A 55,461-nucleotide genomic window follows, 5' to 3' on the forward strand; every position below is an offset into this window, starting at 1 on the left:
TGATCGCGTTGTTCGCCGAGACGTTGAACGCGACGGTCGCCTTCGGCTTGTCCTTGAGCAGCTCCGCCTTCTCCTGGGTGAACTCCTTGGAGGGCAGGCGGATCAGCAGCACACCCACGCTCATGAAGACCGCGTAGACGATGCCGTGGATGAGGAAGGCCTTGCCGATGCCCGACGTCGAGGTGTTGCCGAACGCCGTCAGCATCGAGGTCGACCACGGCGAGGCGATCAACGCGCCGCCGCCGAAGCCCATGATCGCGATGCCGGTCGCCATGCCCGGCCGGTCGGGGAACCACTTGATCAGCGTGGACACCGGTGAGATGTAGCCGATGCCGAGGCCGATGCCACCGATCAGGCCGTAGCCCACCACCACGACCCAGTACTGACCGGCCCACACGCCGACGGCCGAGATCAGCAGGCCGGAGCAGAAGGCGATCAGCGACATGAGCATCGCCCAGCGCGGACCCCTGCGCTCGACGGTCGTACCGAGAACCGCCGCCGACAGCCCGAGCATCACGATGCCGAGCTGGAAGGGCAGTGCGGACTGCGTTCCCGTGATGCCGAGCGATTTCTCCAGCGGCGTCTTGAAGACGCTCCAGGCGTACGCCTGGCCAATGGAGAGATGAATCGCCAGTGCTGCGGGCGGAACGAGCCAGCGGTTCCATCCGGGAGGCGCGACTTGGCGTTCGCGCGCTAAGAACCCCACTTTATCCCCAACCGTCACCAAAAACGCGGACCGATCGATCCTAGGCCAGGTGTACACGTGCGACAACGGTCTGGACCCCTCGTTCGCTGTTGCATACGGCGCAACCCCGGGCGGCCGATGTGGTACAACCCCTGCTTCGCACCATTTGAGACAAATGCAGTGTCCGGGTTTGGCCCGGTTTTGCCGGTTTCGGCAACTCCGGCGCGTTGACTGCACACGTGAGAGCGCTACAGTGGGCGCCGCACACGCGAGGGGCAGGGGTACATGACCAAGGCGATGAGCTCGCCTGGCGAAACGCAGCACGAGTACCGGGAAATCCGGGGTTTCGCGTCGTTCGACGACCCCGCGACTTTGTCGTACGTCGATTCGAACGGCAAACCGAACTTCGAGCTCATTCGGCAGACCGACGAATTCCGCACTCTCCGTCGGCGCCTCACGACGTTCGTCTTCCCGATGACCGCGCTTTTCCTCACGTCCTACCTGACCTTCGTGCTGCTGTCCGCGTATGCGAAAGACTTCGTCAGCACCAAGGTGGTCGGCGTCATCAACCTCGGCATCCTGCTGGGACTGAGCCAGTTTGTGACTTCGATCATCATCACGCTCGGTTATGCCCGTTACGCAAAGCGACGGCTGGATCCGCAGCGCAAATTGCTCGCAGAGAAGACAGGCGTCGAGGAGTAAGGCATGCCCACCACCGGCAACCCGGTGCTGAACCTCAGCGTCTTCGCGGTGTTCGTCCTGATCACCCTCTACATCGTCTACCGCGCCAGCAGTCGCAACGTCACGGCGTCGGACTACTACGCCGCGGGCAGCTCGTTCACCGGCGCCCAGAACGGCGTGGCGCTGTCCGGTGACTTCCTGTCCGCCGCGTCGTTCCTCGGTATCTCCGGCGGCATCGCGGCGCACGGCTACGACGGCTTCCTCTACTCCGTCGGCTGGGTCGTCGCGTGGCTGGTCGGCCTGCTGCTGATCGCGGAGGGCCTGCGCAACACGGGCCGCTTCACCGTCGGCGACGTGCTGGCGTTCCGGATGAAGCAACGCCCGGTGCGCGCGGCGGCGGCCAACGCGACCCTGGTGATCTCGTTCTTCTACATGATCGCGCAGATGGCGGGCGCCGGCGGCCTGATCGCGTTGCTGCTCAACGTGCACTCGAAGTGGGGCCAGGCACTGCTGATCGCGGTGGTCGGCATGGTGATGGTGCTCTACGTGCTGGTCGGCGGCATGAAGGGCACGACCTGGGTGCAGATCATCAAGGCCGTCCTGCTGCTGCTCTGCGTGACGCTGATGACGATCTTCCTGCTGGGCAAGTTCGGCTTCAGCCTGTCCGCGATCATGCAGCAGGCCACCGAGAACAACAAGCTCGGCGAGGCGGTCCTCGACCCCGGCGCCAAGTACGGCTTCAGCGCGATGTCCAAACTGGACTTCGTCTCGCTGGCCCTGTCCCTGGTACTCGGCATCGCGTCCCTGCCGCACGTGCTGATGCGCTTCTACACCGTGCCGAACGCCTCGGAAGCCCGTCGCTCGGTCGTGTGGGCGACCTGGACGATGGTCATCTTCTACCTGTGCACGCTGGTGATCGGCTTCGGCGCGATGGCGCTGGTGGGTACCGACACCATCGCGGCGGCACCGGGCGGCGAGAACTCCGCCGCGCCACTGCTGGCGTTCCGCATCGGTGGCGCCGTGCTGCTCGGCGTCGTGTCCGCGGTGGCGTTCGCCACGATCCTCGCCGTGGTCGCGGGCCTGACGCTGGCCGCCTCGGCCTCGTTCGCCCATGACGTCTACGCGAACGTGATCAAGCGCGGCAACGCGGAGCCGCGCCGGGAGATCCGGGTCGCCCGCCTCACCGCCATCGTCGTCGGCGTCCTGTCGATCCTCGGCGGCATCGCGGCGAACGGCCAGAACGTGGCGTTCCTGGTGTCGCTGGCGCTGGCCCTGGCCGCCTCGGCGAACCTGTCGACGATCCTCTACACGATCTTCTGGCGGCGTTTCAACACCACCGGCACGCTGTGGAGCATCTACGGCGGCCTCGGCTCCTGCCTGGTGCTGATCATCTTCTCGCCGGTGATGTCCGGCGCGAAGACGTCGATCTTCCCGGACATCGACTTCGCCTGGTTCCCGCTCGGCAACCCCGGTCTCGTGTCGATCCCGTTCTCGTTCCTCTGCGGGTTCCTCGCGACGATCTTCTCGAAGCGGGAGCCGGAGATGGCGGGCAAGGCGGCGGAGATGGAAGTCCGGGCGATCTCGGGCATCGGCGCCAAAGCCTGATCAGTCGGGGATGATCCCCGACTCGTGCGCGATGATCGCGGCCTGCACGCGGTTGCGGACGCCGAGCTGCCGGAAGATGGTGCTCACGTACACCTTCACGGTTCCCTCGACGACGTGGAGGCGGGCCGCGATCTCGGCGTTCGACAGGCCCGCGCCGACCAGTCCGAGCACCTCGCGCTCGCGTGCGGTCAGGACCTCGATCCGTTGCGTCGCAAGCGGCCGCGGGTGTGCGCGGGAGAGCTGGTCGACAACTCTCTTCGCCACCGACGGAGACAGGAACGCGCCCCCGCTCGCGACCGCGCGAACACCGGAGATGATCTCCTGCGGATCACCGGTCTTCAGCACGAACCCGGCCGCGCCCTCGCCGAGCGCCCGGCTGATGTAGGCGTCGTCCGCGAACGTCGTCAGCACCAGCGTCTTCGTGTCGGGATGGCACTCGCGGATCACCTTCGCCGCGTCCAGCCCGTCGAACACGGGCATGCGGATGTCGAGCACGGCGACGTCGGGCCGGTGCCGCGCGACCCGGTCGATCGCCTCGCTCCCGTTCTCCGCCTCCGCGACCACCTCGATGTCCTGCGCGGTCGCGAGCACCGCCTTCACCCCGAACCGGACCACCGGCTCGTCGTCGGCGAGCACCACCCTGATCAACCGCTCCTCCTCGCGAGCCACTCCTTGGACACCAGCCGATCATTCCGGAAGCACAGCTGGTGCAGGTCGTGGCGGTTGCCGTCGAACGGGTTGGGGTGCGTGCTGTAGTAGCGGCACTCGGAACCGGGCGGCGCGGTCACGCCGAGCGGGTTGTCGACGCGGGTGCGCAGCGGCAGGTCCAGCGCGTCCTCTTCCTGCCCGATTTCCGCCCGTTCGAACTGCTGCGGTGTGAGAACGGACGTCGCGGCGTCGAACACCATGTATCCCGGCACGCCGATCGCTATCCCCACGCACACGACAGACGTGATCAGCACAGTGCGTTTCGCGCTCTTGCGGATCTCCTCCTCCGTGCGTTCGCGACGCACATGCGTGGGCATGGTTCTCGCGCGCGGTCGTTCGGGCAGCTTGGCCCTGACCTCGAACCCGCCGTCGTCCGAGGGCCCGGCCTCGAACCAGCCGCCGACGAGCGCGACCCGTTCGGCGAGGCCCACCAACCCCTTGCCGCTCCCCACCGCCTGGGTCTTCGGCGCCGGCCCGTTCGTGATCCGGAGTTCGAGGTTCGCGGACAGGCTCACGGTGACCTTCGCGCCGGGTGCGTGCTTGATCACGTTCGTCAGCGCTTCGGCGGCCACCCGGTGCACGGTCCGCGCGATGATGCCGTCGATCGCCGTCTTGCGGCCATTGGTGAGTTCGACGTCGAGTCCGCTCCTGGCAACGACTTCCTCGATCGTCGCGACGGGTTCGTCCTCGTCGGCTCTCAACACCTGCATGACGTCGGCGAGCCGTTCCGCCGCGGCCGTGACGCTGGCACGCGCGGTCTTGGCTGCCTCACGTTGTTGCGCCGTAAGGGTTGGTTCCAGTTCCAGCGCACCCACGAGCAGGGCAGAGCGCGCCAGTTCGTGGCCCACCAGATCGTGCATCTCGCCGGCGAGCCGGGCCCGTTCGGCGTTGCGGGCGTTGTCGGCGTCGCGCTCCAACAACGAGGCGTGCTCCCAGCCGACCTCACGCAACTCCGCGAACTGCCTCCGGAACCGTCCGAAAGCCCACGGCACGACGCCCAGCACGCCGATCCCGGAGGTGACGGCCAGTGCGGTGTCCGATCCGCCGCGCTGGGTCAGCGCAACCACGACGCCCGCGATCTCCGCGATGGTCAGCGCGATCGCCGTGGCACGCGGATCTTTCGCGTGCCGCCCGGCGAGAAAGCTCACCAGTCCCAGTGCGGGAGCCAGCGCGACGACCCTGACGTCGAACTCGACGCTGACGAGGTAGCAGACGAGCCAGGCACCCAGCGCGATCCCCAGCGCGACCGCCGGCCGGGTGCGAACGAAGGCGAAAGCCGCGACGAACAGAACCAGGTAAAGCGCTGCCTCCCACACAAAACCCATCATCCCAGCCGCTGCATCACCACGGTCGGAGCGTCGTCCTTGCTGCGTTCGTTCCTCTTCAGCAGCACCGCGATCCCCCACGACACCAACGCTCCGAGCGCCAGCCCGGCCAACACGTCGTGTACGTAGTGGACACCGACGACGACCCGCGACGACGCCGCCGCGAGCGCGCAGACTGCCGCCACCCAGCCGTAAGTCCGGTGCATCGCCCAGATCGCCATCGCGGACGCACCGGCGATCACCGAGTGGTTGCTGGGGAACGACCAGTCGCCCGGCTCCGGGCACTCCGCCAGGGACGGTGAAGTGCGGCAGGGCCGTTCCTCTTGGACCACGAGCTTGATGACCTCACTGATCGCGTAGGCCACCACCACACCTGCTCCGGCGAGGAACGCCCTCAGCCGGAACCTGAACCACAACACCAAGAACATCAGCGCGAACACACCCAGCACCGCGTCGGTGCCGATCACCATCCAGGTCACCCAGCCGAAACTACGAAGATCGCGGCCCGCGCACCTCTGCCGATCGGAACCGATCAGACCTTACTTTCGACAAGGTCGGTATCAGCCCCGGCGCGGCATTCCCTGCGGCGGCGGCCGGAGCGTGGCAGATTCACACCACGACTCCGCGGCGCCGGCCGCCGAACTGGGAGGTGGTGCTGTGCTGATCCAACGCGCCGCCATCGCTCTCGTTCAGGTCCTCGGCCTGGCCGTGTGGTTCTCGATGTCCGCGGTCGTGCCGTCGCTGCGGACCGAGTGGGGCATCAGCGCGGGCGCGGCGGTGTGGCTGACCGCGTCCGTGCAGCTCGGGTTCGTCACGGGCGCGGTCGGGGCCACGGTGCTCAACCTGGCCGACCGCGTCCGTCCACACCTGCTGCTCGCCGTCTCCGCAGCGGCCGGCGCGGTGTTCACGCTCGTGCTCGGGCTGACCGTGCACGGGCTCGGCGCCGCGATCCCGCTGCGGTTCCTCACCGGGGTCGCGCTGGCGGGCGTCTACCCGGTGGGCATGAAGCTGATGGCGTCCTGGTCGGAGACCCGCAACCGCGGCCGGGCGCTGGGCGTGCTGATCGGGGCGCTGACGCTCGGCAGCGCGCTCCCCCACGTGTTCGGGCAGCTGCCGTGGCGCGAGGTGCTCGTGACGGCGGCCGCGATCGCGTTCCTCGGCGCGCTGACCGCGCTGTTGTTCGTCCGGCCGGGGCCGTTCCTGACCGCGACGACCGCGCAGCTCAACCCGCGGTACGCGCTGCAGATGTTCCGCGAACGCAAGCCGCGGCTGGTGAACCTCGGCTACTTCGGACACATGTGGGAGCTGTACGCGCTGTGGACGTGGCTGCCGACGTTCCTGTTGAGCTCCAACGCCCCGGTCGGTCTCACCGTGTTCCTCACGATGGGCGTGGCGGGCTTCGCCGGCTGTCTCGCCGGCGGCTGGGCGGCGGACAGGTTCGGCCGTGCGCCCGCCGCCGTGGGGGCGCTGACGGTGAGCGGACTCTGTTGCCTGCTCTCACCCCTCGCCTGGGGCACGCCGTTGCTGATCGCGTTCTGCGCGGTGTGGGGCGCGTCGGTGATCGCCGACTCCGGGGTGTTCTCCGCCTCGCTGAGTGAGGTCGCCGACCCGCGTTACGTCGGGACGGCCCTCACCGCGCTGACCGCCATCGGGTTCGGGCTGACGGTGGTCAGCATCCAGCTCGTGCCGCTCCTCGCCGAGGTCGTGACCTGGCGTTACGCGTTCTTGCTGCTGGTGCCGGGCCCGGTGATCGGTGCGCTCGCCATGCTCAGGACCAGGTCGTAGTACCCGTCGGGGTTGTCCGCGCCGGACCGTCCGTCGATCAGCTCCCGCACGACGTCGCAGTGACCGGCGTGCTGCGCGGTCTCGGCCACGACCCGGACCAGCAGATGCCCGAACGTCGTCTGGCGCCGGTGCTCCGGCCACCACGCGACCGACGCGGGCGCGTCCAGCGGCAGTTCCGCGATCGACTCGTCCGAGTGCTGCCAGGCCCGGCGGTACAGATCGACGATGTACTCACGGGTCTCGGCCGGCTTGACCCACAGGTCGCCGTTCTCCCACACCGAGCCGTCCTCGTTCCACGGCAACAAAACCGGTGCGGGACGGCCCACGCTGTCACCGAGGTAACCGAACTCGATGCCGACGAGGTGCTTGACCAGACCGAGCAGGTTGGTGCCGCTGGGCACGAGCGGGCGGCGTGCGTCGTACTCGCCCAGTCCATCCAAAGTGGACAACACCGAGTCGCGCGACTCCTGCAGGTAGCGCTGGAGATCCTCAGCAATCATGCCGTGACACTAACGTTCGCGGACGACGACCTCCGCCGGTTTCGCCACCGACTGGTCCACCGGTCGCAGCACGTCGGGGGCGGTGCCCCACTGGCTGTACTCGGCGACGCCGCGCTCCTGCTGCCGATCGACCGACGGCCCGCTGCGCTCGGCCCTGACCACGCGGCCCTCGTCGTCCACCACGACGACGAGCCGCACGTCGCCCCGCACGTAACTGCCGGAGTGCGGCACCCCGCCCGCGCTGAACTCGTACCGGTTGTCGTCGTGCGAGACGAGGCGGATCGTGTCGCGGTCGAGGTCGCGGAACAGGTTGCCGGGGTGGTAGTCGGTCTCGGCGAGGGACAGGTTCGTCAGGTAGTGCCAGACCCAGAGCGTGCCCTGGGTCTCCAGCCGCGCGAACGTCTTGTCCGGCGGCAACGTGAAGTCGTTGTGCTGCAGGTAAACGTCTTGGTCGAGGCTCACCGCGCGGTAGTCCGTGACGCCGTACCGCTGCCGCAGGTGCGCTGTCACGTCTTGTTGCGTGACAGCACCCCCGTTCGTGTTGACGTGCAGGACGCCCGCGAACGTGCGCCGGCGCGGATCGTTGCCCTCGACCTTGATCTCGACGTTGAACCGCACCGACTCCTGCTCACGGATGGTGTCGAGCCACTGGTCGAGCAGCGCCACCGGGTCGGCGGGCGCCGCCGCACATCCGGTCAGGACCAGCAGCAGCGACAGGGCGAGACGCATGCGCCGAGTCTCGCAGCAGGTCAGGGTCCGATCACTCGAATTCCGCTCAAGTTTCGCTAGAGCGGCCGTTCGTCTAGGACACAACCTGACCGCAAGTGGTCATACAGTCCTTCTTGTCGGGACAAACGAGCGAAGGACACCACGATGACCACCACCGAGACCCTCACCGGCGAGCGCGCGGACCTGCTCGAGACGTTGCGCCAGCACCGCTGGTTCCTGACGTTCACCGCGCAGGGTCTGACCGACGAGCAGGCGGCGTCGTCGCCGACGGTCAGTGCGCTGTCCATCGGCGGCCTCATCAAGCACGTCACGCGGGTCGAGGGGAACTGGATCCGGTTCATCGAGGAAGGCACCTCGGCGATGGAGCCGAACGCCGACACGTACGAGAACCACGAGAAGAACTTCCGGATGGAGCCCGAGGACACGCTGGAGGGTCTCCTCGCGCGCTACCACGAGGTCGCGGCCTACACCGACAAGCTGGTCGAGACGGTGGACCTGGACCTGGCGCACGAGCTGCCGAAGGCGCCGTGGTTCCCCGAGGGCAAGACGTACACGGCTCGGCGGGTGCTGATGCACGTCGTCGCCGAGACCGCGCAGCACGCGGGCCACGCGGACATCATCCGCGAGACGATCGACGGCCAGAAGACGATGGGCTGAGCCTGCTCATGGCTTGGGCGGGGAGAAGGTCTTGAGGAACTGGTCCCGGAAGTCGCTCATCCGCGACACCGGGGCCGACCCTCCCGGCCTGATCCCGTCATCCCACTTCCAGGCCTCCACGCGCTGGAGCACAGCCGGGTCCTTGGCCACGATGGTGATCGGCACGTCCCGCGACGCCCCTTCACCGGTCACCATCTGCGCCGGCTGGTGGTCACCCAGGAACACGAACACCAGGTTCTCGTCGCCGTAGCGTTCCAGCCACGAGACCACCGACTCCAGCGAGTACGAGACGGAGTGCGCGTAGTCGCCGCGCACGGCCGCCGGGTCGCGGCCGAAGATCGACTCGGGCGGGTCGTTCGAGGCGGGCATGGTCGCGTAGATCGAGCCGTCGCCGAGCTCGTCCCACTCCACGGAGTCCGGGGTCGGCGACCACGGCGCGTGCGAGGACACCATCGGGATCGCCGCCATCACCGGGCCGTCCTGCTTGGCGCGCTCGTTGCGTTGGAACGACTCCAAGGTGAACTGGTCCGGGGTCGTCGCGTAGCCGAACCGCGGCCCCTTGTAGCCGAGGTCCTGCGCGGCGTAGATCTTGTCGTAGTGGAAGAAGTCGCCTTCCGGCCACGCCTGCGTGATGCCGGGGACGACACCGACCGAACGCCACGACGCCTCGCGGAACGCGCGCGGCAGCGTCAGCCGGTCCGAGGCCACGAGGTTGCGGTAGCGCTGCTGGTTGTCGATCCACAGCCCGGACAGCAGCGTCGCCTGCGCCATCCAGCTGCCACCACCGGCGGTCGGCGAGGTCAGGTAGGCGGACTTGGCCGTGTACCCGGCCGCCTTCAGCCGTGAGTTGCCGTCAGCGAGCTTCGCGGCGACCTCCGGCATGTCGAGCGCCGACTTGCCGTAGCTCTCCACGAAGTTGAAGACGACGTCCTTGCCCTGCAACGAGGACAGCAGCCCGGGGTGGCCGCGGTAGGCGTCGACCGAAGCCTCCTCCGCGAACACCTCCTGGTCGTGCAGCCCGGCCTGAACGCGCCGCGCGTGGTCGACCAGCGAGGTCGCGGCGGCGTCGGAGTAGACCGGAATCCCGGGCACGGCAAGCGAAACACAAGCCACGGCCACCAACGCGACCGCGCGGATCGCGACCGGACGCCGGCCGGCGGCGGCGGAACTGAGCCGCAGCACCGAAACCGAGGCCAGGAACACGATCCCGCCGACCAGTGCCACCGCGGCGACCACGGCCAGGACCGAGGCGAAGCGGCCGAACGTCACGTCCACGAAGTCGATGGCGGGCACCAGCAGCGGCCAGTCCAGCACCAGGTCGAACGGCCGGTACAGCACCATGTCGAACCCGATGTCCATGATCTTCACGACGGTGAACAGCCCGAGCGCGACACCGCCGATGACGGCGGCGGGCTTGCGGAACCGGTTCGGCAGCAGCACCAGCACCATGACGCCGACGAGACCCTCGAGCGGCACCCGCAGGAACGCCTCGGGGGTGAACTTCTCCAGGTCGCTCGGTGCGATGAGCACGAACAACACGAACAGCCCTGCCAAGACCGTGGCCGTCCGCCGCAGCAACATCCTCACCGAGATTCCCCTTTCCTGACCTATGAGATAAACGCACGGCGACCCGCGTCCGGTTCAACTGCACTACCATCGAGCCCGTGACCCGCCCGCACGTTCTGCTGAGCGTGGCCGTCAGCCTCGACGGCCACATCGATGATCGCGGCACCGAGAGGTTTCCGCTTTCCAACGCCGAGGACTTCGATCACGTCGACCGGATGCGCGCGGAGTCGGACGCGATTCTCGCCGGGGCGGAGACACTACGACGCGACAACGCGCGCCTGCTCGTCTACAGCGACGAGCGGCGCGCGCAGAGAATAGCGGACGGCAAACCGGAGTTCCCGCTGCGGGTCACCGTCACCAGAAGTGGACAACTGGACCCTGAGCTGCGATTTTGGCACTGCGGCGGCACCAGGTTGGTCTACACCAAGAACCCCACGACCACGGTCGATCACCTGGCCGAGGTCAAAACCTTCAGCGAATTCTCAGAGATTCTGGACGATCTCGGCGCACGCGGCGTGCGGAAACTCATGGTCGAGGGCGGCACCAGCATTCACACGGCGTTCCTGCAAGCCGGACTCGCCGACGAGATCAGGGTGGCGGTCGCGCCGATGCTGATCGGACAGGCGACGGCCCCGCGTTTCGTGAATCCCGCCGAATTCCCCGGTGGACCGGCTCGCCGATTCCACCTGGAGGACGTCACGAAAGTCGGGGACGTCGCGGTGCTGCGCTACTTCCCGAAAGTCACTTCTTGAGCAGCTTGAGCAGTCCGAGGATCTGTTCGCGGCGGTAGACCGCGATCACGAGCGCCCACACCATGAAGATCAGCGGCATCGTCGCGTCGTCGAGGCCGCCGTTGGTCACGAGGAAGAACTCGGTGAGCGCGGCGCCGCCCATGATGCCGGCCAGACCCAGCGCCGCGATGCCGCACACGCGCGGGATGAGCAGGCCGATCGCCGCACCGATCTCCAGCACGCCGGTGAAGTACCGGAACCACTGGCCGAAGCCGATGTCGTCGAACTTCTTCACGAAGTCGTCGGTGAACAGCGCGTAGCCGTTCTTGAAGAACTGGAGCGCCAGCGCGATCTGCAGGATCCAGACGACGATGTTGCCGATCTTCGCCGCGGTCGAGGTCTGCTCAGACATGTCCGGATCCTCCCACCGAAACCCCGGCGTGACGCCACAGCCAGAGCACATCGCGACCGAACGACCACATCAACGATGCCAGTGCGAGACCGACGAGAACCGCCGCGAACGGGAGCAGGCCCGAGGCCGCCACGACGAGGAAGATGCCCTGCACCGCGGCCACGACCTTGCGCGCGTAGCTGCCCGGCAGCGGGGCGTTCATCCAGCGGAAGCGCCACGACGCGGCGACGAACACGTACCGCATGAGCCCGATCGCGAGCACCCACGGACCCATGTGCACGGCCACGTACGCGCTCAGCACCAGGATCAGGAACGCGTCGACCTCCATGTCGAACCGCGCACCCAGCGCGGACGAGGTGCCGGTGCGGCGCGCGACCTGCCCGTCCACCCAGTCGAGTGACAGCGCGACCGCCGCCAGCGTCACGACCAGCGCCACCGGAACGTCCTGACCAGCGCGGTCGGCGACCAGCGCGGTCACCGCGCCGACCATCAGGCCGCGGGCCAGCGTGACCCGGTCGGCGGGGCCCAGCGACCTGGTGCGGTGGCGCTGCATGCCGTAGCCGAGGAACGCCCACGTGGCGAACCCGTAGGCGAGGCCGGCGGCCCAGCCCAGCGGCCCGAGCCCGGCGGTGGCGGCGACGACCGCCAGCAACAGCACCTGCCCCGCAGCCCACCCGCCCTGTTCCCAGGAAACGCGGGGCCCCCGCGTTCCCCTGGAGGAAACGCGGGGCCCCCGCGTTCCGGCAGCAGCGGGCGGGCTGGTGTGCTGAAGTGTGATCATCAGGTGCCCCTAGTGGACTTCGTGCGGCGGAGGTGTTGTGAGTGACACGTACGGCGAGTGCCTTTTGGCTCAATGAATCCGGAAAAGGGGAACTCCGGCAGGTCACCCTGGCCGGGCCCGGTCCGGGTGAGGTCGAGGTGCGCACGCTGTTCTCCGGCGTCAGCCGCGGCACGGAGACCCTCGTCTTCCGCGGTGGCGTGCCGGAGAACCAGTACGCGACGATGAGGGCTCCTTTCCAGGAGGGCGAGTTTCCGTGGCCGGTGAAGTACGGGTACCTCAACGTGGGCGTGGTTGAACACGGGCCCGAACAACTGCGCGGGCGCACCGTGTTCTGCCTCTATCCACATCAGACTCGTTACGTGATCCCGGAATCCTCGGTCACGGTCGTGCCCGACGCGGTTCCGGCTGCTCGCGCGGTGCTCGCGGGCACCGTCGAGACGGCCGTGAACGCCGTCTGGGACGCGCATCCGTTGATCGGCGACCGGATCGCGGTGGTCGGCGGCGGCATGGTCGGGTCGAGCATCGCGGCGGTGCTGGCGACGTTCCCCGGCGCTCGCGTGCAGCTCGTGGACGCGGATCCGGCTCGGAAAACCATCGCTGATCAACTCGGCGTCGGATTCGCCTTGCCGGACAACGCTCTCGACGGCTGCGATCTCGTTTTCCACGCCAGCGCGACCGAACCCGGCCTCACCACCGCGCTCAACCTGCTCGCACCGGAAGGCCGGGTCGTCGAGCTGAGCTGGTACGGGGACCGCAAGATCGCCGTGCCGCTGGGCGAGTTCTTCCACTCGAAGCGGCTCACGATCCGCAGCAGCCAGGTCGGCACGGTCGGCCGCCCGGACCGCTCCTACGCCGAACGCATGGCGCTCGCGCTCGACCTCCTCACCGACGACCGGTTCGACGCGCTGATCACCGGCTCCAGCGCGTTCGAGGAGCTGCCCGACGTCATGCCGAAGCTGGCCGACGGGGAGATTCCGGCGCTGTGTCACCGGATTGACTACGGTCAAGCGCATGTTTCCGAGTGACACCACGGTCGACGTCCGCGACCAGCGCGTGGCAGTGCTCCCGGTCGGCAGCACCGAGCAGCACGGCCCGCACCTGCCGCTCGCCACGGACTCGGTGATCGCGTGGACGATCGCGTCGGAGATCGCGGCGCAGCACCCGGTCCGGTTGCTGCCGCCGATCCAGTTCTCGTGCTCGCAGGAACACGCCGACTGGCCGGGGACCGTCAGCATCACCGCGCGCACGTTGATCTCAGTGGTCACGGACATCGCGGACTCTTTGCGGCGCACCGGGGTGACCGGTCTGGTGCTGGTGAACGGGCACGGCGGCAACTACGTGCTGTCGAACATCGTGCAGGAGTCCCAGGGCCTGGCCCTGTTCCCCGGCCGTGACGACTGGGCGTTCGCGCGGGAGAAGGCCGGCATCGAGACCTCGGCGTACAGCGACATGCACGCGGGTGAGCTGGAGACCTCGATCCTGCTGCACGCCCACCCCGATCTCATCCGGCCCGGCTACGAGACTGCTGACCACCTGGCGGAGAACCGGCGGCACATGCTCACCCTGGGTCTGGCGCCGTACACGTCGTCCGGCGTCATCGGGCGTCCTTCGCTCGCGTCAGCCCGCAAGGGCGAGCTCCTGCTCGCGGGGCTGGCCGAGTCCTTCGGTCACTACCTGGGTCTTTTCGACCTTGGTACGGCGTGACAGGAACAGCACGACCGCGCCGGGCAGCGCCGCGATCAACGCCAGCACGCCGTAGACGATGCCCGTGGTGAAGCCGTGCTGGGCACCCAGTCCGGCGGCGCTGAACGCCACCGCGAGGAACGCCTCGCGCGGTCCGAACCCGCCGATGTTGACCGGGATCGCCATGATCAGCAGGGCCAGCACGACCACCGGCGCGAGTTGCGTGATCGTGGCGTCCGATCCGGCGGCGCGGGCGGCGACCACGAACATCGCCACGTAACCGGCGACCGTCGCGGCCGACAGCCCGACCACCGCGGGCAAGGTCTTCAGCGAGAGCAGCCGGATACCGTCCGCGAGGGTGTTGACCAGTACTTTCCGCACGGCCCTGATGCGCCAGCCGAGGGCGACGAGAGCCACCAGACCGACGAACACGAGACCGGCGGCCGTGCCGTTCAGGCCGAGGTCGAGGCCGGGCGCGGGGTGCAGGAGCAGCACCGCGAGCCCGATCCCGATGAGCACCATCTGCCCGGCGAAGCGCTCGAAGAACACGGCGCGCACACCCCGTCCGACGTCGCCGGACTCACGGCCGTGGTTGACCGCGCGGTGCACGTCGCCGAGCACGCCCGCGGGCAGCACGGCGTTGACCAGCAACGCGCGGTAGTAGTCGCTGACCGCGGTGCGCAGGGACAGCGACAGGCCGAGGCGGCGCGCGATGAGCACCCAGCGACCGGCGCTGAGCAACGTCGTCACGAACCCGATCGCCAGCGCGGCGGCGACGGAGAACGCGTCGATCGCGCGCAGTCCGTCCAGGAACGCCCCGGTGCCCAGGCGCACGCCCATGGCCACCAGGATCGCCACCGCCAGCAACAGGCGAAGCCACGGCCAGAACTTCTTCATCACACAGCCCTCGGTATCGCTAGCAGGTCGACGTGGTGGACCACCGCGGAAGCCTCTGACCTGCGACGCAGGTACTCGGACGCGTCCGCGGCCAGTGCTGGTTCCTGCTCGACCGCCGCACCGACCCAGCCCTTCAGCCATTCGCGCTGCAAGGCGTCGGAGTTCATTCGCCAAGGGCTCTCAGCCGTTCGAACCGAAGCGCCGGCTGCCACGAATGCTTCTTCAGCGGCAGCCGGAGCGTCCGGTCCGAGAAGCTTGCGCCCGTCCACGACGCGGCGCTGGTGAGCGTTGAACGCGTCCTGGAAGGCGGCGTCGAGCGGCTCGGCCGGTTCGAACTCGATCCGGCCTGCCACCGAGAGCGTGAACAGTGCGGGCACATGTGCTTCTACGCATGCAACCGCCAGAGCGTTCATCTCGTCAGGAGTGAGCAAGTCGAGCAAAGCGGAGCACGTGACCAGGTCAGCGCCCGCGAGATCAGCGGCGGTGAGTGCGGTCAGGTCACCCTGCCGCGTCTCGACGGTGACGTCCTTCAGCTCGCTCATGCTGGCCTCTGCCAGCCCGAGCAGCCGGGGGTCGCGGTCGTGCAGCACCCAGTGCTGTACGCCGCCGAGCCTCCCGGCGAGCCATCGTCCCATCGATCCCGTGCCACAACCCAGGTCACGGATCGTCAGCGGGTTTCGGTTCACCAGAGTTTCGCGGAGCACGTCCACGAGCTCCGTCGAGCGTGCGGACGCGTCGGCGCTTTCCCGCAGTGCCAGCCATTCCGGGGCGAAGGTCATGGCCGCAGACTAGCCAGCACCCTCCGCAGGTCCTCTGTGGATTCGTCCCAAGTGGACAAAGTGGCGCGTCTTCTGATCGATTTGGCGCGCAGCTCCGCCCGGAATTCCTGATCTTGGAACCAGCGCGTCAGTGCAGCTTCCCATGCGTTTTCGTCACCCGGCGGGAGGAGCAGGCCACCGTCTCCCAGCGCGTCCGGCACCGCGCTCGCGATGACCGGCAACCCGTGCGCGAGCGCCTCTGTGACGACCATGCCGTAGGTCTCGTTGCGCGATGCCAGGACGAACAGGTCCGCGTTGGCATATGCGCTGGTCAGCGCCTCGCCGGTAAGTGGTCCGGGGAAGCTGACCCGATCGTCTTTCGGCAGCGTGCCGAGGAACGGCCGATGCGGGCCGGCGCACGTCAGCCGCCAGTCGCGGTCGATCTTCCGCAACGCCCTGACCAGCAGGTCGTGGCCCTTGCGGGGTGTGATGGACGCGACGCAGAGCAGGTGGTGCACGCCGTCCGTGCCGGTCGCTTCCGGCGCTGGATCGGTGCCGGGGACGACAACGTGGACGTGGTCGAGCCCGTGCCTGCTCTTGATGTTGCGGGCCGCCGTGGGGCTGGTCGCGATGACCGCGCTCGCGGCCCGCAGGACCTGCTGTTCCTTGTCGTTCAGGACCGCGGCGGTCGCGGGATCGAGCCCGGTCTCGTCCGCCAGCGGCAGATGCACCAGCACGGCGAGCTTCAACCGCCGTGCGTGCGGCACGACGACTTCGGGGACACCGCAGCTGACCAGGCCGTCGAGGAGCACGACGTCCCCGTCCGGGATTCCCGCAAGCGCTTGCTCCAACGCCGCGACGTCGTTCGGTCGCGGCCAGTCACCAGCGACGGTCAGGCGATTGAGGCCCGCACCGACCCGTACGTCGTAGACGTTGCCGCCGCTGGGACTGTCCGGATCGTCGACGTCAGCCGGCAGTACGAAGTGCACGTTCGTAGCCGGCCCACGCCACATGAGACTCGTGAAGTGTGACGGCGATCGCATCTATGCCGTGAGCACCCTCACCCAGAGCGCCCTCGGAGATCTTGTCCGCGAGCTGGTCGGCGATGTGCTTCGCGAGCCACTCCGTGGACGTGTTGATGCCCGCGAACTGCGGTTCTTCGTCCAGGTTGCGGTAGTTGAACGCGGCCAGGACTTTGCCCAGCTCCTGCGTGGCGAGTCCGATGTCGACAACGATGTTGTCCGAATCGAGCTCAGCACGTTTGAACGTAGCGTCCACCAGGAACGTTGCTCCATGCAGACGTTGTGCCGGACCGAAGACCTCGCCGCGGAAACTGTGGGCGATCATCACGTGATCGCGGACGGTGATGCTGAACAGGATGACCTCCGCTGTGCGGTCGGGTTACGGTGCGACCTCCATCCGAGCGTAGCTGCACGCCCGGGAGGCGCCTGGTGACGAGGGGACCCGAGATGTTCGAACAGGCCTTCAACGACGAAGACGTGGCGGAGTCCGACCTGGTGACCCGCCGTGGCACCTTCCGCGCCGTCGCGTTCCGCGCGGACGGCCACGAGCACATGGCACTCGTCTACGGCAAGACGAAGCTGCGCGAGAACGTCCTCGTTCGCATCCATTCCGAGTGCATGACGGGCGACATCTTCGCCGCCATGCGCTGCGAGTGCGGCGAACAGCTGGACGCCGCGCTGAACACCATCGTGCGCGAAGGCAGCGGCATCCTCGTCTACCTGCGCGGCCACGAGGGCCGGGGCATCGGCCTGGTCGACAAGATCCGCACCCACGTCCTGCAGGACCAGGGCCTCGACACCCTGGACTCGGCCACGTCCCTGGGCCTGCCCGTGGACGTCCGCGACTACACCCCCGCCGCCCGCGTGCTGCGGCACCTCCGCGTGCAGTCGGTGCGGCTCATGTCCAACAACCCGGACAAGATCGCGGCCCTGGAGTCCAACGGAATTCCGGTGACCGCCCGGGTTCCGTCGTTGATGACGCCCAACGCGCACAACATCGCGTACCTGACGGCCAAGCGCGACCGGCTCGGTCACGACCTGCCGCAGGTCGACTCCTTCCCGTTGCCACACGCCCGCTGACCGTTGCTTTCCCAGCATGTGGGGCTCAGACTGTCCCGATGCTGGCGCTGCGAGCGGGGCGTGCTTTCGACGGTGAGCGAACACTCGCCGGACCCCTCACGGTCATCACCGAGAACGGGACCGTCAAAGCGGTCGAACAGGGCCACCCGGACGTAGCGGGTGCCGAGGTCGTCGATCTCGGCACCGCCACCGTCCTACCCGGACTCATCGACACCCACGTCCACCTGGGCGCGGACAGCGAGAACGGCGCGCTGGAGCGCCTGCCCGTGTACACCGCCGAGCAACTCGACGCGGTGATCGCGGAAAGCCTGCGCCGCCACCTCTCGGCCGGCGTCACCACGGTCCGCGACCTGGGCGACCACCAGTGGTCCGTGATCGACCAGCGGGACCGCCACCAGCAGCGCGTGCTCGGCTCCGGCCCGCCCATCACGTGCAGGCGGGGCCACTGCTGGTCGATGGGCGGTGAGGCCTGCGATGAGGAGGAGCTGCGCCGAGCCGTCCGCGAGCGGGCCGAGCGCCGGGTCGACGTCGTGAAGATCATGGCCAGCGGCGGCTTCGCGACACCCGGCACCGACGTCTCCGACTGCCAGTTCACCGAGCAGGAGCTCCGCGTCGTGGTCGAGGAAGCCCACGCGCACGGGCTGCCGGTGACCGCCCACTCCCACAGCCTCGCCTCGGCGCAGCGAGCCGTGGCCGCGGGGGTGGACGGACTCGAACACCTCTCGTGCCTGAGCGAGCACGGCATGCACGTCCCCGAGGAGCTGCTGGACGCGCTGGCGGAGGCGGAGATCACGGTCTGCCACACGCTCGGCGTCACGCAGGAACCGCCGCCCTTCATCCGGGAGGCGTGGGAGAAGATCGGCATGAGTCTGGCCGCCAAGATCAGCATGGCCGGTCTGATGTACGACCACGGCATCAGGACCGTCGCCGGCACCGATGGCGGTATCGGCAGCGGCAAGGGACACGGGCTCATCGCCTACTCCGTCACCGACCTGGTCAAGGGCGGCGTGCCGAACGCGGCCGCGCTGGCCGCGGCCACCAGTCAGGCGGCGAGGGCGCTCAGCCTCACCAAGGGAATGCTCAGACCTGGCTGGGATGCGGACATCATCGCCGTGCAAGGAGATCCCATGCGGGACATCACGGCGCTGCACGACGTGACCACCGTGATCATCGGCGGTCAGATCGTGACGACGACCTTGCCGCGCGACCGTCGCGAGTAGACGTGCTCGATCGCGTCGAGTGCCTCGGACAACGAGAAAGTCCGTTCCACCGCGGGTTTCACGCTGCCCGCTTCGATCAGCACCCGCAGCTCGTCGAACACATCTGCGCGTTCGGTGGACATCAACGGTACGAACTTCTTCGACGAGAACGGGTTCAGCGCGACCGATCCCAAGGCCTTGTGGAACCCGCCCGTGATCGATCCCCCGGTCTCCGCGCCGACCAGCACGATCCTGCCGCGTTCGGTGGCCGCCTTGCGCAGCCTGGACAACGACCGGCCGCCGCCGCAGTCGAGAATCAGGTCGTACGTGCCGGTGAAATCCGCGACCGTGTAGTCGAAGACCTCGTCGGCGCCCAGCGACCGCACCAGCTCGACCTTGCGCGTGCTGCACACCCCGGTCACATGTGCGCCCAGGGCTTTCGCGATCTGGACGCCGTACGACCCGACACCACCACCGGCGCCGGTCACCAGAACCCGTTGCCCCGGTTGAACTCCGCGCAGCCCCTGCAACGCCGTGCCGCCCGAGATCGGCACCGCCGCGGCTTCGGTGAACGAGACGCCCTCCGGCTTGCGCGCGAGGCGTGAGACCGGCGCGACGGCGCACTCGGCGAACGACCCCTCGCACGTGCCGAACACCTCGTCGCCGACGGCGAACTCGGTCACCCCGGTACCGAGCGCGGTCACGACACCGGCGACGTCACGTCCGGGGACCGGCGACTTCGGTCCGCGGAACCCGAAACCGAGGAACCGCAAGAGGTACGGCTTGCCGGTGAGCAGGTGCCAGACGCCCATGTCGACGCCCGCCGCCCGCACCTCCAGCAGAACCTCACCCTGCCCAGGCACAGGCACATCGAGCTCACCGAGCACCGCCGATCCGTATCTTCGTTGCACAACAGCCTTCACAGCTCTTCCTCCTCCGGGTACTGGAACACTTCTTCGAGCGACACCTCGAACACGCGCGCGATCTTGAACGCCACCTCCAGCGAGGGCGAGTACTTGCCCTGCTCGATGGCGATCAACGTCTGCCGCGTCACGCCGATGGCCGCGGCGAGGTCGGCCTGCTTCATCTCGCCGCGGGCGAACCGCAGGGCACGGATGGAGTTCGTGACTTTCGTGGGCTTCACAGCATTCCCCGCCGGTAGAACACGATCTTCGCCACCGAACCGAGCACCGCGGACAGCACGAAGCACAGGTAGAGCACGTTCGCGATCCAGAAGTACGGCGCCTCGAACATCGCCAGCGCCATCGCGGACACGCCGCCGATGACGACGAACGACTGCCCGATGTGGTCACCGAACCGGCCGATCTCCCGATCCCGTTCGTCGGCCTGCAGCCCGTCGTTGCGCGAGGCGATGCCGAACCAGATCCCGGACACGATGCCGGCGACGATCCCGAACAGGATCGTCCACAGCATCGCCCCGACGTACGGCGCTTCGACCAGTGGACGTCCTGCGGCCCCGTTCAGGACAAGCACGACGTACACGGCATAACCGACCACGGCGATAACACCTAAAGCCCACGCCTGCTTCTCTTCGAAAGCCATGGTCCCGCTCCTGATGTCAAAGAAACCTGACACGACCAAGGTAAAGCGAAGCAGACACCGTGTCAAACTTCTTTGACTTGTCCTGTGACTTGATCGGCGCGTCCGTATGGCGGTCGACTGCCTCCGATCGGACCCATTAGCGTGCGACGCATGCTCCGTCCGATCCTTGTTGCGTGCGCGCTTGCCCTCACCGCGTGTGGTCAAGCCACGCCGGCGGAAACACCCGCTGGGACAAGCACGCAGCCGCCGTCGCCCACCTTGGCCGCCGCACCCCTGGTCGCCACGCCCGAGGTCTGCCCACTGCCCGACAGCGGCTTCGAGTGCGGGCTCCAGAAGCGGATCGTGGAGGCGCGGAACTACGCCGAGACCAGGCCCGGCACCGTCGGAATCGTGCTGCGCGACCGCAAGTCCGGCGTGACCTGGCGCAACGACCACGCCGACGACATGACGTGGACGGCGTCGACGATCAAGCTCGCGATGGTCGTGAACCTGCTGGAGCGCAACCGGTCCGGCAAGATCAAGCTGACCGCCGACGACCGCCGGCTGATGACCGCCATGCTGCACAGTTCCGACGACGACGCGGCAGACACGCTGTGGAAGCGGTACGGCGGCGCGACGTTCAACGCGGCGTTCCCCAAGTACGGCATGACCGACTTGGTGGCCCAAAAGGGATATTCGGCCAGTTTTCCCTACTGGGGCTTCGAGAAGTGCACGACGAACGACCTCGACCGGCTGATCAACTACGTGCTCGACACCGTGCCGGCGGAGGATCGCGCCTACATCGTCGACCAGATGCGACAGGTCGGCCCCGAGCAGCAGTGGGGCGTGTGGGGACCCGACTCCGGCACGAAGAACGGCTGGTCCGAAGAGGACGGTGGCTGGGTGATGAACTCGGTCGGGTTCGTCGGGCAGGACGAGCGGTACACACTCGCGATCATGAACAACCTCAAGGGCGAGGGCGCTTACGACGACGGCAAGGCCACCGACACGGAGATCACCCGCCTGCTCTTCCGCTGATCATCCGATCACGACAGCGGCTCGAAGTGAAACGAGCGGATGAAGCAGTCGCGTGGCTGGTTCACCGCGAACAGCACGCAATCCGCCACGGACTGCGCGGTCAGCACACCGTCGCGGGGTGCGTTGTCGTCGTTGTCGAAGTCCGGCGGATACAGCGCGATCATCCGGATCCCCTCCGGCCGCAGCCGTTGCGACATGATCTCCGCGTATCGGGCCTGCCCCGCCTTGGCCGTGTGGAACGCCGCGTGCGCGATGTGTGCTGGATCGCTGCGCGACTCGGCTTCCAGGGACACGATCGTCACGACATCCGCACGTTCGGAACGACGCAGCAACGGCAGGAAGTTCTCGGTCACCAGCACCGTTCCCGCCGCACCGGACAGGATCGTCCGCACGATGCTCTCGTCGTCCGCCTGGGACTCCGCGAGGAAGGCCGCACCGTTGTTCACCAGCACGTCCACGTGACCGAGCAGTTCCTCTGCCTGCTCAGCACAGCGCCGGACCGACGCCGGATCCGTCAGGTCACACCTCAGCGCGTGCGCGCCGGGCAACAGGTCGCCAGTGCGTTGCGCGGCAGCGAGATCGCGAGCTGTGACCACGATTGTGGCGCCCTGGGCGGCGAACCGCCGCGCGATCGTGCGCCCGAAGCCCCTGCCACCACCGGTGATCACCACGTTCACGCCGAACATGGTCCAACCTCCATCAGGCTGGAGGTCAAGTCGCGGACGCGACGTCCTGAATCGACTCCCACAGGCAGAGCACGGTGCCCTCGCTGTCCTTGACGTACTGCGAGAACCCGTAATCCCCCACGCGTTCCTTGGCGTTGAGCAAGGCACCACCCGCGTCGACGACCTTCCGCGCCACGTCGTCGATGCCCGGCACCTCGATGATGAGCACCGGCCCCTGCACGAACTCGGTGCGCGGCGAGATCCCGCCGTCGCTGTCCGCGGGGTCGACGGGCTCGCCGTCGGTGTCCACCAGCACGTAGCCGAACGGCAGTTGCTGCGCCGACCACCCGAAGACGTCGCGGTAGAACGCCGTGGCGCGGGCCAGGTCGTCGGCGGGCAGCTCGAACTTGACCCTGCTCATCGCGCGAGGTCCGGCACCTGGGCGACGAGCTCGTCCGGCGCCGACAACCGCCACGCCTCGAACACCAGCTCCGCCAGCTCGTCGGCCTCGATGCCGTCCAGGTACACCACGACCCAGCCGAAGCCTCCCGCGGTGAACTGCACCTCGAACACGTCCGGCCGTTCGGCGACCAGCGCCAGTTGCTCGGACAGCGTCTGCTTCAGCCCGACGGTCTGCGTGCGCGGCCAGAAGTAGCCGAAGATCTTGCCCCGCACGCGGAACGTGTCGTACTGCTGCCCGGAGGAGCGCTGCACCTCGGCGAGCGCGTCCACGATCTTGAAGAGTTCCTTGTCCGGTGTTGCCACTGCCGACCCCCAAAGCCGAAGAGCAGCAGTATAGGAGCCAGGCGGTCGAGACGAACATCCTTGTGTGGTCAGCGATCAGTGCCGCGGCGGCGCGCCGAACACGGAGTTCGCGGGGATGGTGATCACGCCGATGCTGAGGGTTCGGCCGAGGTGCGCGAGATCGACGGCAGGATCAGCGAACTGGTTGACCCGCGGCGACCGCCGTCGGTGTGACACGGCTGCGTTGGGTCAACACGACGCACACGACCACGACCGCCGCGGTGGCGAGGGCGGGCCAGCCGACCTGTTCGCCCAGCACCACGGCCGACCACATGAGGGTCAGGACCGGTTGGGCCAGCTGGATCTGGCCGATCTTGGCCACGCCGCCCGCGGCCAGGCCCGCGTACCAGGCGAAGAAGCCCAGGAACATCGAGATCAGGGCCACGTAGCCGAAACTGAGCCACACGACGGGCGTGGCGCGCGAGAAGTCCGCTGTGTAGCAGGAAATCGGGATCGTCACCGGCAGTGAGACGACCAACGCCCAGCAGACCGTTCGCGCGCCGCCCAGTTCGCGGGAGAGCGCGCCGCCTTCGGCGTAGCCCAGGCCGCACAGGACGACCGCGATCAGCAGGTAGACGTCTGCGGTGCCGAGCGAGCCGGAGAAGCCGCCGCCGGTGGCCACGAAGGCCAGCACCGCCAGCAGGCCGGCGCCGCTGGAGAGCCAGAAGGCGGCGGGCGGGCGTTCGCCGGCGCGCAGGACCGCCCAGATCGCCGTGCACATGGGCAGCACGGCGATCACCACGGCGCCGTGGGCCGAGGTCTGGGTGGTGAGGGCCAGGGAGGTGAAGAGCGGGAAGCCGATCACGATGCCCACGGCGACGATGACCAGACGGCGCACCTGCGTTACCGAGGGGCGGGGTGCACGTGATAACGCGAGGTAGGCGATCGCCAGGACGCCGGCGACGGCCGCGCGTCCGAACGCGACGAACCACGGGTCGAGACCGGCCACTGCCAAGCGCGTTGCCGGGAGGGAGAAGCTGAAACCCAGCACGCCCAGCGCGCCGAGTGTTACCCCTGCGGGCAGGATAACGTTACTCTTGGCTCTCATGAATGATGATAACGCAGCCGTCCGCGTTATCGAGGATCTGAGAGCTGCGGCACTCGCCGGGCGGGCGGGCGACCGCATGCCGTCGGTGCGTGAGCTGATGGCGCGGCACCGGGCCTCGCCCGCGACGGTGCAGCAGGCGATCCAGCGCGTGGCGGCCGAGGGTCTCGTCGAGGTGCGGCCCGGCCGGGGCAGCTACGTCGCCCAGCACACGCCCGCCACCAGCCACGACCTGTCGTGGCAGGCCGTCGCGCTCGGCGAGGGCAGGCCGGGCGAGGAGCTCGTGGCGAACCTCCTCGCGGTGCCGAAACCCGAGGTCATCCCGTTGTCCAGCGGCTACCTCGACCCCGACCTGCAGCCCGCGGATGCACTCGGCGCCGCGTTGAGCCGGGCGGCCCGGCGGCCCGCGTCGTGGGGACGCGTGCCGGTCGAGGGCAAGGAAGAGCTGCGCGCGTGGTTCGCGAAGGAGGCGGGCGGCGAGCTCAGGGCCGGCGACATGACGGTGTGCGCGGGCGCGCAGGAAGCGCTCGCGACGGTGTTCCGCGGGCTCGGTGGCCGCGGCGACACGGTGCTCGTCGAGTCGCCCACCTACCTCGGCGCGATCGCGGCCGCGCACGACGCCGGTCTCAAGGTCGTGCCGGTGCCGGCGGATCAGGACGGCGTGCGGCCGGACCTGCTCCAGGCCGCGTTCGAGCGGACCGGCTCGAAGCTCTTCTACTGCCAGCCGTTGCACGCGAACCCGCACGGCGCGGTGCTGTCCGACGAACGACGGCCGGAAGTCATGCGGATCATCCGCAGCTTCGGCGCGTTCCTGGTCGAGGACGACTGGGCGCGCGGCTTCACGATCGATGGCACCGCGCCGCCGACGCTCGCCTCACAGGACTACGACGGTCACGTCGTCTACGTGCGCTCGCTGACCAAGGTCGCCGCGCCGGGGCTGCGCGTCGCCGTGATCGGGGCTCGCGGACCGGCCGGCACCCGGCTGAAGAACACCAGGTCGCGGCAGGACCTGTACGTCGCGGGGCCGTTGCAGGAGGCCGCGATCGACTTCGTGACGTCCCCGGTCTGGCGCCGGCATCTGCGCATGCTCCAGCAGTCCTTGAGGTCCAGGCGCGACGCTCTGTCGCGCGCGATCCGCGAGCACCTGCCGGAGTTCGGGATCGCGCGGTCGTCCGGGGGCCTGCACCTGTGGGTGACGTTGCCGGACGGCGTCGACGACCTGGAGCTGACGACGGCCGCCGCGGCGCGTGACGTGGTGGTGTCCCCGGGACGGCCCTGGTTCGCCGCTGAACCGCCGGGCAGTTTTCTTCGTTTGACCTACGGCGGCGCACCTGAGCACGTGCTCGCCGAGGGCGTGCGGCGGCTGGCCGACGCCGTGACCGCCGTGTCTGACGTGTCTGTCGTGCGGCGATGACACGGTCGAGTGATTTGCATCGTTCGTTAACTTGACTCACTCCAGAAAAGACGGCATGGTGAGTCCCGTGCCCACGGCTTCTGACTTCGAGCGCATGTTGCGTGGAGCGTCACTTCGGGTGACGGCTCCGCGGATGGCTGTGCTGTCCGCGGTGCACGGCCATCCGCACGCCGACACGGACTCGATCATCGGTGTCGTGCGTCAGAACCTCGGCGCGGTCTCCCATCAGGCCGTGTACGACGTGCTCCGGGCGTTGACCGGAGCCGGCCTGTTGCGACGCATCGAGCCCCAGGGCTCGGTCGCGCGTTATGAGGCTCGCGTCGGGGACAACCACCACCACGTCGTGTGCCGTTCCTGTGGTGCCATCGCGGACGTCGACTGCGCAGTCGGCGCCGCACCGTGCCTGGACGCATCCGACGACCACGGGTTCGTCATCGACGAGGCCGAGGTCATCTACTGGGGCACCTGCCCCGAGTGCACGACCGCCGCGAAAAGTTCCTGAACACCCGGAAGGATTCCCGTGTCCGACAGCACTGACGCCAAGGTGAGCGAGTCGCAGGGTGAGTGCCCGGTCGCCCACAGCCGACGCAGCCACCCCAGCGAGGGCGGCAGCAACCGCGACTGGTGGCCCAACCAGCTCAACCTCCGGATCCTCCGCAAGCACCCCGTCCAGGCCAACCCCATGGGCGGTGAGTTCGACTACGGCAAGGAATTCCTGACCGTCGACCTCGACGAGCTGGCGCGCGACGTCGACGCCGTGCTGACCGAGTCGAAGGACTGGTGGCCCGCGGACTTCGGCCACTACGGCCCGTTCATGATCCGCATGGCGTGGCACAGCGCGGGCACGTACCGCACCCACGACGGCCGCGGTGGCGCCGGCGCGGGCATGCAGCGCTTCGCTCCGCTGAACAGCTGGCCGGACAACGGCAACCTCGACAAGGCCCGCCGCCTGCTGTGGCCGGTCAAGAAGAAGTGGGGCCGCAAGGTCTCCTGGGCCGACCTCATGATCTTCACGGGCAACCGCGCGCTGGAGACCATGGGCTTCGAGACCTTCGGCTTCGCCGGTGGCCGCGCGGACGTGTGGGAGCCGGACGAGGACGTGTACTGGGGCCCGGAGACCGAGTGGCTCGGTGGCGACGCGCGCTACAGCGGTGAGCGCGACCTCGAGTCCCCGCTGGCCGCGGTGCAGATGGGTCTGATCTACGTCAACCCCGAGGGCCCGAACGGCAACCCGGACCCGCTGGCCGCCGCCCGCGACATCCGCGAGACGTTCGGCCGCATGGGCATGAACGACGAGGAGACCGTCGCCCTCATCGCCGGTGGCCACACCTTCGGCAAGGCGCACGGTGCCGGCGACCCGTCGCTGGTCGGCGTCGAGCCCGAGGGCTCGCTGATGGACGCGCAGGGCTTCGGCTGGATCAGCACGCACGGCAGCGGTAAGGGCCGTGACGCGATCACCTCCGGCCTCGAGGTGACCTGGACCCAGCAGCCCACCAAGTGGACGAACCTGTTCTTCCAGAACCTGTTCGCGTTCGAGTGGGAGCTCACCAAGTCCCCGGCCGGCGCGCACCAGTGGAAGCCGAAGGACGGCGCGGGCGCCAACACCGTGCCGGACCCCGAGGACGGCACGCTCAACCGCACGCCGATGATGCTGACCACGGACCTCGCGCTGCGGTTCGACCCGATCTACGAGCCGATCTCGCGCAAGTTCGCGGAGAGCCACGAGGCGTTCGCGGACGCCTTCTCCCGCGCGTGGTTCAAGCTGACCCACCGCGACATGGGCCCGATCCAGCGCTACCTCGGCCCGCAGGTGCCGCAGGAGGAGCTGATCTGGCAGGACCGTCTGCCGGTCGTCGACCACGAGCTCGTCTCGGCTGACGACGTGGCCGCGCTCAAGGCCAAGATCCTCGAGTCGGGTCTCTCGATCTCGCAGCTGGTCAAGACCGCGTGGGCCTCGGCCTCGTCGTTCCGCCAGAGCGACAAGCGCGGCGGCGCGAACGGTGCCCGCATCCGCCTGGAGCCGCAGCGCGGCTGGGAGGTCAACGAGCCCGACCAGCTCGCCCAGGTGCTGCGCGTCCTCGAAGGCGTGCAGGAAGCCTTCAACAGCGCGCAGACCGGCGGCAAGAAGGTCTCGCTGGCCGACCTGATCGTCCTCGGCGGCGCCGCGGCGATCGAGCAGGCCGCCAAGTCCGCCGGTCACTCCGTCGAGGTGCCGTTCCTCGCGGGCCGCGCCGACGCCACCCAGGAGCAGACCGACGCGGAGTCGTTCGCGGTCCTGGAGCCCGTCGTCGACGGCTTCCGCAACTTCGGCAACAAGGCCACCCGCCTGCCGTCGGAGTACCTGCTGATCGACAGGGCGAACCTGCTCGGCCTCTCCGCCCCGGAGATGACCGTGCTGGTCGGCGGCCTGCGCGTGCTGGGCGCCAACCACGGCGGTTCGACCGCGGGCGTGCTCACCGCCAAGCCCGAGACGCTGACCAACGACTTCTTCGTCAACCTGCTCGACATGGAGACGGAGTGGAAGTCGGTCACCGACGACCAGGAGAACTTCGAGGGCCGCGACCGCGCCACCGGTGCCGTCCGCTGGACCGCCACGCGCAACGACCTGGTGTTCGGCTCGAACTCGGAGCTGCGCGCCGTCGCCGAGGTCTACGCGAGTGACGACGCGTCCGAGAAGTTCGTCGTGGACTTCGTCCAGGCCTGGAACAAGGTCATGAACGCGGACCGCTACGACGTCTGATCCAGCCCCACTCCGGTACCCCAGGCCACTCCCCCGGCCTGGGGTACCGTCGTTTCGACGGGGTGACGCTCTCGGGCACAGTTCCGCCTCCTGGGTCCACTTCGGACAGCCGGTGCTGATACGGCCGCGCCGGATTGCGTTGCGCGGCAACGTCGTTCGCTGAGACGGATTCGTCTCTGAGTAAGCAACAGGCCAGAAGTCATGTCCGAAACCCCGTGGCCTCCGTGGCCTCCGCGCTGATGGCGAGATGGTAGTAGAAAACTGCCGACGCAAGCGTTTGCTGATCACGCCAGCTACTACCAACTTCCCTCACCAACACCATGAGAGCGCAACCAGCCCGACGCCCGCGTTCCGCTGGCAGGGTTCCCGGTCTGCGACGCTGACGTGACCGAGCCTGATTGTGTTGCGCGGCAGCGTCATCGGTTGATGCGCGGTAACACGGCGGTGGCCTCGGGGTCGCCCTTCGAGCGCTGGCGCAGGCGCGTTACCACGAACAGGACGAGTGCGATGGCCACGGCGGCCAGCACGAGCTTTTGGAAGATGCCGGCGTAGGCCTCGACGCGGTGCCAGTTCTCGCCGAGCAGGTAGCCGGCGCCTACGAACACAGTGTTCCAGATCAGGCTGCCCAGGGTGGTGAGTGCCAGGAATTGCGGGAAGTTCATGCGTTCCACGCCCGCAGGCAGGGAGATGAAGCTGCGGAACAGCGGCACCATTCGGCCGAAGAACACGGCTTTGGTGCCGTGGCGGGTGAACCAGGCTTCGGTTTTGTCGAAGTCGGCGACGTTGACCAGGGGGATGCGGGACACCAGGCGGCGGGTGCGGTCACGGCCCAGGAGCATGCCCGCCAGGTAGACGATCACGGCGCCGGCCACGGAGCCCAGGGTGGTCCAGAACAGGGCCGCGGGCAGGCTGAACACGCCCTTGCTCGCGGAGAAGCCTGCCAGGGGCAGCACCAGCTCGCTCGGGATCGGCGGGAACAGGTTGTCCAGGCCCACGATCACGGCCGCGCCGAAGCCTCCCAGCGTTTCCATTACGCGCACGGCCCATTCAGCCAGCATTGATTTCCCCTTTGCAGTGGTGGGTTTGGTTGGGGTCAACGCTAGGAAGTGGTGGGGGTGGGCGCCATGAGGTCGACCGTTGAGAATTGGGGTGGGAAACCGCAGGGGAATACTGTGGGAAACCGCAATGCCGGGGCTGAGCAGGGCCAGTACGGTGGCGAACGTGCATCAGGACGAGCGGCTCAGCGCGGGATCGCTGGTGCGTGGGTGGTTCCGGACGTTCTACGGCGTGTTGATGGGGGCGTGGACCGCCCTGCCTGACCTGTTGGCGGCGGTGCTGGGCGTCGGCGTGGTCAAGATGACCGAGCTCGAACTCCTCCGGATCGCGCGGTACGGCGAGGCGGCGCACGCCGATCCGCTCACGCCGCGGCGGTGCCAGCGGTACCTCGGGGTGCGGTGGCTGGTGGGCGGCATGGGCGTCGGGGTGATCCTGATGTTGATGCTGTACCTCGCCACGGCGCTGTCGATGATCACGGCGTGGCTCTTCGACGGCACGTGGGGGCTGGTCAAGGACGGCGACGTGGTCGACACGCAGCTGATCCTGGTGGCGACGGTGCCGGGCACGCTGCTCATCTTCGTCACGCTGGCCGGGATCACCGGGGTGGCGAAGCTCGACCAGTGGCTCGCCACCACGATGCTCGGGACCAGCCAGCAAACGCTGCTGCGCCAACGGGTCGCGGAGCTCACCAGCACGCGGGCCGAGGTGATCGAGGCGATTGACGACGAGCGCCGCCGGATCGAGCGGGACCTGCACGACGGGGTTCAGCAGCGGCTCGTCGCGCTCGGGATGTTGATCGGGCGGGCGCGCAGGACGAAGAACGACGAGCAGCTCCAGCAGCTGCTGCGCCAGGCGCACGACACCGCGGGCGAGGCCATCGACGAACTGCGCGAGGTCGCGACGCGGGTCTACCCGGCCGTGCTCGACGACTCCGGCCTGGACACCGCGCTGGAGGTGCTGGCGGAGCGGTCGAGCGTGCGCGTCGAGATCAGCAACGAACTGCGGGAGTCGCCCGGCACCGCGCTGGAGACGGTGATCTACTTCGTGGTGTCCGAGGCCGTCACCAACGCGGCCAAGCACGCCTCGCCGTCGGTCGTCGAAATCTCGGTGTGGCAGAGCCAGCAGGACATCGTGGTGGTGGTCAGGGACGACGGCGTCGGTGGCGCCGACCCGAGCGGCAGCGGGCTGTCCGGGCTCGCGAGGAGGGTCAAGGCGGTGGACGGTGGCTTCGAAGTGATCAGCCCGCAGGGCGGTCCCACCACGATCTGCGCGAGGGTGCCGTGCGCGTGATCCTGGCCGAGGACTCGACGCTGCTGCGCGAGGGCCTCATCCGCCTGCTGGCCGAGGAGGGCCACGACGTGGTGGCCGCCGTCGGCACGGCGCCGGAGTTGCTCGACGCCACCGCGGAGCACCTGCCGGACATCGTGGTCACCGACGTCCGGATGCCGCCGGACCACAAGGACGACGGCATGCGCGCCGCGCTCGCGATCCGTCAGAACCACCCCGAGGTCGCCGTGCTCGTGCTCTCCCAGTACGTCGAGAACCGCTACGCCACCGAACTGATCACCGGCGGCAGCAAGGTCGGCTACCTGCTCAAGGACCGCGTGGCCCAGGTCGACGAGTTCCTGGAGGCGCTGGACCGGGTGGCGGCCGGCGGTGCCGCGTTCGACCCGGAGGTCGTGCGCAGGCTGCTGACCAGGACGACCCACGTCGACCCGCTCGAAACGCTGACCAAGAGGGAGAAGGACGTCCTGGAGCTGATGGCGCAGGGCCTCACGAACGCCCGCATCTCAGCGCGGTTGCACATCTCGCAGAGCGCCGCCGAGAAGCACATCAACGCGATCTTCGACAAGCTCGGCCTCGCCGGCTCGTCCGGCCTGAGCCGCCGCGTGATGGCCGTCGTGCGCTACCTCGGTAGTTGATCAAACAGCAGGGGTGGGCGTGGAACTGGTGGGCGAAACGTTCAACGACGCCCTGATCGAGCCCGGGAAGTGGGTGGCCCGCTTCCCGCGCGCGGATCTGGCCGGCGCACGTCGACGCGCTCAGGCCCTCCAGCGCATCGGACAGCTCGGTTTGCCTTTCGCCGTACCGGAAGTCATCGAGAATCGGCTGGATCTGCCGCTGGGCGAGGCACACGTGATCATCTCGTACCTGCTCGGCGAGCCTTCGGAGACCGCGAGCGACGAGGCGGTCCTGGAGGTGCTCGACGCACTGGCGGCAGTCGAGCTGGACGACGAACTCGTTGCCCTGCTTGACGAACCGCTGCAGCACGCCGGTGGCAGCCAGGTCGCCGAGAACGTCATCGAACTCGTTTTCCCCCTGCTCGATCACGACGAACGCACGCAGGCCGCTGAAGTCCTGCAACGGTTCGCGGATCTGCCGGTGGTGAAGGGTTTCGTACACGGCGACCTCGCGCCGGTGAACCTCCGCTGGCACAACGGGAAGATCACCGGGATCATCGACTGGGACTTCGCCTGCGCCGGCGACCCCGCGCTCGACGCGGCCGCATTCGCCAACTACGGCTGGCCCCTGGTGCGGCGCGTCCGCCCCGACTTCTACGAACGCGCCCGCACGCACGCCGCGATGTTCCCGCTGACCGGCGCGGTGTCCGTGGTCCGGCAGGGTGGCGACCCGGCGAGGTTCCTCGCCTGGTTCCGCCGCCGGTGCGCGGTGCGCGAACATCCGCCAACCAGCTAACAACGACGGCGATCAGGGCTAAGTTCAAAGCGTGAGAACCTGGGTGGCTGCGCTCACGCTCGTGCTGGCAACGGGATGTACCGGCACGGTGGACCGGACCGCGCCCGAACCGACCAGAACGTCGTCGGACCAGCCCCAGGACCCCAGGCAGAAGACAGGTCCCTCGACCGCGACGGTGGCGGCACCCGACATCGTCCCGATCAGCGACGACGTCAAGCCGAAGCTGCCCACGACGGTCACCGACGCGCAGGGCACCGAGGTCACGGTGACCAGCGCCGACCGGATTCTCGCGTTCGACCAGTACGGCACGCTCGGCGCGACGGTGTTCGGTCTGGGACTCGGCGGCCGGATGGTCGGGCGCGACACCTCGACCGGATTCCCCGCCGCCGCAAAGCTTCCGCTCATCACCACGAACGGTCACCAGCTCGACGCCGAGGCGATCCGCGCGCTGCGGCCGTCCGTCGTGCTCACCGACACCACGCTCGGGCCGTGGGACGTCGTGCTGCAGCTCAGGAACTCCGGCATCCCCGTGGTCGTCACGGATTCCAGGCGTGCGGTCAACAACGTCGGCACGCTGATCCAGCAGGTCGCGGACGCGCTCGGCGTACCGGGAGAAGGCGAGAAGCTCGCCCACCGCACGACTTCGGAGATCGAGAAGGCCAAGATCGGCGCGCACCGCCTCGCGGACGGCTCGGAGCTGCGGGTCGTGTTCCTCTACGTGCGCGGCCAGTACGGGCTCTACCAGCTGTTCGGGCAGGGCACCGGCGCGGACGACCTGATCACCGCCGCCGGTGCGGTCGACGCGGCGTCTGAGGCCGGGTTGAGTGGTGCCGCATCGATCAGCCCCGAGGCGTTGTCGAAGGCCGCCCCGGACGTGATCCTCGTGACGTCGAAAGGACTCCAGTCCGTCGGCGGGGTCGAGGGCGTCACCGCAATCCCGGGGGTCGCGCAGACGCCGGCCGGGCAACAGCGCCGGATCGTCGACATGGCTGACCACCAGGTGCTGAGCTTCGGACCGCTGACCGCCGCGGTGATCGACGGCCTGGCCAGGGCGTTGTACACGTGAACCCCATTGACCAAACATGAATTGGAATTCAAACAAGGACTTCACCCGTACGGATGAGTTGATCATTATGATGGTCGGGTGCCCCTGAAACGTCGCCCTGCTGCGCTGCTCGCTGCGCTTGCACTTCTCGGTGCGGTCACGGCGTGCACGAGCCAGGCGGCCGGCGACCCGGTGGGCAAGCCCCCCACGCAGCCGGCCGCGGTGGAGACCAAGGCACCGCCACCGCGGGACAAGCTCAAGCTCACCGTCGAAAACGGCAGGCAGAGCCCCGGTACGGTGGTCGCCGGCGTCGGGGACGCGGTCTACAACTACGCGCCCGCCGTGATGCTCGACGGCGGCAAGGTGCGCACGTGGTGGTGCAGCCAGATGGGCATCGCGCAGCCGAACGGCGACGACATCCTCTACAGCGACGGCCCGAGCCCGGACGGCCCGTTCTCCACGGCACAACCGGTGTTCTCCGGCAGCGGCGGCAGCTTCGACGCCATGCACACGTGCGACCCGTCGCTGATCAAGATCGGCGACACGTACTTCCTGTACTACACGGGCGCGAGCAGGGACAACCACGCGAACGGCAGCTCCGTCGGCGTCGCGACCAGCAAGGACGGCATCAGCTGGACGCGGGCCAACAACGGCCAGGCGATCCTCGGCACGTCGAACGACATCATCCGCGAGAACACCTACGGCGCCGGCCAGCAGTCCGCCATCTACCTGGACGGCTGGGTCTACCTGCTCTTCACCGACACCACCGGGTTCGCGGCAGCCACCAACGGCGCCGGCCAGTACGTGCTGCGCTCGAAGGACCCGCTGTTCACCAAGGGTGTCGAGTCGCTCGGCCCGCAGGGCTTCAAGCCGGTGCAGAAGACCAACGAGGCCCGCACGCGGTCCGTGGTCGAGGCGTTCAGCGCGGACTGGATGTGGATCGACGCCGCGTCCACGTTCGCGATCGCCCACTCAACCGACGAGGGCACCACCATCACGTTCTGGAACAGGGAGTTCACCCGCCACCCGTACGACCCCGTGGTGATCTCCGGTTCCTGGAAAGAGGGCCCCGGCCTGGTGCGCACGCCCGAGGGCCACGCGCCGATCCACCCCGGCGGACCGTGCGACAAGGTGGCGCTGGACGTGCTGCGCGCCACCGTCAACGGAGGGTCCGGAGCGCCCACGAACATCAGCCACTTCGGCATCGACGCGCTCGGACTCAACGGCTGCGCGACGCCGGAGGAGGCGCGCGTGCTCAACGGCTTCTCGGTGCCCTCCCCCGAACGCACGGCCGACGTCGTCGTCAACGACAAGGTCATCCGGTTCGAACGTGGCTCGGCGGCGGCGAAGTACGCCCGCGGCGTGATCGGCTGGCGGCCGAAGATCGTCGACTCGTTCCAGGTCGCGGTCCGCGTCCCGGCGTCCGTGCCGGCGGTGCTCGGCCCGAACGGCCTGGCAGGGCTGCTGGTGAACAACAAGCTGCTGGTGATCCACTCGCTCGAGGTCGCCCAGCAGAACTCCTCCGAGATCACCGTGGTCACCCAGGGGCAGTGGGACCAGTACGAACGCCTGCTGGCCTGACCCCGTACCGTGCCCGGTGAACCGGGACTTGGGGGATCTGCAGTGACGGCGACGTTGGAACGACCGAAGGCGCTCGCGGAGAGCGTGATCCCGCTCCCGGTCGAGCCTCGGCACGAACGGGCCTGGCTGGGCATGGCGTTCGCGTTCCTCGGCTCGATGCTGTTCCTGCTGCTCATCCCCGCCGGCTGGGCCCGGCTCGACCACCTGTGGGCCGAGGACGGCGCCCGGTTCATGGTCGACGCGGTCCGGTTCCCGATGCTGCAGAACCTGGTCGAGCCCTACGGCGGCTACCTGCACACGCTGCCGCGCCTGGTCGCCGAAGTGGTCGCGCTGCTGCCGATCGAGTGGGCCGCCGCCGGGTTCGCGGTCACCGCCGCCGTCCTGCGCGCGCTCATCGCGTTGATCGCGTTCGCGGGCTCCAAGGCGTACCTGAGGTCGACGCCGCTGCGGTTCGCGCTGGCGGCGCTGGTCATCGTGTTGCCGGTGGGCAACTCCGAGCCGTTGAACAACATGTCGAACCTGCACTGGTTCCTGCTCTACGGCGCGTTCTGGGCGTTGTTGTGGCGCAACGCCCCGCGCTGGCCCATCGCGTTGTTCGTCTTCCTCGCCGCCGTGTCGAGCCCGCTCGTCTTCATCCTGGCGCCGATCGCGCTGGTGCGGCTCTTCCAGTCGCGCAAGGAGGTGCCGATCGCGTTCCTCGCCGGGCTGGTCGTGCAGGCGATCGCGATGATCTTCGCGACCAGGACGCCGTACTCGCACGACGAGGTCGACCCGGTGCAGGTGCTGCTGGCGAGCCTGTTGCGGGTGCCCGTGGTGGCGTTCACCGGCTCGGAGCGGGTCAGCGACTTCTACCCGGCGCAGGGCAACGCGCTGATCCTGGTGACGCTGCTGATCGCCGCGGTGCCGATCGCGGCGGGCCTGTGGTTCGGTGACCGGCCGCGCTGGACGCTGGCGCTGACCGCGGTCGCGTACAGCGTGATCGTCATCGTGGCGTGCCTGGTGCTGAACTGGACCCACGTGCTGCAGGTGCAGGCACCCGAGGTCGTGATGGCCGCGCAGCGCTACAGCATCGCGCCGTGCCTGTTCCTGTTCACCGCGATCTTCGTGGGCCTCGACGCGACACCGAGGGTGACCTGGGGACGCGCGGTGGTGGGCGGCAGCCGGTACCTGATCGGGATGATCGTCGTCGTCAGCATCTTCTGGTACCTGCAGGAGAAGGGGCCGGTGCTGAAGGGCGTGCCGTGGGACGAGAGCGTCGCGAAGGCCCGTGCGGAGTGCTCGGCCGGGGCAGCGGAGGCGCGCCTGGAGCACGAGCCGAAGGACTGGTTCTTCGTCGTTCCGTGCAACTCGCTGAGGTAGCTGTCGAAAACGCGGATCCCCGTTCGACGCAGGTGCATGACGAACACGACGATTGAGACCCGCAACCTCGACCAGTACGGCAACGCCGCCCTCCAGTGGAGCCAGGCGCGGGACCTGCTCGCCAGGGAGTCCGCGTCGAAGGACGTGCCGTTCTTCCTCAGCACCGTGCGCCCGGACGGCAGGCCGCACTCGGTGGGCATAGGCGCCGTCTGGTTCGAGGACGCGCTGTACTTCGTGAGCGGGCCGGGCACCCGCAAGTCGCGCAACCTCGCGGCGAACCCGGCCTGCACGGTGTCGGTGCGGTTGAGCAGCATGGACATCGTGCTGGAGGGCGACGCGCACCGGATCACCGACGAGTCCACTTTGGACCGGGTCGCCACGCGGTACCGCGAGTCGGGCTGGCCCGCCGAACGGGAGGGTGCGGCGTTCACCGCGCCCTACACCGCGCCGAGCGCCGGCCCGGCTCCCTGGTACGTCTACCGGATCTCGCTGACCACGGCCCACGCGGTGGCCACTGTGGAACCGGGTGGCGCTACGCGGTGGACGTTCGGCTGAGGAACTCGCGCAACGATCGGGGCGGCCGGCCCGTCACGTCCTCGACGGTCGTGCTGACCCGGTCTTCCGCGCCGCCCCGGATGTCCTCGTCGAGCGCGGCGAGGATCGCGGCGAACTCCGCGGGCAACGACGCGGCCAGCCGTTCGGTCATCTCCTCGGTGCTGACCGAACGGTGCCGGACCGGGCGCCCGGTGACTTCGGTGATGATCGCGGCGGCATCGGCGTAGCTGACCGCCTCCGGACCGGTGATCAGGTGATCTGTGTTGTGCGGCAACAGGTCCGTGAGCGCACGAGCGGCGACTGCGGCGATGTCCGCGGCGTCGACGAACCCGACCCTGCCGTCGCCGGTGGCCGTGACGATCTCGCCGGCGCGGACCCCGGCCGCGACCACGTGGTCGCCGGTGAAGTTCTGCATGAACCACGACGGCCGCAGCACCGTCCACTCCGGCATGGTCCTGACCAGCGCGGGGAGAGCGCCCATCCCCGTGGCGCTCTCCCGCACCGCGGACGAGCTCAGCAGTACCACTCGCCGCACGAGCCGCGCTCGAGCGAGGAACGACTCGACCACCGGAACCGGATCAGCCTGCCCGACCGGAGGGATCAGGTACACCCCGTCTATCCCGCGAAGAGCATCTTCAAACGTCGCCGGATCGTCCCAGTCGAACCGGACGTGGTTGTCCTGCGCGGGTTTCCGCGTGCCGATGCGGGCGTCGGGCAACAACGACGCGAGCCGGCTGCCGGTCGTTCCGGTACCACCGATGACCAGCACACTCATGCCGAAAGCTCCTGCACGTAGAGCGGGTTCCAGTAGTCGCGGTAGGACACGATCTCGCCGTTCCGGACGGTGATCACCGCGATGTACGAGAACCGGTACGGCTTGCCGGTCGCGACCACCACGCCCTCGGCGTCGAACTCGACCACCGCGACGTCCGGGTTCGTGCTCTGGTGCACGACCTGCGTGGGAAAGCCCTGGACGTCGAGCATCTTCGGGTAGTCGCGCAGGTAGTCCTCGATCGCCGCACGCCCTTCCAGCCGCGACGGGTAGCCAGGTGGGGCGAACGGGAACTCCATCACGCCGTCCTCGGCCCACAGTCCCGCGAACCCGGTCATGTCCTTGTCCAGCAGCAGTTGCAACGCCCTCGGGATGAGGTCCATGAAAACTCCCAACGAAATGGACGGGACGGTACCGTCCCGTCCACCACGTTAGGCGGGACGGGACCGTCCCGTCCAGTCCTATGATGTGCGTCATGACCAAGCGCACCCCGACCGGCGCCGCAGTGCTGCAGCCTCAGGTCACGTCCGCGATCACCGAGGCCGTGCTCGACGAGCTCGCGCTGCACGGTTACGGCCGGCTGTCGATGGAGGCGGTGGCCAAACGCGCGGAGGTCGGCAAGAGCGCGCTCTACCGGCGTTGGCCGTCCAAACAGGACATGGTGGTCGCGGCGCTGGCGGAGTTCTCCGTGCCACTGGCCGAAATCCCGGACACCGGCTCGTTGCGCGGCGATCTGCTGGCCACCGTCACGGCCGTGCACGACTGGTTGAGCCACCCGCGGTTCGGCACGATCCTGCCGGACCTCACCGCCGAGGCCGTCCGCAATCCCGCGCTGGCCGAGGCGATCGCGGCGACCATCGGCGAACCGCGCCGCGAACTCGGCGCCATCGCGTTGCGGCGCGCGGTCGAACGTCGTGAGCTACCAGCGTATTTCGACGTCGAGATCGCACTCGACCTGATCGCTGCGCCCGTCTACTGGCGACTGTCGGTGCGCCGCGCGGAGATCGAACCCGACTACCTCGAACGGCTCGTCGACCACCTGATGCGCGCGCTTCAGTGCTGATAGCTGGGGTGGTCGACGTAGCCGGCCTCGGTCTGGAACCAGGTCTCGCGGTCCGTGCTGACGAGCGGTAGCCCGAGGCGGAACCGTTCGACGAGGTCGGGATTGCCGAGGTAGGCGCGGCCGTAGCTGATCAGGTCGGCGCCGTTGGCGAGCCAGCGTTCACCCTGCTCGCGGGTGCTCTCGTGCGGCCCGATCTGGCCACCGGGGTTGAGGATGAACGCCGTCGGCCACGCCTTGCGCAGCCCCATCAGCACGTCGTCGTCCGCGGTCGCGAGCACGTGGATGTACGCGATGTCCGGCAACGCCCGCAGCAGCGCCGAGTAGAGCGCGGGCACGTCGTCCTCGACGATGTCCTGGACCTGGCCGCCGGGCGACAGCCGGATGCCGACCCGGTCCGCACCGATGGCGTCCACCGCCGCTTCGACCGCTTCGACGGCGAACCGGATGCGTCCGGCGACCGAGCCGCCGTACTCGTCGTCGCGTTGGTTCGCGTTGGAGGACAGGAACTGCTGGATCAGGTAACCGTTCGCGCCGTGCAGCTCGACCCCGTCGAACCCCGCTTCGACCGCCAGCCGGGCCGCGTCCCCGAACGCCCGCACCTGGTCCCGCACCCCCGAGGCGGTCAGCGCCACCGGCACCGGCGCGGGCTTGATCCCCGTCGGCGTGAACACCTCGCTGGTGGACGCGATCGCCGACGGCGCCACGGGGTGGTGCCCGGCGACCTCGACGTGGCCGATGCGGCCACCGTGCATGAGCTGGGCGAAGATCCGGCCGCCGTTGGCGTGCACGGCATCCGTGACCACCCGCCACGCCGCGACCTGCTCGGCGTTGTGGATGCCGGGCATGAACGGACCGGCCTGGCCCGGCTCGTTCGGGTGCACGCCCTCCGTGACGATGAGCCCGGCGGTGGCGCGTTGGGCGTAGTAGGTGGCGGTCGTCGCGATCGGTTTGCCGTCCACGGCCCGTGCGCGCGTCATCGGCGCCATGACCAGGCGGTTCGGCAGGGTCAGATTTCCGAGTCGGTAGCTGCTGAGAAGCATGAGCACTACGCTAGAAACCTGACATTGACGTCAGAGGTAGCTTTTGTGGCGGAGGTCTCATGCGGATCGGCGAGCTGGCGACGAAGACCGGCGTGAGCGTGCGCGCGTTGCGCTACTACGAAGAGCAGGGCCTCCTCGCGTCCGAACGCAGCGAGAGCGGCCAACGGCACTATCCCGACAACGCGGCCGGTCGCGTGCACCTGATCCAACAGTTCTACGCGGCCGGGATCTCCAGCGCGTCGATCCTGGAGATGCTGCCGTGCGTGGTCACCGGTGAGGCGTCCCCGCAGGTCCTGGCGACACTGCGGGGACACCGTTCGTCGGTCGTGCGGCAGATCGAGGAGCTCCAGGCCACGCTCCGGCAGCTCGACTCGGTGATCGCGGGCGCCGTCAAGTCCCACGATTCCGGCGTGCCGTGCCCGCCCGGCTAGGTCAGATCGTCGCGGTGTCGATCACGAACCGGTAGCGCACGTCGCTCGACAGCACCCGGTCGTACGCCACGTTGACCTGGTCGGCGTCGATCAGCTCGATCTCCGCGCCCAGGCCGTGCTCGGCGCAGAAGTCCAGCATCTCCTGGGTCTCCGCGATGCCGCCGATCATCGAACCGGCGAGCGTCTTGCCCCCGCCGAGCAGCCCGAACAGGTTCAGCGAGATCGGCTCCTCGGGCGCGCCGACGTTGACGATCGCGCCGCCGGTCCGCACCAGGCCGAGGTAGGCGTTGAAGTCCAGCGGCGCGGACACCGTGGACAGGATGACGTCGAACTTCCCGGCCAGCTCGGTGAACGTGGCGGGGTCGCTGGTGGCGCGGTAGTCCTGGGCGCCGAGCTTGAGGCCGTCGTCCTTCTTGCGCAACGACTGCGACAGCACGGTCACCTCGGCACCGAGCGCGGCGGCGATCTTGACGCCCATGTGCCCGAGGCCACCGAGGCCGACGACCGCGACCTTCTTGCCCGGCGCGACGCCCCAGTGCTTGAGCGGCGAGTAGACGGTGATGCCCGCGCACAACAGCGGCGCGGCCACGTCCAGCGGAAGTCCGTCCGGGATCCGCACGACGAAGTTCTCGTCGACCACGATCGACTTCGAGTAGCCGCCGTAGGTGACGTCCCCGCGGCGGTCGACGCCGTTGTAGGTCATGGTGCTGCCACCGGTGCAGTACTGCTCGAAGCCGCGCAGGCAGTTGTCGCACTCCCGGCACGAGTCGACCATGCAGCCGACTCCGACGCGGTCGCCGACGGCGTGCCGCGTCACCTCGGAACCGACCTCGACCACCACTCCGGCGATCTCGTGACCAGGGACCATCGGGAAAATGCCCTCGCCCCAGCCCTCGTTGACCTGGTGGATGTCCGAGTGGCAGATGCCGGCGAACTTGATGTCGATCAGGACGTCGTGCGCGCCGACCGCACGACGCTCGATGGTGGTGCGCTCCAGCGGTGCCTTGGGTGCGGGAGCGGCGTAGGCAGCGACGGTGCTCATCAGATCTCTCCTCGTTTTGGCGTGTCGGTGACGACACTGCTCCGGTTCGAGGGCTCTACCCAGACACCTGTTCTTCGTACGTCCGGCGTGCCTACCACTGGCAGTAGCAGGCACGTCGCGGCCGGTCCGGTGATACTCGGAGGCATGGACGTCGACCCGCGCACCGAGCTGAGCGAGTTCCTGCGCAGCCGCCGGGCGCGGCTGTCCCCCGACGACGTGGGCCTGCCCCGCTACGGCAGGACCCGCCGCGTGCCGGGACTGCGGCGCGAGGAACTGGCGCAGCTCGCGGGCGTCTCGGTCGCGTACTACACGCGCCTCGAACAGGGGCACGGCCGCAACGTCTCGGACGAGGTGCTGCACGCGATCGCCAACGCGTTGCAGCTCGACGAAGCCGAGCGCACGCACCTGCGCAACCTCACGAGCTGCCCGCTCGGCGGCAAGAAGAAGAAAACCACGCGGCAGGTGCGCCCGGCGTTGCAGCACCTGATCGACAACATCGGTGTGCCGGCGTACATCGGCGGGCGGCGCTCGGACGTCCTCGCGTGGAACCCGATGACGGCGGCGCTGTTCGGTGACTGGGGCGAACTGGAACCGCGCGACCGGAACTGGGCGCGGTTCATCTTCCTGCAGCCCTCCTACCAGGAGCTCTTCGTCAACTGGGAGAGCAAGGCCTCCGACGTCGTCGCGTTCCTGCGGATGGACGCGGGGTGTTACCCGAACGACCCCGATCTGGCCGCGTTGATCGGCGAGCTGTCGGTGAAGAGCGAACCGTTCCGGCAGCTGTGGGCCAAGCACGACGTCAAGGAGAAGAGCTTCGGCACGAAGGTGCTGCGGCACCCGCTCGTGGGCGAGATGACGCTGCAGTACGAGACGCTCCGGATGCCCAGCGAGCCCGACCTGTTCCTGAGCACGTACCACGCCGAGCCCGGCTCCTCGTCCGCCGAGGCGCTGCAACTGCTCGCCAGCTGGGGCAAGGACGCGACCCGCGCGGGCATGCCGCACCATACCGACGTATGAGGACGCCGCGTCTGGAGATCGAGTACTGCACCCAGTGCCGGTGGTTGCTGCGCGCCGGGTGGACCGCGCAGGAGCTGCTGACCACGTTCACGACCGAGCTGGGCGAGGTCGCGCTGATCCCGGGCACCGGGGGCGTGTTCGACGTTCGGCTCGACGGCGAGACCGTGTGGTCGCGCAAGGAGCAGGAGGGCTTCCCGGACCTCGCCGTGCTCAAGCAGCTCGTGCGCGACCGGGTGGCGCCGGAACGGTCGTTGGGCCACACCGATCGCAAGCACTAGTCCGAAGATCCTGCGGTCGTGGGTGACGCGCGGACGAGTTCAGTCTCGGTCCAATCTGCGTCCAGTTCGCCGAGCGAGCCTGATTCGGCAGCACTCCCGACGACCAAAAGGGTGTTCCAGTGTCCTTGCGCTTCAAGCACCTGCGCGTATTGGCCGGGTTGTTCATGGCCATGATCGCGATCATGGCCACAAGTCCGGCAGCGTCGGCATCAGCACCATCGTCCAAGTCGATCCTGAAAATCACTTCGTCGCCCAGCGCGTCGAACGTCACGACCAATGCGTGGCCGATCAGTCCGCCCCGCATCTTTCCCCCCGACACTCCCTGCTATCGCGAGGAGGTGGAGGAGCACATCTACGAAACCGGCCAGGGGCAGCACATGTACACCTTCTGGTTCGGGGCGCAGGTGTGCATCTTCAGCGACCACATCTACGTGTACGAGCCCGACTCGAACGTGACGTACCCCACCCCCACCGGGCAGCCGGACGTACGACTGGCTTCGGTGGCGTTCACCGTCCAGAACACGATCCACCCGATCGACCCGAACGACATCTACACCTATTCGTCCCTCGCGGTGACCTTCTGCCCCGATCTGCCACGGCCCAGCGCATGTCAGCAGTACCACCACCAGCTGGGCCTCGAGTTCACTCGCGGCTGGGTCTATCCGATCGGCCGCTTCGACCGGATCGCTTGAGCTGAACCAGTCCGGCGATTGATCGTCGTGACGAAGTCCCGGTCAGCAACACCGCTGACCGGGACGGTCCGAGACCTGCTCAGGCGGCTGTCAGCGCGCCCATCGCGGTGACCGCCAGGCGCCTGCTCGCCAGCCGGGTCATCCCCGCCATCAACCGGTTGAGCCGGCCGACGGCGATGCTCGGCGGCGGGTTGCGCCGATCCAGGGTTCGCAAAGCCGTCCGCACCACCAGTTCCGGCGTGTGCATGCGCGCGCCGGACGCCGCTTCCTGGCCCGCCACGTCGAAGAACTCGGTCTGCGTCGCGCCCGGCGAGAGCGCGAGCACCCGCAGGCCGCTTCGCCGGTGTTCGTGCCACAGCGCTTCGGTGAAGCTCAGCACGAACGCCTTGGCCGCCGCGTAGACCGCCATCCTCGGCACCGGCGTGTACGCGGCCATGCTCGCCACGTTGATCAGCACGCCACGCCCGGACCCGGCCAGCTCGTCGACGAACGTCCTGGTCAGGTCCACGACCGCGGAGATGTCGAGCGCGATCTCGGTGCGCAGCCGTTCCGCGTCCTCTCCAGCGAACGGGCCGTAGGTGCCGAACCCCGCATTGTTGATCAACCCGGTCAGCGTGATTCCGCGCGCTCGCAGCTCGGTGGCGAGGCCGGCCACCGCGCCGGGTTCGGTGAGGTCGCACGGCAGCACGGTGACGTCGACGCCCTCCAGTTCTGCGGCGAGCGCCTTCAGCCGTTCCGTCCGGCGAGCCACCAGCACCAGGTCAGCGCCCCTGCGGGCGAGTTCACGGGCGAACTGGGCGCCGATCCCGGCACTGGCTCCGGTGATCAGGATCCGGGCACCCCGGTAGTCGATTGTCACTTCCAGGCCTCCTTGGCATCGAGTGCCAAGTTAGCATCAGATGCCGCACGGACGCCAAGAGTCGAGGTGGCACTAAGGTGGAGGGCGTGTCAGATCGCCTGTGGGACCGCACGCGCCGCCGCGTCCAGGAGGAGGTCGTGGACGCCGCGCTGACGTTGTTCCTGGAGCAGGGTTTCGAGGAGACGACGGTCGACCAGGTCGTGGCCGCGGCCGGGATCTCGCGGCGCTCCTTCTTCCGCTACTTCGGCACGAAGGAGGACATCGTCTTCGGTGATCTCGCCGAGCAGGGCCCGGTGATCCTCGCCGCGTTGCGCGAACGCCCCGACGACGAACCGATCTGGGACGCGCTGGGGCACGCGTTGTCGGTGCTGAGCACCAGGATGAGCCCTGAGCGCGGAATCGCGATCGGTCGGCTGGTGGTGACGAGTCCCGCGCTGCGTGCCGCGCATCTCGAGAAACACCTGCGCTGGCAACAGGTTCTGGCTCCGGAGGTCGAACGCCGGGTCGGCATCGGTGACGCGCCACCCGGCCTGGTCGGCGAGGCGATCGTGGCCACCGTGCTGGCGTGCCTCGACGCGGCCACCGCCGCCTGGCTCGACCAGGGCAGCGATGACCTCGAAGAACTGCGGCGGCTCACGTACGTCGCGCTCGCCGCCGTGCGTCAGCGCACGACGTCGTAGACCAGCTTCTGGATCCCGTTCGAGTACGACTCGCTCTCGACGACCTTCAGCAGCTGCTTGTCCTTGTCGGTGTCGCTGAACAGCCGCTTGCCCGCGCCGAGCAGCACCGGGAACACCAGCAGGTGGTAGCGGTCGATCAGGCCCGCGTCGGACAGGTTGCGGTTCAGCGTCGCGCTGCCGTGGATGGAGATCGGGCCGCCCTCGGTCTCCTTCAGCGCGGCCACGTCGTCCAGCGACCGCAGGATGGTGATGTCGCCCCAGTTGTCGACCAGCTGGTCTTCCTTCAACGTGCTGGACACGACGTACTTCGGCATCACGTTGTACCGCGGGAAGTAGTCGAGCGTCGGCCACACCGGGGAGAACGCCTCATAGCTGACCCGGCCCATCATCATCGCCGCGGCCTCGTCCTGCTCGCGGCCCTTGATCTCGTAGGCGGCCTCGTCGAACTCGATGTCCTTGAACGTCCAGCCGGAGCTGCGGTGACCGGGCTCGCCGCCGGGCGCTTCGACGACGCCGTCGAGCGAGACGAACGCGGTGGCGATCAGCGTGCGCATCGGGTTTCTCCTTGGAGTTCGCACTGGCTTGTCATCAATGCGTCGAACGGTAGATGCCGGGATCGACATCGCGCGCGGAGAAAGTTTCCGGGATGCGTCACGGCGGCGCTGAACACCCCACCGAGTCCAGCGCCGCCGGTTGGTCCAGGAGTGTTCCGCGCGCCGGGCCGGCTCACATGCGGGGAGAGCCCCCAATCAAGGGACGGGCGTGGGTGATGAGGGCGGCGCGGGAGGTCTGGCCGGTGCGGGCCTTGAGGCTCGCGACGTGGCGTTCGACCGTGCGCGGTGACAGGAACAGCCGCTCGGCGATCTCGGCGTTGCCGAACCGTTCCACGACGAGCCGCAGCACCTCGTACTCCCGCACCGTCACACCGGCCTTGCGCAGCTCGGCGGGCACCGTGTCGTGGTCGCGCCGCCGTCGTTGCCGGGGCGCGCCCGCCTCGCGCAGCACCGCCCGGCACGCCGAGGCGACGGCGGGCACGTCGTGCTGGTGGAAGTGCTCTTCGGCCTCTCGCAACCACTCCAGCGGCTCGCCCCAGCCGTCAGCCAGCGCTCGCGGACCGGCCAGGCGCAGGCCGAGGTAGCGCGGCAGGCCTAGTCCGGTGCTGAGTTCCAGCGCCTCTCGCGCGGCTCGGTCGGCCTCGGCGGTGCGGCCGTCGCGGCCGAGCAGGATCGCGCGGCTCCAGGCGAAGTAGGTCCGGTGCATCCGGACCTGGGCGAGGTGCGACTCCGCCAGCCGGTCGTGCTCCGGCCAGTCCGCGAGCCCGTGCGCGACCCGGACGAGCAGGCGCGGGCCCTGGTAGAAGGTGCCGCGGAGGATGCGCGGTTCCGTGACGGCCTTCTCCACCTCGTCGAACTCGGCCAGCGCGCGGTCGTACCGCTCCTCCATCAGCGCGCACACCGCCGAGCTGTACGACCAGATCTCCTCCGAGCCGCCGTGGTCGCGCAGCCGGGCCAGCGCCCGGTCGGTCGCCTTGCGGTCGCCGTGCATGGACGCGATGCCCGCCTCGATGGCGACGGCGAGCGACTTCAACGCGTGCAGCCCCAGCTTCTCGGCGGCCTCACCCGCGCTGGCGCCGTACCTCGCGGCTTCGGAGTACTCACCGCGCACCAGACAAGTTCCGCCCAGGTGCAGGTCGGTGGCGATGAGGATGACGATCGCGCCGGTGTCGAGCGCCGCGCGCCGGGCGGCCAGCAGGGTGTCGACGCCGACGGTCAGGTACTTGTCGGTGATCCCCAGTTCCAGCAACGCCCGCAGCCGCCACGCCGCGAGCCCGTGCTGTTCGGCGACCTGCAGCCAGCGCTGGATGTGCTGCCGCGCCTCGGCGAGGTCCTGCCCCCGCGTGCACCGGGTGAGCACTTCGAGGGCTTCGCAGACGATCTCCGGGGTGCCGGTCGCGGCTGCGCGTTCGGCCAGGGCGCGGGCCTTCGGCAGCAGGTCCAGCTGGTTGAGCCCGAGCAGGAGCGTCGCCTTGACGACGTCGACGGCCGCGCAGGTCTCCTTGGCGGTCTCGAGCAGGTCGAGCCCGCGTTCCCACTGCCCCGCGACGGCCGCGACGCGTGCCTGCGCCAGCCGGACGACGGCTCTTCGCTCGCCCGTGGCGTGCGCGGCGGTCAGCGCCTGCTGGAGTCGTTCTCCCAGCGCGAACGCCCGTGCGCCGTTGTCCGCGGGCACGACGACCGCGGCCAGCGGGAGCACCGCCGCAAGCGCGTCGAGCAGGTCCGCCGCGAGGTCTGGATCGCCGTTGTGCAGGGCTTGTCCACGTTCGAGCAACTCCACCGCCGTGCCGAACCGGCCGAGCGCGGCGGCGTGCCGTCCCGCCTGGACGAGGCTGCCGACGGCCTTCCGCGTGTCACCGGCCTCTTCCCACAGCTCGGCGATGAGCTCCAGTTCGTTGGGGCGCAACGCTTCCGTGGTTTCGGCGGCGGTGCGGGCGAGCGCCGCGCGGGCGGTCGGCGTCATCCGGCCCCGGATCGCGTCGGCGGTCAGCGCGTGCCGGAACTTGTGGCCATGGACGAGCTGTGCGCGTTCGGCGTCCTGCAACAACCGCAATGCGTCCGGGCACTGCGCCACGACGACGTCCAGCGGGAAGGTCTGCCCGAAGATCGCGGCGGCTTCGAGCAGCGCGATGCACTCGGGGCCGAGCGCGTCCACCCGTTGCAACGTCGCCGCCGCGACCGTGGGCGGCACCGCCCGCAGGTCGCCGTTGATCAGTTCCTCCACCACGAACGGCACGCCGTCGGAGATCCTGACGAGCTCGGTCAGCACGTCGGCCGGCACGGGCTTGCCGAGGCAGTGGCAGGCCAGTTCCGCGACCTCGGTGTCCCGCAACCCGTTGAGCCGCAGGACACCCGCGACCCGGCGGGCCGCGGCCGAGTCAGCGAGCCGTTGCGCGCCATCGGGATGCGGCCGCAGCGTGGCCAGGAGCAGCACGGGTTCGTCCGCGAGGTTGTCGAGCAGGTAGTCCACCACGGCCAGCGTCTCGCCGTCCGCCTCGTGCAGATCCTCAAGCACCACAACGGTTTTCTCGGCCGTGAGCAACCTCAGGACCGCCTCGGCCCTGACCACCGCCGGATCCGGCACACCAGCGGGTGCATCCGGGGTCATCCGCAGCAGCACGGGCAGATACGCGCCGAGCTGCTTCTCGTCCGGCGCGGCGACCTTGCGAAAAGCCGACAGCACCGCCTCGCACAGCGCCCGCAACGGCACCGCGCGGCTCGCTCGTCCCCTGAGCACGCGAAACCCGCGCTGCGAGGCGTGCCCGACGAGCTCGGACGCCAGCCGCGACTTGCCGATTCCCGGTTCCCCCACCAGGAACATCGCGCCACCGCGACGTTGCTCGGCCCGTGCCACCGCGGCCCGCAGCGCTGAGATCTCCTCGCTCCGACCCACCAGCACCGGGGACTGGAACTGCATGGCGCCCGACCCTACTAGCAACGCAACCGGTCAGGAATCGAGAAGCCCGGTGACCAGCGTCGCTCCTAACGTTGTCCTCAACAACGACCTGGGAGGACGAAGATGAGCAGCAGCAAGGGGATCCGCAAGTTCCACCGCCTGGTGAGCATGGTCTTCATGGCCACCGTCGTGTTCACGGCGGTCGCGCTGACCGTGGACAACTCGGTGATCTGGGTGTCGTACGTGCCGCTGCTGCCGCTGTTCGTCCTGATGGGCACCGGTGTCTACATGTGGTTCCTGCCGACGATCGCCCGCCGCCGCGCCCGCCGGGCGGTGGCCTAACCGTCCAGCCGGTTCTCCAGGTGCGTCAGGGTGGCGTTCAGCGCCACCCCGTACACCGCGATCCGGCACGCCAGCCGCCAGAGCGTCGCGTCGGTCGGCGCCACGGCCAGGCTGACCACCAGTTCCCGCACGAGCCGCCGGGTCTGCGCGACCAGCACCCCGACGCTCTCGGTGATCTCCGCGAACGCCGCCGACACCGCGCTCAGCCCGCGGATCGCCTCGATGTTGTGGCCCATCAACCGCAGGTGCTCGTCCGCCCCGGACCAGCAGGGCACGTCGTGGTCGAGGAACTCGGCGAGGTCGTTCGCCATGTTCCGCAGCTCGATTGCGATGTTGTACCAGGTCACGGCATGTGCGGTGATCACGTCCGGACGGCCGGTCAGCTCGTCCAGGACGTCCCGCAGCGGCCCGATCAGCTCCATCGCCGGCCCGGCGGTCTGCGCGACCGGTGCGATCAACGTGGGCAGGGCGGCCTCGCGCACCGGGTCGGGTTCGGGCGGCTTGACGCCGTAGAGGTCGTACAGCCCGGCCACGATCAGGCGCAGGTTGTCCTCCACGTACTCGACCAGCTCGTCCTGCCGGGCGTGCTTCTCCAGAACGGTCTCGATGATCCACCGGCACAGCCGCCCGTAGACGGTCTCGTCACCGACCACGACCGCGCTGGCCCGGTGCACGGCGGCGAACCGCAGACGAACGGCCTCGATCTGGCCGGCGTGACGGACGATCTGGCCGGACACGCTTCCCCTCAACCCCGTTCACTCACATGGCCCCCACCAGCCTCATTTTCGCGCACGCGGGGACCTTCCGTACCACCTGACCGCACGAAAGGTCCCCGCGTGCCGACCGACGTCGCCGGGTACGCGGTGTTCAGGACCAGTGGCCGGTGGTCGCCGCGCTCAGCGACTGAGTCCTCAGCGGACTGAGGCGGGCGCGCACCGCGTCCGCGTCGGGGTGGTCGAGGTCCTCGATGAGGCCGAGCGCCTCCCGCCACGCCCTGCGCGCACGTCCCGGCTCACCGGCGGCGAGGTGGCTGTCGCCGAGGTGGACGAGGACGTCGGCGATCCGGTGGTGGTCGCCGAGCGAGCGGAACAGGTCGAGCGACCGCTGGTAGCAGGCGATGGCGTCGTGGTGGTCGCCGCGGTGGTGGCGGATGTGGCCGAGGCTGTCCCAGGTGCGGGCCTGGCCGTCTTGGTCGTCGAGCTCCTCCAGCAACACCAGCGCCTCCCGGCACGAGCTGAGCGCGCGGTCCAGGTCGCCCAGCAGTGCCTGGTACCAGCCGATCGCGCTGAGCACGTCGGCCTGGCCGTGCCGGTGGCCCGCTGCCCGGTAGAGGTCGAGGGCCTGCCGGCAGTGGCGCAGGGCCTGGTCGTGATCACCCTGCCGTTCGGACAGACGAGCGAGTTCACGCCGGGTGCGCGCCTGCCCGACGGGGTCAGCGGCCGTGTGGAGGCTGCACTGCAGGTGGAACTGGGCGTCACTGAGGCGGTCCAGCTGCGTGTCGGCGCGGGCCAGGAAGTGATGGGCGTGGCTCTGCGCGAGCGGGTCGGCGAGGTTCAGGGCGGCGGCCAGGGCGACCTGACCGAGGGCGGCGAGGTCCGGCCAGTGCCCGCGGCGTTCGAGGAACTCGGCCAGTGCCTGGGCGAGGTGCCAGGCGTGAGTGTCGAAACCGGTGGCGCCGGCGTGTTCGGCGGCGGCCAGCAGGACGCGGTGCTCGGTGGTGAACCAGGACAGGGCCTGCGCGAAGTCGGTGAACGCGGGCGTGATCACCTCGCGGGCCGGGTTCAGCAACCGTGCGGCCGCCCGGGAAGTCCGCACGTAGTGGTCGAGCAGTCGGCGGGTGGCAAGACGTCTGTCCGCGACGCTGTCGTGGATTTCGGCCTGTTCGACGGCGTACGCGCGCAAGAGGTCGTGCAGCACGTATCGGCCGGGCTGGTGCTCGACGAGCAGGTGCGCGCGGGTCAGTTCGGCGAGCAACGGCCGGATCTGCGGCGTTCCCAGGAGACCGGAGGCGGCCCTCGCGCAGACGTCCGGACCGGGATGCAAGCCGAGCAGGCGGAACAGCCGGGCAGCCGCGGGCCCCAACGCCCGGTACGACCAGGAGAACACCGTGCGCACGTCCGTGGCCGAGTCGCCGCCGTCGAACGGGTCGAGCCCGCCGCGCAACTCGGCGGCGATCGCTTTCAGCGGGAACCCGGTGCAGGCGGCACGGGCGGCCACGACGGTCAGGGCGAGCGGCAGGCCCGCGCACCGCGTGATGATCTCGGCCGTGGCCGCGGAGTCGATCGGGGTCGCACCGAGGCGATCGGCGAGCAGCTCACGTGACTCCTGCTCGGACAACAGACCCAGCGCGATGGGGTGCGCGCCGTCCGTGGCGACCAGCCCGGTCAACCGCGTGCGGCTGGTCACCAGCACCAGGCACCCCGGACTGCCGGGCAGCAGCGACCGGACCTGGTCCGCGTCCCTGGCGTTGTCCAGCAGGATCAGCATTCGCTTGTCCGCCAGCGCACTCCGATACCGGCTGACCTGAGCGTCCACGCTCGCCGGGACGCGCAGGCCGAGCGCGTCGAGCAGCGCGTGCAACGCCTCACCCGTCGTCATCGCGTCGTCCGGGCCGAACCCGCGCAGGTTGAGGTACAGCTGGCCGTCCGGGAAGCGTGCCACGACCCGATGTGCCCAGTGCACCGCCAGCGCCGTCTTGCCCACCCCGCCCATGCCGGACACGACCACCGGGCCTGTGCGAACCGCGTCGAGCGCCGCGAGTTCGCGAGCCCGTCCGGCGAACGATCGCGGCGGCGCGGGCAACTGCCGCGGCACCGTCCGGCCGACCGGCAACGCGAGGTCTCCGGTGAGGATCTTCTTGTGCAGCAACCGCAACTCGGGTCCGGGATCGGCACCGAGCTCGTCCGCCAGCCGCAGCCGGACCTGTTCGTACCGCAGCAACGCGTCCGCCTGTCGTCCACAGCGGTACAGCGCCAGCATCAACTGCCCGGCCAGGCGTTCGTCCAGCGGGAAGGCCGCGGCCGTCGCGTCCAGCTCGGCCAGCAGCTCGGTGTGGCGTCCCTGTTCCAGCGCCAGGTCGTTGCGGTCCAGCAGGGCGGCGAACCGGCGTGCCTCCAGTGCGGACCGCACGGTCGCGAGCCACGGAGTGTCCAAAGTGGAGAAAGGCTCTCCTCGCCACAGCCCGAGCGCGTCGTTGAGCAGTTTCACGGCCTCGTCCGGCGTGACGCGCGCCTGTTCCACCAGGCCGGCGAACCGGTGCAGGTCCACCGACATCGGGTCGACGGTCAGCACGTAACCGCCCTGCCGGCCGACGATGCTCACCTCGTCCGGAAGAACCTGCCGCAACCGCGACACGTACCCGGCGACCGCGTTGCGCGCCCGGTGCGGCACCTGCTCGCCCCACACCCGGTCCACCAGCACGTCGACGGGCACCAGCCGGTTCGCCTCCACCAGCAACGCCACCAGCACACATCGCTGCCGGGAGTGGCCGACGTCCACGATCCGGCCACCGACGCGGACCTCGACGTCGCCGAGCAGTCCGAACTCCACCAGCACTCTCCCTGAGCAGCCGATCACACAGTTTCCGAATCCCTGCCGAACACCGGACGTCCACTCTCATTCGCGACAGACCGGTCGCAGGGAACCGGTCGTCGGCAGACCTTCGGAGGGCCCATGTCCAGGACGTTTCTTCGCCGAGTCAGCGCCGCGATCGCGCTGACGGCCGCCGCGGTGGCGCTCGCCGGTGCGGGCGCGGGAACCGCGTCGGGCGCCGTCACCTACGACCTGCTGCGCAACGCCAACAGCTCCAAGTGCCTCGACGTCGCCGACGGCAGCCGCGACAACAAGGCCGCGATCGTCCAGTACACCTGCGACGCCTCCAAGAGCCACCAGCAGTGGACCCTGGAGCAGGTCGGCGACGGCAGCGGTGCCGTGCGGATCAAGGTCGCGCACAGCGGCAAGTGCGTCGACGTCTGGGACGCGAGCCAGGACGCGACCGCGGACGCCACGCAGTACACCTGCAGCGCCACCAAGTTCAACCAGCAGTTCCTGGTGGAGACGACCGCCACCGGCACGATGAAGTTCCGGGCACGTCACAGCGGCCAGTGCCTCGAGATCGCCGGCCGCAACTCCACCAACAAGTCGCACCTGCACCAGAACTGGTGCACCTCCCACCGCGCGCAGGAGTTCTCCATCGGCTGATCACTCCTCTTCTCGCGGGTTGTGCTCCGGCAACGGGGCACAACCCGCTTTTCGGCGTTCCGGCTCGTAGGCTGTCCGTCACCGGTGGCGAACGGGAGGTCGGACGGTGGCGGAAACGACGGTGGCCGAGGTGATGGCCGAACTGGCCGCGCTGGAGGATCCGAAGGCCCGTGCCGTGAACGAAAAACACGGCGACGACCACGGCGTGAACCTCGGCAAGCTCCGCGCGGTCGCCAAACGCCTCAAGACCCAGCAGGAACTCTCGCTCGAACTGTGGGCGACGGGTGACACCGCGGCCCGGCTGCTGGCCCTGTTGATCTGCCGCCCCAAGGCGTTCTCACGCGACCAGCTCGACACCATGCTGCGCGAGGCCCGCCGGCCCAAGGTCCAGGACTGGCTGGTGAACTACGTGGTGAAGAAGAGCCCGCACGCCGAAGACCTGCGGGCGACGTGGTTCGCCGATCCGGACCAGGTGGTCGCGAGCGCGGGCTGGGCGTTGACCACCGAACGCGTCGCGAAGAAACCCGAGGGCCTGGACCTCGACGGCCTGCTCGACACCGTCGAAGCCGAGATGAAGGGCGCCGAGGAGCGGCTGCAGTGGGCGATGAACCACTGCCTGGCCCAGATCGGGATCGAGCACCCCGAGTTGCGCGCCCGTGCGATCGACATCGGCGAACGTCTCGAAGTTCTCAAGGACTACCCGACGCCTCCGAACTGCACGTCGCCGTTCGCGCCCATCTGGATCAACGAGATGGTGCGCCGCGCTCAGAAGGTGGAGTGACCCGCCACCGGAGGAAGTTCGAGCAACTGACTGGCGACGTCGAGGAACTCACCGCCGCACTGCCACAGCGCGAGGTCGGGATCGACGACGAACGGGTCCGCCGGATCCACGTGACGCTCCGGCACGCGGTAGGCCAGCGCCTCCGAGTCGGAGTACGCGAGCACCGTCTCGTTGGTGCCCCGCCACACTCGCCGGAACATCACGGCGTTGACGCAGGCCATGCGGTCGTGCACGACGGTCCGCTGGAATCCACGCCGCAGCAACAGCTTCATGCAGTCTTGGACGCTTCTCGCGTGTTGTGCCAAGTCACCCTGCCCATGCCGGTACGAACTGCAATTCTGGCTCCGACCAGAAGCACGGCTCACCGTCCATCACTCGAACAGGTCAAACGTTTGGGTCAAATGCACAACGCGGGCAGCTGCCGTTCGTGCACAGCGCCCACGAAAGAAGACCGTTTCGGGTGATGGCAGGCAGCCGCCGCATGCGCAAGCCTCTGCCGGTGGTCGACATCCCGGCACCGGACCCGAGCGCCCCGCTGTACGAGCGGGCCGCGACGCAGATCCCGAACATCGCCGAGAAGGTGCTGGAGGCCTTCTTCGCCAGATCCGCGGCGTACCGGCAGCTGCCGCACCAGCTCGTCGACCGCGAGATCACCGCGGCGGTGACCCGGAACCTGCAGGTCTTCCTGCGTGCCCTGCGCGAACAGCGACCGCCCGCGCCGGAGGAGATGGCCGACCAGATCGCCACGGCCGTGCGCCGGGCACAGCAGGGCGTCCCGCTCGACGTCGTGCTGAGCACCTACCACGTCGCCGCGCACGTCGGCTGGCTGTCGATGGCCGGCGTCGCCGAACCGGACGAGGTGGGCGACCTGCTGGCGACCGTGCCCGCGCTGCTGCAGTTCCTGAGCGCCGCGGTGCCCGCCGTCGCCGCCTCCTACCTCACCGAACAGCAAGCCCTGCACGCCGAACGCCGCGAAGCCGGCCGAGCCCTGGTCGCCGCGCTGCTGACCGGCCGGGAGTCCGAGCCGCTGGCCGAACGAATCGGCCTGGAACTGTCCAGCCACCACGTGGTCGTGGCGATCCGCGTGGAAGCGCCACCTCTGTCCGACGGCGGTGACGCGCGGCTCGCGGCCCACGGGTTGGTGCGCCGCCTCCGCGCCGAACTGCCCCCGCACGCGCTCTCCGCCCTGGACCACGACGGCGGCACCGTGCTGCTGCCGACCTCGGCCGACGCGCTCGACCAGGAACTGACCGACGCCGCCGACCTGGTCGGCCGGCTGCACACCGCCGCGGGCATCGGCCTGATGGGCGGGATCGCCGCGGCGGAGACTCGCGAGGACGTCCCCACCGCGGCGAGACAGGCCGCCGACATCGCCGAACTGGTCCAGAAACTGGGCCGCCCGCCCGGCGCGTACGTGCTGGACGACGTGCTGCTGGAGTACCAGCTCTGCCGTCCCGGTCCCGGCCGCAAGCGCCTGGCCCGCGTGATGGACCGCCTGGCCGAACACCCGGACCTGCTGCACACGCTGAGGGTGTTCATCAACAGCGACCACAACCGCCACCGCACGGCGGACAGCCTGCACCTGCACCGCAACACGTTGAACTACCGGCTGCGCCGCGTCACCGAGCTCACCGGCTACAACCCGGCCGATCCCGCCGACATCCGGCTGCTCGCCGCGTCACTCATCGTCCACGACCTGCGCCCGTGATCACTTCCGGTAGAAGTGCACGTTGCGCCACTGGTGCTCGGCGCTCGCCGTCTTCAACGTGCCGTAGACGCCGTACTTGAAGTAGTGGTCGCCCTTGGGCCCGTTCGCCGTGTGCACGTGTTTGCCGTTGATGTAGATGGAGAAGCTGCCGCCGCTGGCAGTCGCGTTGTGCGTGACGTTGATGCGCACCCACTTGCCGTTGATGCCGCTGATCAGGTCCTTACCTCCACCCCGCAGCGTGCCTCCACCGCGCGAATGCGACCTGATCATCAACGTGGTGGCGCCGTCGCCGTCGTTGCCGAAGATCTGCATGGCGCTCTCGTCGTCCGTGCCCGCCGTGACCTTCAGCTCGCCCTCGAACTGCCGCTGCCCGGTCCGGTAGTTGTCCTGGATCCGCGCCTCGACGCGGTTGGACCCGTTGTTGAAGAGCTTGAAGGTCTGCACACCACCGGACCGCTGATAGGACCCGCCGGGCCCGGACGCGCTGGTGGTGCTGCTCGGGTAGCTCTTGATCGTGCCGCTGCTCTGGATCTGCAGGTTCCACGCGGGATTGTGTTCCGTCCAGCCGCTGCCGACCGGACCGGCTGAGGCGGTCGGCCCGATCGCCGCCACAATCATGACGGCTGTGCCCGCGATTACCGCGATTCGTCGTGCCAGACGCATTTCGCGCTCCTCGTGCGTTGCAGGGATTGCACACAGGCGGCGGCACTGGGAATTCTGGCGCAATTCACGGGAAAGAGGCGAGCGCTCTGTGCGAGCGC

Annotated in this window: 61 protein-coding genes and 1 pseudogene (1 of these 62 only partly in view); 30 read left to right on the forward strand and 32 right to left on the reverse strand. The window is 68.9% G+C overall.

The genetic code is table 11. The features are described 5' to 3' along the window. Positions 1-706 (reverse strand): annotated as a pseudogene (locus G7043_RS21455) (OFA family MFS transporter) (its annotated part extends 620 nt beyond the left edge of the window); the annotation flags it as partial. 264 nt (positions 707-970) lie between these two features. Between G7043_RS21455 and G7043_RS21460 the strand changes: the two are divergent. Continuing rightward, on the forward strand, positions 971-1,387 hold the full coding sequence (locus G7043_RS21460; protein ID WP_166047972.1) for a DUF485 domain-containing protein: 417 nt from the start codon (positions 971-973) through the stop codon (positions 1,385-1,387). 3 nt (positions 1,388-1,390) lie between these two features. Continuing rightward, the gene (locus G7043_RS21465) at positions 1,391-2,971 is read left to right on the forward strand and encodes a solute symporter family protein (protein WP_166047974.1); all 1,581 of its coding nucleotides are present in this window, start codon (positions 1,391-1,393) and stop codon (positions 2,969-2,971) included. On the opposite strand, the gene G7043_RS21470 is transcribed toward G7043_RS21465, so the two are convergent. From G7043_RS21470 to G7043_RS21480, 3 genes are read right to left on the reverse strand one after another with little or no spacing between them, the layout of a single operon-like run. Continuing rightward, the gene (locus tag G7043_RS21470) at positions 2,972-3,619 is read right to left on the reverse strand and encodes a response regulator (RefSeq protein ID WP_166047975.1); all 648 of its coding nucleotides are present in this window, start codon (positions 3,617-3,619) and stop codon (positions 2,972-2,974) included. Then, the gene (locus G7043_RS21475; protein ID WP_166047977.1) at positions 3,616-4,995 is read right to left on the reverse strand and encodes a sensor histidine kinase; all 1,380 of its coding nucleotides are present in this window, start codon (positions 4,993-4,995) and stop codon (positions 3,616-3,618) included. Before G7043_RS21475 ends, G7043_RS21470 begins: the two co-directional genes overlap by 4 nt. 8 nt (positions 4,996-5,003) lie before the next feature. After that, a complete protein-coding gene (locus G7043_RS21480) occupies positions 5,004-5,474 on the reverse strand; it encodes a phosphatase PAP2 family protein (protein WP_207311542.1) in 471 nt (156 codons plus the stop codon). A gap of 187 nt (positions 5,475-5,661) precedes the next feature. On the opposite strand from G7043_RS21480, the gene G7043_RS21485 reads away from it, so the two are divergent. Then, positions 5,662-6,789 carry an MFS transporter gene (locus G7043_RS21485; protein ID WP_313888004.1) on the forward strand — a complete coding sequence of 376 codons (1,128 nt, stop codon included), beginning with the start codon at positions 5,662-5,664 and terminating at the stop codon, positions 6,787-6,789. Here the strand turns inward: G7043_RS21485 and G7043_RS21490 are convergent. Both G7043_RS21490 and G7043_RS21495 read right to left on the reverse strand, forming a co-directional pair. Further along, complete coding sequence (locus tag G7043_RS21490) at positions 6,720-7,289, reverse strand: DinB family protein (protein ID WP_166047982.1); 570 nt, start codon at positions 7,287-7,289, stop codon at positions 6,720-6,722. The genes G7043_RS21485 and G7043_RS21490 overlap by 70 nt on opposite strands. A gap of 9 nt (positions 7,290-7,298) precedes the next feature. Next, complete coding sequence (locus tag G7043_RS21495; RefSeq protein ID WP_166047984.1) at positions 7,299-8,018, reverse strand: hypothetical protein; 720 nt, start codon at positions 8,016-8,018, stop codon at positions 7,299-7,301. 144 nt (positions 8,019-8,162) lie between these two features. On the opposite strand from G7043_RS21495, the gene G7043_RS21500 reads away from it, so the two are divergent. Next, the gene (locus G7043_RS21500) at positions 8,163-8,675 is read left to right on the forward strand and encodes a DinB family protein (protein WP_166047987.1); all 513 of its coding nucleotides are present in this window, start codon (positions 8,163-8,165) and stop codon (positions 8,673-8,675) included. A gap of 6 nt (positions 8,676-8,681) precedes the next feature. Here the strand turns inward: G7043_RS21500 and G7043_RS21505 are convergent, their stop codons facing one another. Continuing rightward, positions 8,682-10,256 (reverse strand): sulfatase-like hydrolase/transferase, encoded by a 1,575-nt coding sequence (locus G7043_RS21505; protein WP_166048287.1) that lies wholly within the window; start codon positions 10,254-10,256, stop codon positions 8,682-8,684. Between the two features lie 83 nt (positions 10,257-10,339). Between G7043_RS21505 and G7043_RS21510 the strand changes: the two genes are divergently transcribed. Beyond that, the gene (locus G7043_RS21510; protein WP_166047989.1) at positions 10,340-10,993 is read left to right on the forward strand and encodes a RibD family protein; all 654 of its coding nucleotides are present in this window, start codon (positions 10,340-10,342) and stop codon (positions 10,991-10,993) included. Here the strand turns inward: G7043_RS21510 and G7043_RS21515 are convergent. Beyond that, on the reverse strand, positions 10,983-11,384 hold the full coding sequence (locus tag G7043_RS21515; protein ID WP_166047991.1) for a DoxX family protein: 402 nt from the start codon (positions 11,382-11,384) through the stop codon (positions 10,983-10,985). The genes G7043_RS21510 and G7043_RS21515 overlap by 11 nt on opposite strands. Continuing rightward, positions 11,377-12,042, reverse strand: coding sequence for a CDP-alcohol phosphatidyltransferase family protein (locus G7043_RS21520; RefSeq protein ID WP_313888005.1), 666 nt, complete (start codon positions 12,040-12,042; stop codon positions 11,377-11,379). The genes G7043_RS21515 and G7043_RS21520 overlap by 8 nt, the downstream gene beginning before the upstream one ends. 164 nt (positions 12,043-12,206) lie before the next feature. Here G7043_RS21520 and G7043_RS21525 point away from each other — a divergent pair, with 164 nt between their 5' ends. After that, a complete protein-coding gene (locus G7043_RS21525) occupies positions 12,207-13,190 on the forward strand; it encodes a zinc-dependent alcohol dehydrogenase (RefSeq protein WP_166047996.1) in 984 nt (327 codons plus the stop codon). Beyond that, positions 13,177-13,869 (forward strand): creatininase family protein, encoded by a 693-nt coding sequence (locus tag G7043_RS21530; RefSeq protein ID WP_166047998.1) that lies wholly within the window; start codon positions 13,177-13,179, stop codon positions 13,867-13,869. Before G7043_RS21525 ends, G7043_RS21530 begins: the two co-directional genes overlap by 14 nt. Here G7043_RS21530 and G7043_RS21535 read toward each other — a convergent pair. From G7043_RS21535 to G7043_RS21550, 4 genes are read right to left on the reverse strand one after another with little or no spacing between them, the layout of a single operon-like run. Then, positions 13,783-14,745 (reverse strand): lysylphosphatidylglycerol synthase transmembrane domain-containing protein, encoded by a 963-nt coding sequence (locus tag G7043_RS21535; RefSeq protein WP_166048000.1) that lies wholly within the window; start codon positions 14,743-14,745, stop codon positions 13,783-13,785. The genes G7043_RS21530 and G7043_RS21535 overlap by 87 nt on opposite strands. Beyond that, the gene (locus G7043_RS21540) at positions 14,745-15,524 is read right to left on the reverse strand and encodes a class I SAM-dependent methyltransferase (RefSeq protein ID WP_166048002.1); all 780 of its coding nucleotides are present in this window, start codon (positions 15,522-15,524) and stop codon (positions 14,745-14,747) included. The genes G7043_RS21535 and G7043_RS21540 overlap by 1 nt, the downstream gene beginning before the upstream one ends. Further along, positions 15,521-16,492, reverse strand: coding sequence for a glycosyltransferase family 4 protein (locus G7043_RS21545; RefSeq protein WP_313888006.1), 972 nt, complete (start codon positions 16,490-16,492; stop codon positions 15,521-15,523). The genes G7043_RS21540 and G7043_RS21545 overlap by 4 nt, the downstream gene beginning before the upstream one ends. Then, the gene (locus G7043_RS21550) at positions 16,470-16,880 is read right to left on the reverse strand and encodes a 6-pyruvoyl trahydropterin synthase family protein (RefSeq protein ID WP_166048289.1); all 411 of its coding nucleotides are present in this window, start codon (positions 16,878-16,880) and stop codon (positions 16,470-16,472) included. The genes G7043_RS21545 and G7043_RS21550 overlap by 23 nt, the downstream gene beginning before the upstream one ends. A gap of 74 nt (positions 16,881-16,954) precedes the next feature. Between G7043_RS21550 and ribA the strand changes: the two genes are divergently transcribed. After that, on the forward strand, positions 16,955-17,605 hold the full coding sequence (ribA, locus tag G7043_RS21555; protein ID WP_313888007.1) for a GTP cyclohydrolase II: 651 nt from the start codon (positions 16,955-16,957) through the stop codon (positions 17,603-17,605). Between the two features lie 38 nt (positions 17,606-17,643). Continuing rightward, the gene (locus G7043_RS21560) at positions 17,644-18,825 is read left to right on the forward strand and encodes an amidohydrolase family protein (protein WP_166048006.1); all 1,182 of its coding nucleotides are present in this window, start codon (positions 17,644-17,646) and stop codon (positions 18,823-18,825) included. Here the strand turns inward: G7043_RS21560 and G7043_RS21565 are convergent. Genes G7043_RS21565 through G7043_RS21575 form a run of 3 tightly spaced genes read right to left on the reverse strand, consistent with a single transcriptional unit; the run spans position 18,783 to position 20,367 of the window. After that, positions 18,783-19,727 carry an NAD(P)-dependent alcohol dehydrogenase gene (locus G7043_RS21565; RefSeq protein ID WP_166048008.1) on the reverse strand — a complete coding sequence of 315 codons (945 nt, stop codon included), beginning with the start codon at positions 19,725-19,727 and terminating at the stop codon, positions 18,783-18,785. The two genes, G7043_RS21560 and G7043_RS21565, sit on opposite strands and share 43 nt — an antisense overlap. Further along, positions 19,724-19,948, reverse strand: coding sequence for a helix-turn-helix transcriptional regulator (locus G7043_RS21570; protein ID WP_313888008.1), 225 nt, complete (start codon positions 19,946-19,948; stop codon positions 19,724-19,726). Before G7043_RS21570 ends, G7043_RS21565 begins: the two co-directional genes overlap by 4 nt. Further along, positions 19,945-20,367: a hypothetical protein gene (locus G7043_RS21575; protein ID WP_166048010.1), complete on the reverse strand. Its 423-nt coding sequence runs from the start codon at positions 20,365-20,367 to the stop codon at positions 19,945-19,947. Before G7043_RS21575 ends, G7043_RS21570 begins: the two co-directional genes overlap by 4 nt. 258 nt (positions 20,368-20,625) lie before the next feature. On the opposite strand from G7043_RS21575, the gene G7043_RS21580 reads away from it, so the two are divergent. Continuing rightward, positions 20,626-21,384, forward strand: a complete 759-nt coding sequence (locus G7043_RS21580) for a class A beta-lactamase-related serine hydrolase (RefSeq protein WP_242642474.1) — start codon at positions 20,626-20,628, stop codon at positions 21,382-21,384. Positions 21,385-21,392: 8 nt separating this feature from the next. Here G7043_RS21580 and G7043_RS21585 read toward each other — a convergent pair whose 3' ends face one another. The 4 genes from G7043_RS21585 to G7043_RS21600 all read right to left on the reverse strand — a co-directional run bounded on the left by G7043_RS21585 (position 21,393) and on the right by G7043_RS21600 (position 23,901). Then, positions 21,393-22,070, reverse strand: a complete 678-nt coding sequence (locus G7043_RS21585; RefSeq protein WP_166048012.1) for an SDR family oxidoreductase — start codon at positions 22,068-22,070, stop codon at positions 21,393-21,395. A gap of 25 nt (positions 22,071-22,095) precedes the next feature. Further along, positions 22,096-22,470 (reverse strand): VOC family protein, encoded by a 375-nt coding sequence (locus tag G7043_RS21590; RefSeq protein WP_166048015.1) that lies wholly within the window; start codon positions 22,468-22,470, stop codon positions 22,096-22,098. After that, positions 22,467-22,814 carry an MmcQ/YjbR family DNA-binding protein gene (locus G7043_RS21595; protein WP_166048017.1) on the reverse strand — a complete coding sequence of 116 codons (348 nt, stop codon included), beginning with the start codon at positions 22,812-22,814 and terminating at the stop codon, positions 22,467-22,469. The genes G7043_RS21590 and G7043_RS21595 overlap by 4 nt, the downstream gene beginning before the upstream one ends. Positions 22,815-22,986: 172 nt before the next feature. After that, positions 22,987-23,901: a DMT family transporter gene (locus tag G7043_RS21600; protein ID WP_207311455.1), complete on the reverse strand. Its 915-nt coding sequence runs from the start codon at positions 23,899-23,901 to the stop codon at positions 22,987-22,989. Here G7043_RS21600 and G7043_RS21605 point away from each other — a divergent pair. From G7043_RS21605 to katG, 3 genes are all read left to right on the forward strand, one after another. Continuing rightward, positions 23,900-25,312: an aminotransferase-like domain-containing protein gene (locus G7043_RS21605; RefSeq protein WP_166048018.1), complete on the forward strand. Its 1,413-nt coding sequence runs from the start codon at positions 23,900-23,902 to the stop codon at positions 25,310-25,312. The genes G7043_RS21600 and G7043_RS21605 overlap by 2 nt on opposite strands. Positions 25,313-25,379: 67 nt before the next feature. Next, complete coding sequence (locus G7043_RS21610; RefSeq protein ID WP_166048020.1) at positions 25,380-25,814, forward strand: Fur family transcriptional regulator; 435 nt, start codon at positions 25,380-25,382, stop codon at positions 25,812-25,814. Positions 25,815-25,832: 18 nt separating this feature from the next. Next, positions 25,833-28,052, forward strand: coding sequence for a catalase/peroxidase HPI (gene katG / locus G7043_RS21615; protein WP_166048022.1), 2,220 nt, complete (start codon positions 25,833-25,835; stop codon positions 28,050-28,052). A gap of 416 nt (positions 28,053-28,468) precedes the next feature. Here katG and G7043_RS21620 read toward each other — a convergent pair whose 3' ends face one another. Next, positions 28,469-29,110: a DedA family protein gene (locus G7043_RS21620; protein ID WP_166048024.1), complete on the reverse strand. Its 642-nt coding sequence runs from the start codon at positions 29,108-29,110 to the stop codon at positions 28,469-28,471. 163 nt (positions 29,111-29,273) lie between these two features. Here G7043_RS21620 and G7043_RS21625 point away from each other — a divergent pair, with 163 nt between their 5' ends. The 7 genes from G7043_RS21625 (at position 29,274) to G7043_RS21655 (ending at position 36,345) form a co-directional block, all read left to right on the forward strand. Beyond that, the gene (locus G7043_RS21625) at positions 29,274-30,398 is read left to right on the forward strand and encodes a sensor histidine kinase (protein WP_313888009.1); all 1,125 of its coding nucleotides are present in this window, start codon (positions 29,274-29,276) and stop codon (positions 30,396-30,398) included. Continuing rightward, a complete protein-coding gene (locus tag G7043_RS21630; RefSeq protein ID WP_166048028.1) occupies positions 30,389-31,030 on the forward strand; it encodes a response regulator transcription factor in 642 nt (213 codons plus the stop codon). Before G7043_RS21625 ends, G7043_RS21630 begins: the two co-directional genes overlap by 10 nt. Positions 31,031-31,049: 19 nt before the next feature. After that, a complete protein-coding gene (locus tag G7043_RS21635; protein ID WP_166048030.1) occupies positions 31,050-31,805 on the forward strand; it encodes a phosphotransferase in 756 nt (251 codons plus the stop codon). A gap of 31 nt (positions 31,806-31,836) precedes the next feature. After that, positions 31,837-32,871: a heme/hemin ABC transporter substrate-binding protein gene (locus G7043_RS21640; RefSeq protein ID WP_166048032.1), complete on the forward strand. Its 1,035-nt coding sequence runs from the start codon at positions 31,837-31,839 to the stop codon at positions 32,869-32,871. A gap of 78 nt (positions 32,872-32,949) precedes the next feature. Next, on the forward strand, positions 32,950-34,431 hold the full coding sequence (locus G7043_RS21645; RefSeq protein ID WP_166048034.1) for a beta-xylosidase: 1,482 nt from the start codon (positions 32,950-32,952) through the stop codon (positions 34,429-34,431). Between the two features lie 42 nt (positions 34,432-34,473). Then, entirely contained in the window at positions 34,474-35,790 is a 1,317-nt protein-coding gene (locus G7043_RS21650) for a hypothetical protein (protein WP_166048036.1), read from the forward strand. A 36-nt stretch (positions 35,791-35,826) separates the two neighbouring features. Further along, positions 35,827-36,345 (forward strand): pyridoxamine 5'-phosphate oxidase family protein, encoded by a 519-nt coding sequence (locus tag G7043_RS21655; protein ID WP_166048038.1) that lies wholly within the window; start codon positions 35,827-35,829, stop codon positions 36,343-36,345. Here G7043_RS21655 and G7043_RS21660 read toward each other — a convergent pair. Together G7043_RS21660 and G7043_RS21665 are read right to left on the reverse strand one after the other, a co-directional pair. After that, a complete protein-coding gene (locus G7043_RS21660; protein WP_166048040.1) occupies positions 36,323-37,120 on the reverse strand; it encodes an ergot alkaloid biosynthesis protein in 798 nt (265 codons plus the stop codon). The two genes, G7043_RS21655 and G7043_RS21660, sit on opposite strands and share 23 nt — an antisense overlap. After that, on the reverse strand, positions 37,117-37,500 hold the full coding sequence (locus G7043_RS21665; protein WP_166048042.1) for a nuclear transport factor 2 family protein: 384 nt from the start codon (positions 37,498-37,500) through the stop codon (positions 37,117-37,119). The genes G7043_RS21660 and G7043_RS21665 overlap by 4 nt, the downstream gene beginning before the upstream one ends. A 92-nt stretch (positions 37,501-37,592) precedes the next feature. Between G7043_RS21665 and G7043_RS21670 the strand changes: the two genes are divergently transcribed. Then, entirely contained in the window at positions 37,593-38,180 is a 588-nt protein-coding gene (locus G7043_RS21670) for a TetR/AcrR family transcriptional regulator (protein ID WP_242642475.1), read from the forward strand. On the opposite strand, the gene G7043_RS21675 is transcribed toward G7043_RS21670, so the two are convergent. Next, the gene (locus tag G7043_RS21675) at positions 38,171-39,220 is read right to left on the reverse strand and encodes an alkene reductase (protein ID WP_166048045.1); all 1,050 of its coding nucleotides are present in this window, start codon (positions 39,218-39,220) and stop codon (positions 38,171-38,173) included. The genes G7043_RS21670 and G7043_RS21675 overlap by 10 nt on opposite strands. A gap of 59 nt (positions 39,221-39,279) precedes the next feature. Here G7043_RS21675 and G7043_RS21680 point away from each other — a divergent pair, with 59 nt between their 5' ends. Beyond that, positions 39,280-39,651: a MerR family transcriptional regulator gene (locus G7043_RS21680; RefSeq protein ID WP_166048047.1), complete on the forward strand. Its 372-nt coding sequence runs from the start codon at positions 39,280-39,282 to the stop codon at positions 39,649-39,651. A gap of 1 nt (position 39,652) precedes the next feature. Here G7043_RS21680 and G7043_RS21685 read toward each other — a convergent pair whose 3' ends face one another. After that, the gene (locus G7043_RS21685) at positions 39,653-40,693 is read right to left on the reverse strand and encodes an NAD(P)-dependent alcohol dehydrogenase (RefSeq protein WP_166048049.1); all 1,041 of its coding nucleotides are present in this window, start codon (positions 40,691-40,693) and stop codon (positions 39,653-39,655) included. 144 nt (positions 40,694-40,837) lie between these two features. Here G7043_RS21685 and G7043_RS21690 point away from each other — a divergent pair, with 144 nt between their 5' ends. From G7043_RS21690 to G7043_RS21700, 3 genes are all read left to right on the forward strand, one after another. Further along, complete coding sequence (locus G7043_RS21690) at positions 40,838-41,710, forward strand: helix-turn-helix transcriptional regulator (RefSeq protein WP_166048051.1); 873 nt, start codon at positions 40,838-40,840, stop codon at positions 41,708-41,710. Beyond that, positions 41,707-41,988 (forward strand): SelT/SelW/SelH family protein, encoded by a 282-nt coding sequence (locus tag G7043_RS21695; RefSeq protein WP_086663518.1) that lies wholly within the window; start codon positions 41,707-41,709, stop codon positions 41,986-41,988. Before G7043_RS21690 ends, G7043_RS21695 begins: the two co-directional genes overlap by 4 nt. Before the next feature lie 164 nt (positions 41,989-42,152). After that, positions 42,153-42,680, forward strand: coding sequence for a hypothetical protein (locus G7043_RS21700; RefSeq protein ID WP_166048053.1), 528 nt, complete (start codon positions 42,153-42,155; stop codon positions 42,678-42,680). Positions 42,681-42,759: 79 nt separating this feature from the next. Here G7043_RS21700 and G7043_RS21705 read toward each other — a convergent pair whose 3' ends face one another. Beyond that, complete coding sequence (locus G7043_RS21705) at positions 42,760-43,539, reverse strand: SDR family NAD(P)-dependent oxidoreductase (protein WP_166048055.1); 780 nt, start codon at positions 43,537-43,539, stop codon at positions 42,760-42,762. An 86-nt stretch (positions 43,540-43,625) separates the two neighbouring features. Here G7043_RS21705 and G7043_RS21710 point away from each other — a divergent pair, with 86 nt between their 5' ends. Next, positions 43,626-44,219, forward strand: coding sequence for a TetR/AcrR family transcriptional regulator (locus tag G7043_RS21710; protein WP_207311458.1), 594 nt, complete (start codon positions 43,626-43,628; stop codon positions 44,217-44,219). Here the strand turns inward: G7043_RS21710 and G7043_RS21715 are convergent. Both G7043_RS21715 and G7043_RS21720 read right to left on the reverse strand, forming a co-directional pair. Then, positions 44,201-44,773, reverse strand: a complete 573-nt coding sequence (locus G7043_RS21715; protein ID WP_166048059.1) for a dihydrofolate reductase family protein — start codon at positions 44,771-44,773, stop codon at positions 44,201-44,203. The genes G7043_RS21710 and G7043_RS21715 overlap by 19 nt on opposite strands. Before the next feature lie 172 nt (positions 44,774-44,945). Continuing rightward, entirely contained in the window at positions 44,946-47,690 is a 2,745-nt protein-coding gene (locus G7043_RS21720; protein WP_166048061.1) for an ATP-binding protein, read from the reverse strand. Positions 47,691-47,792: 102 nt separating this feature from the next. Here G7043_RS21720 and G7043_RS21725 point away from each other — a divergent pair, with 102 nt between their 5' ends. Then, positions 47,793-48,011 (forward strand): hypothetical protein, encoded by a 219-nt coding sequence (locus G7043_RS21725; RefSeq protein WP_166048063.1) that lies wholly within the window; start codon positions 47,793-47,795, stop codon positions 48,009-48,011. Here the strand turns inward: G7043_RS21725 and G7043_RS21730 are convergent. Then, positions 48,008-48,748 (reverse strand): hypothetical protein, encoded by a 741-nt coding sequence (locus G7043_RS21730; RefSeq protein ID WP_166048065.1) that lies wholly within the window; start codon positions 48,746-48,748, stop codon positions 48,008-48,010. The genes G7043_RS21725 and G7043_RS21730 overlap by 4 nt on opposite strands. Before the next feature lie 130 nt (positions 48,749-48,878). Then, positions 48,879-51,560: an AfsR/SARP family transcriptional regulator gene (locus G7043_RS21735; RefSeq protein WP_207311459.1), complete on the reverse strand. Its 2,682-nt coding sequence runs from the start codon at positions 51,558-51,560 to the stop codon at positions 48,879-48,881. Between the two features lie 123 nt (positions 51,561-51,683). On the opposite strand from G7043_RS21735, the gene G7043_RS21740 reads away from it, so the two are divergent. Then, a complete protein-coding gene (locus G7043_RS21740) occupies positions 51,684-52,211 on the forward strand; it encodes an RICIN domain-containing protein (protein WP_166048069.1) in 528 nt (175 codons plus the stop codon). 106 nt (positions 52,212-52,317) lie between these two features. After that, a complete protein-coding gene (locus G7043_RS21745) occupies positions 52,318-52,992 on the forward strand; it encodes a DNA alkylation repair protein (RefSeq protein WP_166048072.1) in 675 nt (224 codons plus the stop codon). Here G7043_RS21745 and G7043_RS21750 read toward each other — a convergent pair. After that, on the reverse strand, positions 52,977-53,264 hold the full coding sequence (locus G7043_RS21750; RefSeq protein ID WP_166048074.1) for a hypothetical protein: 288 nt from the start codon (positions 53,262-53,264) through the stop codon (positions 52,977-52,979). The two genes, G7043_RS21745 and G7043_RS21750, sit on opposite strands and share 16 nt — an antisense overlap. Before the next feature lie 209 nt (positions 53,265-53,473). Here G7043_RS21750 and G7043_RS21755 point away from each other — a divergent pair, with 209 nt between their 5' ends. Next, complete coding sequence (locus tag G7043_RS21755; protein WP_166048076.1) at positions 53,474-54,700, forward strand: PucR family transcriptional regulator; 1,227 nt, start codon at positions 53,474-53,476, stop codon at positions 54,698-54,700. Here G7043_RS21755 and G7043_RS21760 read toward each other — a convergent pair whose 3' ends face one another. Continuing rightward, complete coding sequence (locus G7043_RS21760; RefSeq protein ID WP_166048078.1) at positions 54,701-55,363, reverse strand: polysaccharide lyase family 7 protein; 663 nt, start codon at positions 55,361-55,363, stop codon at positions 54,701-54,703. It abuts the gene before it with no gap. Positions 55,364-55,461 lie beyond the last annotated feature (98 nt).

Origin of the sequence: Lentzea alba (genome assembly GCF_011067745.1) — a bacterium.
Taxonomy (GTDB): domain Bacteria; phylum Actinomycetota; class Actinomycetes; order Mycobacteriales; family Pseudonocardiaceae; genus Lentzea; species Lentzea alba.

Excerpts from the sequence above, each read along its gene's own strand:
- G7043_RS21680 (WP_166048047.1), top strand. The coding sequence starts at position 39,280 with ATGCGGATCGGCGAGCTGGCGACGAAGACCGGCGTGAGCGTGCGCGCG.
- G7043_RS21660 (WP_166048040.1), bottom strand. The coding sequence starts at position 37,120 with ATGAGTGTGCTGGTCATCGGTGGTACCGGAACGACCGGCAGCCGGCTC.
- G7043_RS21620 (WP_166048024.1), bottom strand. The coding sequence starts at position 29,110 with ATGCTGGCTGAATGGGCCGTGCGCGTAATGGAAACGCTGGGAGGCTTC.
- G7043_RS21715 (WP_166048059.1), bottom strand. The coding sequence starts at position 44,773 with ATGCGCACGCTGATCGCCACCGCGTTCGTCTCGCTCGACGGCGTCGTC.
- G7043_RS21460 (WP_166047972.1), top strand. The coding sequence starts at position 971 with ATGACCAAGGCGATGAGCTCGCCTGGCGAAACGCAGCACGAGTACCGG.
- G7043_RS21700 (WP_166048053.1), top strand. The coding sequence starts at position 42,153 with ATGGCCATGATCGCGATCATGGCCACAAGTCCGGCAGCGTCGGCATCA.
- G7043_RS21685 (WP_166048049.1), bottom strand. The coding sequence starts at position 40,693 with ATGAGCACCGTCGCTGCCTACGCCGCTCCCGCACCCAAGGCACCGCTG.
- G7043_RS21600 (WP_207311455.1), bottom strand. The coding sequence starts at position 23,901 with ATGAGAGCCAAGAGTAACGTTATCCTGCCCGCAGGGGTAACACTCGGC.
- G7043_RS21755 (WP_166048076.1), top strand. The coding sequence starts at position 53,474 with ATGCGCAAGCCTCTGCCGGTGGTCGACATCCCGGCACCGGACCCGAGC.
- G7043_RS21535 (WP_166048000.1), bottom strand. The coding sequence starts at position 14,745 with ATGAAGAAGTTCTGGCCGTGGCTTCGCCTGTTGCTGGCGGTGGCGATC.
- G7043_RS21500 (WP_166047987.1), top strand. The coding sequence starts at position 8,163 with ATGACCACCACCGAGACCCTCACCGGCGAGCGCGCGGACCTGCTCGAG.
- G7043_RS21725 (WP_166048063.1), top strand. The coding sequence starts at position 47,793 with ATGAGCAGCAGCAAGGGGATCCGCAAGTTCCACCGCCTGGTGAGCATG.
- G7043_RS21515 (WP_166047991.1), bottom strand. The coding sequence starts at position 11,384 with ATGTCTGAGCAGACCTCGACCGCGGCGAAGATCGGCAACATCGTCGTC.
- G7043_RS21505 (WP_166048287.1), bottom strand. The coding sequence starts at position 10,256 with ATGTTGCTGCGGCGGACGGCCACGGTCTTGGCAGGGCTGTTCGTGTTG.
- G7043_RS21605 (WP_166048018.1), top strand. The coding sequence starts at position 23,900 with ATGAATGATGATAACGCAGCCGTCCGCGTTATCGAGGATCTGAGAGCT.
- G7043_RS21540 (WP_166048002.1), bottom strand. The coding sequence starts at position 15,524 with ATGACCTTCGCCCCGGAATGGCTGGCACTGCGGGAAAGCGCCGACGCG.
- G7043_RS21490 (WP_166047982.1), bottom strand. The coding sequence starts at position 7,289 with ATGATTGCTGAGGATCTCCAGCGCTACCTGCAGGAGTCGCGCGACTCG.
- G7043_RS21560 (WP_166048006.1), top strand. The coding sequence starts at position 17,644 with ATGCTGGCGCTGCGAGCGGGGCGTGCTTTCGACGGTGAGCGAACACTC.
- G7043_RS21695 (WP_086663518.1), top strand. The coding sequence starts at position 41,707 with ATGAGGACGCCGCGTCTGGAGATCGAGTACTGCACCCAGTGCCGGTGG.
- G7043_RS21690 (WP_166048051.1), top strand. The coding sequence starts at position 40,838 with ATGGACGTCGACCCGCGCACCGAGCTGAGCGAGTTCCTGCGCAGCCGC.
- G7043_RS21670 (WP_242642475.1), top strand. The coding sequence starts at position 37,593 with ATGACCAAGCGCACCCCGACCGGCGCCGCAGTGCTGCAGCCTCAGGTC.
- G7043_RS21720 (WP_166048061.1), bottom strand. The coding sequence starts at position 47,690 with ATGCAGTTCCAGTCCCCGGTGCTGGTGGGTCGGAGCGAGGAGATCTCA.
- G7043_RS21740 (WP_166048069.1), top strand. The coding sequence starts at position 51,684 with ATGTCCAGGACGTTTCTTCGCCGAGTCAGCGCCGCGATCGCGCTGACG.
- G7043_RS21495 (WP_166047984.1), bottom strand. The coding sequence starts at position 8,018 with ATGCGTCTCGCCCTGTCGCTGCTGCTGGTCCTGACCGGATGTGCGGCG.
- G7043_RS21590 (WP_166048015.1), bottom strand. The coding sequence starts at position 22,470 with ATGAGCAGGGTCAAGTTCGAGCTGCCCGCCGACGACCTGGCCCGCGCC.
- G7043_RS21575 (WP_166048010.1), bottom strand. The coding sequence starts at position 20,367 with ATGGCTTTCGAAGAGAAGCAGGCGTGGGCTTTAGGTGTTATCGCCGTG.
- G7043_RS21655 (WP_166048038.1), top strand. The coding sequence starts at position 35,827 with ATGACGAACACGACGATTGAGACCCGCAACCTCGACCAGTACGGCAAC.
- G7043_RS21665 (WP_166048042.1), bottom strand. The coding sequence starts at position 37,500 with ATGGACCTCATCCCGAGGGCGTTGCAACTGCTGCTGGACAAGGACATG.
- G7043_RS21480 (WP_207311542.1), bottom strand. The coding sequence starts at position 5,474 with ATGGTGATCGGCACCGACGCGGTGCTGGGTGTGTTCGCGCTGATGTTC.
- G7043_RS21585 (WP_166048012.1), bottom strand. The coding sequence starts at position 22,070 with ATGTTCGGCGTGAACGTGGTGATCACCGGTGGTGGCAGGGGCTTCGGG.
- G7043_RS21750 (WP_166048074.1), bottom strand. The coding sequence starts at position 53,264 with ATGAAGCTGTTGCTGCGGCGTGGATTCCAGCGGACCGTCGTGCACGAC.
- G7043_RS21760 (WP_166048078.1), bottom strand. The coding sequence starts at position 55,363 with ATGCGTCTGGCACGACGAATCGCGGTAATCGCGGGCACAGCCGTCATG.
- G7043_RS21530 (WP_166047998.1), top strand. The coding sequence starts at position 13,177 with ATGTTTCCGAGTGACACCACGGTCGACGTCCGCGACCAGCGCGTGGCA.
- G7043_RS21465 (WP_166047974.1), top strand. The coding sequence starts at position 1,391 with ATGCCCACCACCGGCAACCCGGTGCTGAACCTCAGCGTCTTCGCGGTG.
- G7043_RS21675 (WP_166048045.1), bottom strand. The coding sequence starts at position 39,220 with ATGCTTCTCAGCAGCTACCGACTCGGAAATCTGACCCTGCCGAACCGC.